Origin of the sequence: Methyloterricola oryzae, from assembly GCF_000934725.1 — a bacterium.
Taxonomy (GTDB): Bacteria; Pseudomonadota; Gammaproteobacteria; order Methylococcales; family Methylococcaceae; genus Methyloterricola; species Methyloterricola oryzae.
Genome location: NZ_JYNS01000008.1, coordinates 148,162 through 205,755 on the forward strand (window position 1 = coordinate 148,162; position 57,594 = coordinate 205,755).

The window sequence follows — 57,594 nt, forward strand, 5'->3', positions numbered from 1 at the left end:
CCGGGAAGCCAGGGCCGCGCTGACCAGGGCCCATGGCATGGGCTCGGCGTACTCGGCCAGATGTTCGTCCACAGCCTGGCGTTGCTCGGAGCTCAGATGCTGGTACCAGGACAGCGAGGTGTCATTGTCGTGGGTGCCAGTATAGACAACGTCGTTTTCCACGTGATTCGCCGGCAGGTAGGGGTTGTCGGGCCCGCCATCGAAGGCGAACTGCAGAATCAGCATGCCGGGGATGTGGAACTGCTCGCGCAAGGCCTCCACTTCCGGCGTGATGACCCCCAGGTTTTCCGCCACCAGGGGCAGGCCGACACCGTCCAGGGCGGCGAACAGCGCCCGCATCAACGCCTCGCCTGGAGCCTTGACCCACCGGCCATGTATGGCGGTTTCCTGATCGGCGGGAATCTCCCAGAAGGCCTCGAAGCCGCGGAAATGGTCGATGCGCACCCAATCGTACAGCGCGATCTGTCCCCGCACCCGCTCGATCCACCAGCTAAAGCCGTCTTCCTCCATGCGCGCCCAGTTGTAATGGGGATTGCCCCAACGCTGGCCCACGGCGGAGAAATAGTCCGGCGGCACGCCGGCCACCACACGGGGCTGCCCGGCCTCGTCCAGATCGAAATACTCCCGCTGGGCCCAGACATCCGCGCTATCGCAGGCGACGAAGATGGGCATGTCGCCGAACAGGATGACGCCGCGGGACTTGGCATAGGCCTTCAGTTCCTTCCATTGCTGAAAGAACACGAACTGCTCGAAGCAGACCTGATCCACCGCGGCCGCCAGGCGTACCCGCGCCGCAGCCAGCGCCTCGGCCTGACGGTCGCGCAGCGGCTGCGGCCACGCATGCCAGGAGGTTCGCCCGTATTCCTCGCGCAAGGCAACGAACAGCGCATAGTCATCCAGCCAATGGGATTGTTCCTGCCGGAAACGCTCCAGCATGCAATGCTCATAGGCGCCCGCCGACTCCAGAAAGCCCGCGTGGGCCTGCTTGAGGCAAGCCAGCCGGTACACGCTGCTGCTTTCGCCTTCCAGGTGGGGAAGCAGTTCCTTGAGCCAGCCCTTATCCAGCAGCCATTCCAGGCTGATCATCTGCGGGTCGCCCGCATGCACCGACATGCATTGATAAGGCGAGCGGTCCTCGTGGGGCGGTCCGATGGGCAGGGTCTGCCACAGGGTGCACCCTGAGCTCACCAGAAAATCCACGAAACGTTTGGCCTCGTCCCCCAGGTCGCCGCACTCCAGCGGGCCCGGCAGGGATGTGATATGCAGCAGAATGCCGGCGCGCCGGCGGTCCAGGATGCTCTGCGCTTGCGTCAAGTTAACTCCCGTTGTGTCTTTACATGATCGATTTGGTGGACTGGAACAGCCGCCGCCGAACGGCGCACGACATCGAGCCCGGAGCGCTTCCGGCCCTCGCAGGAGCCGGACATAAAGATGAAAACGGCGCCGCTGGGGCGCCATGAAAAAGTTCCAAACTCTGGATTAACGGGGCCTTCGACCGCGCGTCGGCGTGAGCGCGACGACGGTGAAATTCCCCGTCTTTTCGTCGGCTCGGGTATGGCGGCGCCGCGGCGCCACATCAACCCGCTCGCTGGCGGGGATAAGCGGTAAGTGCGGCTAGCCGGCATCAGCGGGCATAGTGCAGCCGCTGCCCGAACTGGTCCGGGGTCACCAGCACCACGCCGCCCGGGCTCACATAGAACCGCTTGCGGTCCTCCTCGGGATCCTCGCCGATGATGGTATTCGCCGGAATCTTGCAGCCCTTGTCGATGACGGCCTTCTTGATGCGGCAATGGCGGCCGATGTTCACCTCCGGAAGTATCACGGCGTCCTCCACGTGGGAATAGGAGTTGACGCGCACGTTGGAGAACAACAGCGAATGCCGCACCTCGGCCCCGGAAATGATGCAGCCGCCGGAAACCATGGAATCCACCGCCAGGCCGCGTCGGTCATCGTCGTCAAACACGAATTTGGCGGGCGGCGTCTGGGTCTGGTAGGTCCAGATGGGCCAGTCCTTGTCGTACAGGTTCAACTCCGGGTTGACCCCGATCAACTCCATATTGGCCGACCAATAGGCGTCCACCGTGCCCACGTCGCGCCAGTAGGCCTGCACTCCGCTCTGCACGTCACGGAAAGGATAGGCGAACACCCGGTATTTCTTGATGATCTCGGGAATGATGTCCTTGCCGAAATCGTGCGTGGACCCCGGCATGTCGGCGTCCTTGATCAACTGCTCGAACAGGAAGCCGGTGTTGAAGATGTAGATGCCCATGGAGGCCAGGGAGTGGTCCGCACGATCCGGCATGGCCGGCGGGTGGTCGGGCTTTTCCACGAAGCCGCGCACGCGCTTGTCCTGGTCCACGTCCATGACACCAAAGGCCCGCGCCTCGTCGATGGGCACTTCCATGCAGCCGATGGTGAGGTCCGCCTGCTGCTCCACGTGATAGGCCAGCATCAGGCCGTAGTCCATCTTGTAGATGTGATCGCCGGCCAGGATCAGGATGTATTCCGGATCGCGCTGGCGGAAGATGTCCAGGTTTTGATAAACGGCGTCGGCAGTGCCGGCATACCAGGTTTCCTGAAGCCGCTGCTGGGCCGGCAGGATATCGACGAACTCGCCCAACTCGGCCCTGAGAAATCCCCAGCCCTGCTGGATATGGCGGATCAGCGAGTCCGACTTGTACTGCGTCAGCACGCCCACCTGGCGGATACCGGAGTTCAGACAGTTGGATAGGGGGAAATCGATGATGCGGAACTTGCCGCCAAAGGGAACTGCCGGCTTGGCGCGCCACTCGGTCAGCTTCTGCAGCCGGGTGCCTCTACCGCCAGCCAGGATCAACGCCAGGGTATGCCGCGTAAGGCGGCTTACAAAGCGGGAGGTATGGATTGATTCGGGCATGAGGGGGCTCCTTGTTCGTTGGACCTACAACCAGGGGACAAATTTGGTAACATAAAGCCCAGTCATTCCGGCATTAGTCGGCGCCATTTTACTACCAGAGGTCAATTAAAGTGAACCCGACCGAAGCGCAGCGTGCCCCCGCCCCAGACACCGGCGTGGCGGGCCTCGACCCCGAGTTGCAGCGCATCGTGACGGCATGCCACCACGACCCGTTTCAAGTGCTCGGTCGCCACACGGGCACCGGCGGGGAGATCATCAGGGCGTTGCTGCCGCAGGCGGAAAGCGCCAGCCTGGGTGAGGACGGACCGGAGTTGAAGCGCATTCCGGGCACCGACCTGTTCGAAGGCAGGCTACCGAGCAAGCGGACGCTGCCTCAGCACTACCGGCTGTACTGGAAGGACGCGCAAGGTGAAACCCACTCGCGCATCGACCCCTACACCTTTCCCGCACAACTGGCCGATTTCGACATCCATCTGTTTGGTGAGGGCAAGCACTGGCACATCTACCGCCTTCTGGGCGCCCACACCCATTGCGTGGATGGCATCGACGGCATCCTCTTCGCCACCTGGGCACCCAATGCCGAGCGGGTCAGCGTGGTGGGCGATTTCAACGACTGGGATGGCCGCCGCCACCCGATGCGTGTGCGAGGCGGCAGTGGCGTCTGGGAGTTGTTCATCCCGGAATTGCAGCCTGGCACGGTCTACAAGTTCGAAATCCGCAACCGCCAGAATGGCAGCATCCTGCTGAAGACCGACCCCTACGGCCAGCGCTTCGAACTGCGGCCGAACACCGCGTCCCTGGCGGTACCCAAGACCAATTTTGGCTGGAAGGACCAGGCCTGGATGGAGGAGCGCGCCAAGAGCGACTGGCTGCATGCGCCCCTCTCCGTCTACGAGGTGCACTTGGGCTCCTGGCGACGCGACGGCGAGGGCGGCTTTCTCAACTACCGCGAACTCGCGGCGGAACTGGTGGATTACGTGAAGCCCTTGGGCTTTACCCACATCGAACTGTTGCCCATCACCGAACATCCGCTGGACGCCTCCTGGGGCTACCAGACTACCGGTTACTTCGCGCCGACGGCGCGTTTCGGCTCACCGGACGATTTCCGCTTTTTCGTCGATTATTGCCACCGCCACGGCGTCGGCGTGATCCTGGATTGGGTGCCAGCCCACTTCCCCAAGGATGCCCACGGCCTGGCCCATTTCGACGGCACGGCCCTTTACGAGCACGAGGACCCGAGGCTGGGCGAGCATCGTGACTGGGGCACTTTGATCTACAACTTCGGCCGCAACGAGGTAAAGAACTTCCTCATTGGCAGCGCCATGTTCTGGATGGAGGAGTTCCATATCGACGGCCTCCGGGTGGATGCCGTGGCCTCCATGCTCTACTTGGATTATTCCCGCCAACCGGGGGACTGGATTCCCAACAAATACGGCGGCAACGAGAACCTGGAGGCCATCGCCTTCCTGCGCGAACTCAATACGGTCACCCACCAGCAGCACCCGGGAACCCTGGTGATGGCGGAAGAATCCACCGCCTGGCCGCAGGTGACCCGTCCCACCTGGACCGGCGGCCTGGGTTTCACCATGAAGTGGAACATGGGCTGGATGCATGACAGCCTGGTGTACATGAGCAAAGACCCAATCCATCGGCATTACCACCACGACCAGATCACCTTCGGCCTGCTCTACGCCTTCAGCGAGAATTTCATCCTGCCGTTCTCCCACGACGAAGTGGTGCACGGCAAAGGCTCCATGCTGCAGAAGATGCCGGGCGACGAATGGCGACGTTTCGCCAATCTGCGCACCCTGTACACCTTCATGTTCACCTATCCCGGCAAGAAGCTGCTGTTCATGGGCTGCGAATTCGCGCAAGGGGGCGAGTGGAACCACAGCCGCGCCCTGGACTGGCAGGTGCTGGACTTTCCGCTACACCAGGGTATCCAGAAGCTGGTGGCCGATCTGAACCGCCTGTATCGGGACACACATGCCTTGCATGGCCTGGATTTCGATGCCGCCGGCTTCGAATGGATCGATTGCCATGACGCGCCGCAATCGGTGCTCAGCTACCTGCGCCGCAGCGGCAACGACTTCGCCATCGTCGTTCTCAATTTTACCCCGGTACCGCGCCCCAACTACCGCATCGGCGTGCCGGAAGCGGGTGTATATTTGGAAGTGTTCAACTCCGATTCGGAATACTACGGTGGCAGCAACACCGGCGTAGGACATGCCATGGCGGAAGCACGGGAATGGATGGGACGCCCCTATTCCCTCAACCTCACCCTGCCACCCCTGGGTGGCGTGGTGCTCATGCTGCGCGGCGAGGAGGAGGCAGACGAGGCGCTCGAACCTGAAGCGGACGCCGACACCACCGACGATCCGGAAACGCCGGCATGACCAAGGTCCTGTTCGCCACCAGCGAAGTCTACCCGCTGATCAAGACCGGCGGACTGGCCGACGTGTCCGGCTCCCTGCCCCTGGCCCTGAAGGGGCTGGACCACGACGTTCGCATCATCATGCCAGCCTATGGTGATCTGCTTGCCGCTCTGGCCAAGCTGCAAACCACCCGGATCATGCACGGCAGCGGCGCCATCGAGATACACGAAACCACGCTGCCCGGCGCCGATATCCCGGTATGGCTGGTGGCCCACGCGGGCTGCTTCGACCGACCCGGCAACCCCTATCTGGGCCCTGATGGCCAGCCCTGGCCCGACAACGCCGACCGCTTCGCCCTGCTTTGCCGCGTGGCGGTGGAAGTGGCCATGAACCGAGTCGGGCTGCGCTGGAAGCCGGACATCGTGCACTGCAACGACTGGCAGACCGGTCTGATCCCCGCTCTGCTGGGGGATGAGCCAGGGCATCCGGCCACCGTCTTCACCATCCATAACCTGGCTTATCAGGGGCTGTTTCCGCCCGAGACTTTCGGACAGATCGCCCTGCCGAAGCGGTTCTGGACCTGCCATGCCTTGGAGTTCTACGGCTCGCTCTCGTTCATCAAGGGCGGTCTGGTCTACGCCGACCGTATCAGCACGGTCAGCCCCAACTACGCCGTCGAAATACAGGGCGAGGAGTTCGGCTGCGGCCTGGAAGGCCTGTTGCGCCAGCGCGCCGACCGCCTGAGCGGCATTCTCAACGGCATCGACGAGGATGCCTGGAATCCGGCCCACGATCCGCACATTCCCCACCCCTTCGACAGCAACGATCTGAGCGGAAAAGCCAAAAATAAGGCCGCCCTGCAGCGCCATTTCGGCCTGGAAGAAAACCCCGGCCTGGCGGTGCTGGCCCTAGTGGGGCGTCTGGTTCAGCAGAAAGGGATCGACCTGGTCATCGACCTGCTCCCCAAACTGGCGGAAATGCCCTTGCAGTTGGTCATTCTGGGCAGCGGCGAACGGCGCTACGAGCGTGTCCTGGAAAAATGGGCCGCGCTTTACCCCGACCGCATCGCCCTCAAGTTCGGCTATGACGAAGCGCTAGCACACCTGATCGAAGCGGGCGCCGACGTCTTTTTGATGCCCTCGCGCTTCGAACCCTGTGGCCTGAACCAGATGTACAGCCAGCATTACGGCACCGTGCCCGTGGTGCGGAGCGTCGGGGGACTGGCAGACACCGTGGATGACGCCAGCCCCACCAACATGACCCTGGGCAAGGCGACCGGAATCGTGTTCCACGAGGCCGAGCCCGCGGCCTTGTTCGGCGCCATTCAGCGGGCGCTGAATCTCTATGCCACCCCGGATATGTGGCTCAGGATGCAGAAGACTGGCATGGAGCGCGACTTTTCCTGGCGCCAGAGTGCGCGTCAGTATGAAACCCTGTACACCCTGGCCCGGCAGGACTGCCTGGCGCAAGGCCCTTCCGTTCTCGCGCTCGCAGGGTCGGCATGAGATCTGGCGCTGCCCTGGGCTTGCTATTTTGCTTGGGGACTGCCAGCGCGGAAGCGGAACTGGCCACCATCCAACTCCGCCATCGCCTGCCCCAGGAAATTGCGGGGCTCATCGCCCCCGTGCTGGAACCCGGGGAGACCGTGGTTCCCGCTTCCAACAGCCTCATCGTCAAGGCTAGCCTGCCCCGTCTGCAGGAAATCAGCACGCTGGTGCAGGAACTCGACCAGAAACAGCACCGCCTGCGCATCACCGTGGTCCAGGGGCGCGGACTGACGCGCGAAGCGCTGAATGCCCGCGCCGACGTCGGAGTCAACGTCGACAGCCAGGGGAATGCCAGCGTCGGTGGGCGTGGGCATGTGTACCAGACGGAGAGCGTGGAAGCCGGTGGGCAGACCCAGCAGGTGCAGACCCTCGACGGGCAGGCAGCTGTGATCCGCTTCGGCCAGCAGATTGCCCTACCCCAGGGCGGCGTTGCCTATGGTTACGGGGGTGGTGCCGCTATTTACGGACCCGGCGTCGACTACCGCGATGTCACGGCAGGGTTCAGCGTCGTTCCTAGGCTCACGGGCGACGGCGTAATTTTGCAGGTCTCGCCCTGGTCGGATCGCGTCAGCCGCGGTGGTTTTGGCAGCATCAATACCCAGAGTGCCGACACGACCGTGAATATCGGCTTAGGCGAGTGGGTGGAAATTGGCGGCCAGGGCGAGAACATCAATCGGGAGCAAGGCGGGCTGATTGCCCATAATTATTCGACGCGCTCCGAGTCCAATCGCATCTTTATCAAGGTCGACGATCTGGACGCGGTTCGCTGAATTCCAGCCAGCCCCCGGCACATCCTTGTGCCCGCGCCTCATGCGTGGCTAAACGCCGCTACAGGCCACACCGTTTAGCCCTTGCCGGGGAACATACCCACCGAACCCGGCTTCAGACGCTTGCAGGTAACCACGACATCCTCCAGATGACACTGATATTTGCCCTGCGCGCTGCTGTCGTCCGTGCATTCGTTGCAGACCAGCTTGCCGGTGCTCTTGGTCTCTGAAACATGCCAGCCGTATCCCTGGGTTTCACAGAAAGTCTTGGTGAACTTCTTTACCGTGTATGCATCTTCCGCATTCGAACTGGCATCGGCCCTGGCGGCACATTTGGCGGGAGGCAGCGTGTTCGCCATGAGGTCCCGGAACACGTACTCGGCGGCACTGGAATTGGCCGAGAACAGGGCGAACAGGATAAGCAGTCCGCAGGAACGGAACATGGTATTGAATCGTGTCATTGGGTTTTCTCCTCAGAGGATGGCGCGCTGAGCGCTCAATAGTCTTTGATGATCCGGATATTCATCTGAGCCGACTCTGCGGCCTGCTGCTGCCGGATGGGATCGTATTTGTCGTTCTCGCTCAGCTTCGCCATGACGACCGCGCCCACCAGGGCAATGGTGGCCACTCCCACATAGATCCAAAAGTAGTCCCGCTTTTCTTCAACTTGAGCACTCATAATCACCCTACCTATCTCTAAAGATTCATTTTTAATACATTTTTTCAGCCGCATTGACTCCGAATCGACGAAACCAAGGCCATGCGCTTAGTTCCGACTCGCTAGCTAGCGAGTCGATACCTTAAAACCGTTAAGGCGTGGTTGTCAAGCTTATTGAGTGTGTTATTCCGCACGCGGCACAGCCATAGCTGTCCCGAGATTACAATTTGTGATGGCTCGCAGGTCGAGTCTGTTCGCAGTTTGCGAACCGGATGACTTTTAAATTGAGATTAAAAAGACCAGTTTAATGACGTGTGCAGGGCCGGCCGGGAAGTGCAAGGACACCTAATTCAGCGAGCGGAAACCGGTTGGCTGCTCTGAACGACGTGAAGGCCAACGAAGGGCGGTATCGGCAGGAAAACGCGGGGAGGGGAATCTTGACTCAAACGAAACGGCGGCGCAAATCCTGCCGGTTCAGCGCCAGCCACTGCAGGGCCACGATGGGGATGCCTGAATCGATCCGTCCCTGGCCCAACATCGACAAGGCCTCGTCAACGCCGACCACGAAGCTGCGGATGTCCTCATCCTCTTCGTCCAGGCCATGCACACCACCCGGCACGGGCTCTTCGACGATGCCGCAGAACAGGGTGATCTTTTCCGAAAGCCCGCCGGGCGTGGTAAAGAACTCATAGACAGGAAACAACTCGCGCAGCTGGCAGCCCGCTTCCTCCTGGGCCTCGCGCCGCGCCACCTGCTCCGGCGTCTCACCCTCCTCGATGGCCCCCGCCACGATTTCAACCAGCCACGGACTCTCGTTGGCCAGCAAGGCACCGACCCGGAACTGCTCGATGAGCACCACCTGGTCCTGGCGCGGCGCATAAAGCAGCACCGCGACACAGCGGCCACGGTGAAACAACTCCCGCTCAACCACCCGGCTCCAGCCCCCGCGGAACAACGCATGGCGCAGGCGCAGGCGGATCAGGCTGAAAAAGCCGCTGTAGAGCGTGGTCTGTTCGATGATTTCATAGGAGCCGGGCGTGCCGGCAGGGGTAGGCTTCAGAACAGTCTCCCGGTAATGCCCAGCATTTCCGCCACGGACTGGCCGAAGCTCGCGCCGATGCGATGCGAAAGGCGCTCGATCAGCCGCTCACGCGGCGTGAAATCCACCAGTTCCTCGGCCTTGATCACATCCTTGGCGACCGACCGCACATCGCCGATCTCGTCCACCAGTCCTAGCTCGATACCTTGGGCACCGGTCCAGACCAGGCCACTGAACAGCTCCGGGCTCTCCTTCAAACGGGATCCCCGGCCTTGCTTCACTGCCTCGATGAACTGCCGATGCACGGAGTCGATCAGTCCTTGGATGTGGGCTTTCTCAATCGGATTGACCTGGCTGAAGGGATCCAAAATTGCTTTATGGTCGCCCGCCGTGAGCAGGCGCCGTTCGATACCGAGATTCTTGATGGCATCCACGAAGCCGAAGCCGTTCATGATCACGCCGATGGAACCGACCACGCTGGACGGATTGACGAAGATCTTGTCCGCCGCCGACGCGATGTAATACCCGCCGGATGCGCAAAGGTCGGACACCACCGCATGAATGGGCAAGTCCGGCTTTTCCTGTTTCAGCCGACGAATTTCCTGGTAGACATAGGCCGCCTGCACGGGAGTCCCGCCGGGCGTGTTCATCTTGAGGATGACGCCCTTGGTGCCCTTGTTCTCCACCGCCGCGCGCAATCCTTCGATGATGCTGTCCGCATTGGATTCCGCCCCGTCCATGATGGGGCCGGCTACACTGATCACGGCCGTATGGGCCGAGGTGTCGGCACGCTTCCCGGCCCCGCCGAAAGGCTCGACCACCAGCCAAAGCACCACCACCGCATACACCAGCACCAAACTCTTGAAAAAGATACCCCAACGCCGGGTGCGGCGGTGCTCGGTCACCGAAGCCATGAGCAGCTTTTCCATGACCTCGCGCTCCCAGGCCGACCGCTCGGAAGACGATCCGCCGTTGTATTCTTCACTCATCATCTGCCTCTATTGGGACATGTTGATAGCCTGGACTAACGTGCGCCTCAGATCAGATGAGGCAGCAGTTCCGCCGCTCGCTCCAGACACAGGACCGGCTCCAGGGCCGCCAGACGATGCCCAGCATGGGCACCGCAGGTGACGCCCACGGCGTCGACACCGGCATTTTTCGCCATGCGCAGGTCGTGCACGGAATCCCCTACCATCAGGGTGCGCTCGGCCTCCACCCCGACCTGGCGCATGATCTCGATGAGCATCCTGGGGTCCGGCTTGGAAGCGGTTTCATCCGCGCTCCGCACCGCGTCGAACAAAGGCTCGGTTCCGGTCGCCCGCAGGGCGGCGCGCAGGCCGTCGCGGGTTTTCCCGGTGGCGACAGCCAGGCGGAAGCCGCTTCCGCGGAGCCTATCCAGCATGTCCAGAACATCCGGAAACAAATCCTGGACCCCGAACTCCCGGGATTGATACACGCGGCGGTACTCGCGCATGAGGTCTTCAGCGGAATCGCCTTCTACGCCTGGAAACAATGCCGCCATGGCTTCGCCCAGGCTCAGACCGATCACCTCGCGTGCGGCTCCCGCTTCCGGCACCGCGGCGCCGCAGGCCCGCGCCGCCTGCTGAATGCTTTCGACGATCCAGCCGACGGAGTCAAACAAGGTCCCATCCCAATCGAATACCACAAGCTCGTAGCGGCCCTTCACGAACTCAAGCGCTCCAGGAAAGCCGCCAGGTCAGGCGCGAGCGGCGCCTCGATATTCAGTTCCCGATTCGAACCGGGATGACGGAATGACAGCGAGGCCGCATGCAGAAACAGGCGCTTCAGGCCCAATTCCCGGAACCGCTGGTTCGCGCCGGCATGCCCGTAGCGCTCGTCACAGGCGATGGGATGGCCAATGGACTGCGAATGCACGCGGATCTGGTGGGTGCGCCCGGTCAGCAGCTTCGCCTCCACCAGGGTAGCCTCGGCATAGGCACGTAACCTTCGGAACTCGGTCTGTGCCGGCTTGCCATCGGGTGCCACGCGCACCATGCGTTCCCCGCTCTGCAGCACGTTCTTTTTCAACGGCGCGTCCACCACCATCTGCTTGCGCGCCCAGGCCCCGCTCAGCAAGGCCAGGTAATGCTTGTGCACCTGCCGCTCGTCTCGAAACATTTCGTGCAGGATCCGCAATGCGCTGCGCTTCTTGGCGATCAGCAGGCAGCCCGAGGTATCGCGATCGAGCCGGTGCACCAATTCCAGGAAGCGCGCCTCGGGCCGCAGAATGCGTAGGCCCTCGATCAGGCCGAAGCTCAGTCCGCTGCCCCCGTGCACCGCCATGCCCGCGGGTTTGTTTAGCACCAGCAAGTCATCGTCCTCGTAGAGGAGGCTATTTTCCAGGCGCGCGCGGACCAACTCCGGCGAAACCCGAATGGCGGCCGGCTCCGCCACCCGCAGCGGCGGAATCCGAATCACGTCACCCGCGTCCAGTCGCCGTTTGGGCTGGCTTCGTCCGCCGTTGACCCGCACTTCTCCACTGCGCAGGATGCGATAGATGTGGCTCTTGGGAACACCCTTAAGGCGGGTGAATAAGAAATTGTCTATGCGCTGGCCGGCGGAGTCCGCGTCGATCTGGATCAGGCTGGCCTTGGCGGGCGCCTCGCTAGAAGCTTTCATGCGCGCCATATTATCAGCTTTACTTGTTGAATTGATGCTGTATCTTATGATTGTTATATTTGTTATCGGGTTCGTCTCGGCTGCCCGGCGCGCGGGGCAAACACCAGTGACGCGCAGGCCGCCCAGCATCCGACCCATTGGTTGCATGGAGCGATGTCACGCATCCTTCAACCCGTTGGAAGACCGAACCCCTGCTGCATCGCGTGCACGTCGCGGCTGGATGCGATAAGTGCCACGGGCGGATTCAAATGATGACCGGTGGCCGAACCTGACGGCCTGACGTAAGGCAGGCCTGCGTAGAAACGGCACATAAGGCCATTCCGCGCCATAAAGAACAAACTTAATAATTTAAGCTAGACAGGGTTTTATTCTCGCTCGACCCACGATGAGCGAGCAGGGCGTTGAACAAAGAAATCAGATTCGCCCCCATCCGGGGCAAAACGTAAGCCGCGCAATAGCGGCGGATTTCCATAAGAATATCAAAGGATGTTGGCGTCACGGTATGCTGATACGAAAAATCACAACAGACCGCTTTGATTCACGAAAGGAAGTTGCCGCGCGATTTGGCTAAAACGTTTCTTTGCAAGACGCTAAAGGAACAGCCGAATGAAAAGAATGTTAATCAACGCCACGCAGCCCGAGGAATTGCGAGTTGCGTTGGTGGATGGACAGAAACTATACGACTTTGACATAGAAATCCCCTCCAAAGAACAGAAAAAGTCCAATATCTACAAGGGTTCCATCACCCGCATAGAGCCCAGCCTGGAAGCCGCCTTCGTCAACTACGGAGCCGAGCGTCACGGTTTTCTGCCGTTCAAGGAAATCGCTCCCGCCTACCTCGCCGCGCAAGGGGACGAGGAAATCAGCCGCCGCGACATCAAGACCCTGCTCAAAGAAGGCCAGGAAGTGGTGGTGCAGGTAGAAAAGGAAGAACGCGGCAGCAAAGGCGCGGCGCTCACGACCTACATCAGCCTCGCGGGCAGCTATCTGGTCTTGATGCCCAACAACCCTCGCGCGGGCGGCATCTCCAGGCGCATTGAGGGAGAAATCCGCACCGATATGCGCGAGGTCATGAGTGGCCTTGAAATACCGGAGGGCATGGGCCTGATCGTGCGGACGGCGGGCGGCGGCAAATCCGTGGAAGAACTGCAATGGGACCTCAACTACCTGTTGCAACTGTGGGAAGCGATCGACCGCTCCGCCCAGGAAAAGGCTGCGCCTTTCCTGATTTTCCAAGAGAGCAACGTCATCATCCGCGCCCTACGCGATCACCTCCGCGGCGACATCGATGAAATCCTCATCGACAACCCCGCAACCCACAAGCTGGTGCGCAGCTTCCTGGAACAGGTGATGCCTCAGTTCATCAACAAGGCCAAGCTGTATCAGGATTCCGTACCCCTGTTCAGCCGCTACCAGATCGAGAGCCAGATCGAGACCGCCTACAGCCGCGAAGTGCCGCTGCCCTCGGGCGGTGCCATCGTCATCGACCACACCGAAGCGCTCACCACCATCGATATCAATTCGGCGCGGGCGACCAAGGGCGGAGATATCGAGGAGACGGCCCTCAACACCAACCTGGAAGCCGCCGATGAAATTGCCCGCCAGCTGAAGCTGCGCGATCTGGGCGGTTTGTTCGTCATCGACTTCATCGACATGATGGCGGCACGCAATCAGCGCGCGGTGGAAAACCGGCTGCGCGACGCCGTCAAATCGGATCGGGCCCGCATTCAGCTGGGAAGGATTTCGCGCTTCGGATTGCTGGAAATGTCCAGGCAGCGCCTGCGCCCCTCTCTGGGCGAGGCCACGCTGCTGACCTGCCCCCGTTGCAAGGGCCAGGGTACGATCCGCAATGTCGAATCCCTGGCGCTCTCGGTACTTCGCCTCCTGGAAGAGGAAGCGATGAAGAAGAACACCGACAAGATCATCGCTCAGCTTCCCATTGATTCCGCCACCTATCTGCTCAACGAGAAGCGCTCGGTCATCGAGCAGATTGAACAGCGCCAGGATGTCTCCATCATCATCATACCCGCCAGACACTTGGAGACACCGGCCTTCGAAGTGCAGCGCATCCGCAGTGGCCCCTCGGAGGAAGACGTCGAACGCAAGCCCAGCTATCAGCTGATCAAGCGGGAGGAAAACGCACTGCCGCAGTTTGCGCGGGAGAGCCAAGCGGCGGCGGAGCAGCCAGCCATCAAGGAATTCATGCCGCTTTCACCGGCGCCAATGGGCCAGGGCAAGCCCGATCTGGCACCTCCGGCGCAAGGCGGCGGCTTCATCAAGCGCTTTCTCAGCATCATTACCGGAACGCGCCCGGAAGACGAAGCGGAAGTCCAGGCTACGGCAGTGCCAGCGCCAGCGCCGCAACCGAGGCCACGACCGCCACAGAGCCCGCGCGAAACCGAAAGACGGCCGCGCCCGCAACAGCCGCACCGTCATGGCGAGCGGTCCGAAAGGCGTCCGCCCCCGCCGCCAGCACCTAAAGCTCCTGCAGCCGCCGTGGCCAGCACCGGCGAACCCTCCACGACCCGGGAGGCGGAATCCGATGAAAGCAAACAACTCAGGGAGCGGCGCGACCCGGGCAAACGCGGTAACTCGCGCCGCCGCCGCGGACGCCGTGGCGATGGCAATGGTGGACGTAACGGCGGCGAGCGCGCCGCACTTCCGGCCACCGATACGGAAAATGCGGCGCCGGCTGTCGAACCAGCGCCGACTTTCGCCGCAGAACCCGTATCCTATGCGGTCCCTGAAGCCATTCAGCCCAGCCCGACGGACGAGACCGAACCGCCTTCCCATGCGCCGGTAGCCGCCGAAGGCGCGAGCGAAACTCAAGCGACGGCGCACCGGCGTTACCCGCAGCGACCCAAGTCGGCTCAAGTGAACCCCCACTACATCGACTGGGTTGAACCCAAGCAGGACCTCGCCCCAGAGCCGACTGAAACACCATCGCCTTCAAGCGCTGCGGATGCTGTGGAAGCGGTCAATGAGCCTGATGCCCGGCAAGAAGAGGCTGCCGATGATGCGCCGACGCAAGCTGCGGAACCGCGTCGCGCCGCGGGTAAGCGCCGCGGTGGACGTGGGCGCCGCGACCGGCGCTACAACACGCGGCGCGGCGAATCCCAGTCTGGAGAGGGCGGTGCCGCTTCATCCGAGGCAACGTCAGACGCGGAGCCGGATACTGCCCCTTCGCAGTCCCCCGACGATTCGGCCTGATTGCCCGCAAGGATTGAGCTGATTCTGCATGAGACACGGGGCCGCCGCGCCACGCGCCGGCCCCGTGATTTCAAGCCAGTACTAGGATGAAGGTGACACGATCCGGCAATCCGCGCCGCCTGGATAAATGAACCCCAAGGACAATCCTTGTCGGATTAAGCTTTTGTCTTCAAGCGCTTATCGTAATCATAAGAACTTCTGATCACAATAATTCACTAAATCTGCAATAATTTATACCAACTGATGAGCGCGGTCTGGACCGTGCTCCCATGTACCCTCCCTGCTCATTTCTCCTCCTTTTTGGCGACCCCACAGGTCGCTTTTTTTTGTCCATAAAAAAGCCCGCATAATGCGGGCGTTTGATTTTGTTATTTTTTTTATCGAATGCTACGGTGCCGCCTGTACAAGCGACGCATAACGAACGTGTTGTTATAGTTCTCTCGACGCCTTGAAGGCGCTCCTCCTCTTTGACGACTTTTAACATCGAGTCCCTTCCGTGAAACTGGGGCAAAGTCTAAAGTAAAAAATGGCTATGTCTACTGTTCCGATCTAATTTGTTTCACCAATCGAGCACAATCCAAATTAACTGCATATATTTCATTGCCTTATAAATCTAGGCAATTTCATTAAGCCCAGTTTCCAAGTCGACAGGTCAAGTATTGCCCGTACAGCCATCCTTCCTCGCCCATGCCTACGATTCCGATGGCGCCGCGTCGATTGGGAAAAGCTCCCGATTCCTGAACGGGCCAACCGGAAGCCTCGTCTGCAACGGCAGTTTTCGGTATCCTAAAGTGATGCGCCACACTGGCACGTCCAACCACGACCCCCAAGCCCTTCCGCAAGCGTTCCTGTGCCGCCTGCGCAGCGCGTGTTTAATCGTCTGTCTGTGTCTCCTGGCCTATGGGTCGGTCCAGGCCGCCGCTAAAAAGGGCGTTACGAAACCGCCGCCGACACCCGCCGCAACGCCTGCGCCGGACGCCCTCAAAATTGCGTTCCTGCATCCGGCATCCACGCCATCCCTCACTCAGCCGCCGTTTTTCATCGCGGAGGACCGCAGTGGCGGTATGCAGGGGGCGCGTCTCGGGACCCAGGACAATAACACCACCGGCCAATTCACCCGCCAGCACTTCGAACTGCTCGAAGCCGAAATCACCGATGACGTAGCCCCGGCGGAAAAAGCCCGGCAGATGCTGGCGCAGGGCTTCCGCCACCTGATCGTCAATCTGCCGGCGGACGCCATCAAGGCCATCGCCGCCCTGCCGGAGGCTCAGAATGCGCTGATCTACAACATCGGCAGCAGCGACGACGAACTACGCGGCGTCGCCTGCTCGCCGAATCTGTTGCACCTGCTCCCAAGCCGAGCCATGCGCGCCGACGCCCTGGCGCAATACCTGTCAAAAAAGCGCTGGCAAAAGCTTTTGCTGGCCGTGGGGCCGGAAGCCGCGGACCAGGCGTATGCCGCCGCTGTGCGCAGGGCGGCCGCGCGCTTCGGCCTGAAGATCGTGGCGGAGCGTCCCTGGCAGCATACCTTCGACGAGCGCCGCACACCGGAGTCCGAGATTCCCGTCTTCACCCAGGGCGTCGAATACGACATCCTGGTCGTGGCCGATGAATCGGGCGCTTTCGGCGACCTTCTCAGCTACCGTACCTGGTTGTCCCGTCCCGTGGCCGGCACTCAAGGGCTGATGCCCGTGGGCTGGCATTACACCCATGAGCAATGGGGCGCGATCCAATTGCAAAATCGTTTCAAGGACCTGACCGGCGTCTGGATGAGCGAGGTCGATTACGCGGCCTGGCTGGCGGTGCGCGCCATCGGCGAGGCCGCGACACGCACCAAGACCATGCAGTTCGAACCGATCCGCGGCTTCCTGCGCGGACCCGAGCTGTCCCTGGCGGGATTCAAGGGCGTTCCCCTGTCCTTCCGCCCTTGGGATGGCCAGCTGAGGCAGCCCGTGCTGCTCGCCGCCGCACACTCTCTGATTGCGGTGTCGCCCATCGAGGGATTTCTGCACCCCAAGACCGAACTGGACACCTTGGGATATGACCAGCCCGAGAGCCAATGCCACCTGGCACCCTAGGAACCGATACCGATGAAGATCACTTTTGTGCTTGCGATGGCCGCCGCCTTCGCCAATCAAGCGGCCTTGGCCAGTGAAACCCTGTTTGTGACCCTGGAAAAGGACAACGCCCTCGCTCTCGTGGATGCGCAGTCGGGCAAACTCACCAAGACCGTCAAAATCGGCAAGCGCCCACGCGGCATCGAGATCAGCAAGGACTTCAAGTCGATCTACGTGGCCGTTAGCGATGACAATACCATCCTGGTGATCGACTCCAGCACACTGAAAGTCACAGGCAAGCTGCCTTCCGGCGACGATCCGGAAACCTTTGCCATCGCGCCGGACGGCAGCCAGATCTACGCCTCCAATGAGGACGACAACAAGGTCACGGTGATCGACACCGCCACGCGCAAGGCCATCAAGGCGATTCCCGTGGGCGTCGAGCCAGAAGGCATCGCCGTCAGCCCCGACGGACGCTGGCTGGCGAGCACCAGCGAGACCACCAACATGGCCCATTGGATCGACCGGGCCAAGCTCGAGATCGTCGAAAATTCCCTTGTCGACCCAAGACCCCGCTCGGCGCGTTTCACCGATGACAGCAAGCAACTCTGGGTGAGTTCGGAAATCGCGGGGAGCGTGACCGTATTCGACGTCGAATCGAAGACTCCGATCAAGAAGCTCAGCTTCAAGATACCGGGGGTGACGCAGGAGAAGATCCAGCCGGTCGGCATGCGCGTCGACAAGGATCGCCGTTATGCCTATGTCGCTCTAGGCCCCGCCAACCGGGTCGCGGTGATCGATGCCCAGAAGCTCGAGGTGCTGCAATACTTGCTGGTGGGGCAGCGGGTCTGGAATCTGGAGTTCTCACCGGACCAAAAGCGGCTGTACACCACCAACGGCGTCAGCAACGACGTCTCCATCATCGACCTGGAGAAACACAAGGTCCTGAAATCCGTCGCCGTGGGCCAATATCCCTGGGGCATTGCCGTCAAGCCATGAATGAGTCTTCCGCGCCGGCGCTCAAGGTAGCCGGCCTTTCCTACGCCTACGGGAATCGCCGCGCCCTGGATGGCGTGAACTTCACGCTTGCCGAAGGCACCTGCACCATCCTCCTCGGCCCCAATGGCGCCGGCAAGAGCACTCTGTTCGCGCTGATCACGCGCCTTTACGACAGCCGGGACGGTTTCGTGGAAATCGCCGGATTCGAGTTGAAGCAGCAATCGCGCAAGGCCCTGGCGCGGCTCGGCGTCGTGTTTCAGCAACCGACACTGGACCTCGACCTCAGCGTCGAGCAGAACCTGCGCTATCACGCGTCCCTGCACGGCCTGAGCCGGAAGCAGGCGGACGCGCGCATCCGGGAGGAACTGGAACGTCAGTCCATGTTCGAGCGCCGCAAGGAAAAGATTCGCCAGCTCAACGGCGGCCATCGCCGACGCGTGGAAATCGCCAGAGCCTTGTTGCACAGGCCTTCCCTGCTGTTGCTGGACGAACCGACCGTCGGACTGGATGTGCCCAGCCGCAAGGCCATCGTCGACTACGTGCACGGGCTTTGCCTGGATGGCCAAATTGCCGTGTTATGGGCCACGCACCTGATCGACGAGATCTACCCGCAGGACCGCATCATCGTGCTGCACAAAGGCACGATCCGCGCGGATGGCAGCCTGTCCGAGGTGCTTGCCGCCAGCCACAGCGAGACCATCGACAATGCCTTTACCGCACTCACGGGAGGCGCTGCATGAGCCCGTTGCACTATCTGCGCGCCCTGAATGGCATCGTGCTGCGCGAACTCTACCGTTTTGTGCATCAGCGGGAGCGCTTCGTCTCCGCCCTGGTGCGCCCCCTGGTCTGGCTGTTCATCTTCGCCGCGGGCTTCCGCTCCACCCTCGGAGTGGCGATCATACCGCCCTACGAAACCTACATCCTGTACGAGGTCTATATCACACCCGGCCTGCTGGGCATGATCCAGCTTTTCAACGGCATGCAAAGCTCTCTCTCCATGGTCTACGACCGCGAGATGGGCAGCATGCGTACCCTGTTGGTCAGCCCGCTGCCCCGCTGGTTTCTGCTGCTGGGCAAACTCCTCGCGGGCACCCTGGTTTCGGTGCTGCAGGCCTACACTTTCCTGGCGGTGGCCTGGTTCTACGATGTCCAAGCGCCGCCCGAGGGCTACCTGACCTTGCTACCCGCCCTGGTGCTCTCGGGATTGATGCTTGGCGCCTTGGGGCTGCTCCTGTCTTCGTTCATCAAGCAACTGGAGAATTTTGCCGGAGTCATGAATTTCGTGATCTTCCCCATGTTCTTCCTGTCCACCGCCCTCTACCCCCTGTGGAAGATTCAGGAGTCGTCAGAGCTGCTGGAAACCCTCGCCCGTTATAACCCGTTCTCTCAGGCCGTCGAACTGATCCGCTTCGCCCTCTACGAGCAGTTCAACCTGCCAGCCTGCCTACATACCGCCGCCGCCCTGGCCACCTTCCTGCTGCTGGCCGTGATCGGGTACAATCCCTCTAAAGGCATGATGCAAAGGAAAGTTGGGGGAGAATGACAAGAACCAGAACCTGGCTGGTGACCGGCGGAGCCGGCTTCATCGGCGGCAACTTCGTGCTGCGGCAGATGGCGCGGGGTGGCATCCAGGTGATCAATCTGGATGCATTGACTTACGCAGGCAACTTGGACACGCTGGAAAGCGTCAAGGATAACCCGGACCACGTATTCGTACTCGGCTCCATCGGTGACCACGGCTTGCTCGATTACCTGCTGCAGCGCTACCGGCCCGAAGCCATCGTCAATTTCGCGGCGGAAAGCCATGTAGACCGCTCCATCGATTCGCCGGAAGCCTTCGTACAAACCAATGTGCTCGGCACTTTCCATCTGCTGGAGGCAGCCCGCCAGTACTGGCGGCAGTTGCCCAGGCCCGAATCGGGCGCGTTCCGGTTCCTGCATGTGTCCACCGATGAGGTCTACGGCAGCCTGGGTGAAACCGGCAAGTTCACGGAAACCACCCGTTACCAGCCCAATTCGCCCTATTCCGCATCCAAAGCCGGATCGGACCATCTGGTGCGCGCCTACTTCCATACCTATGGCATGCCGGTGCTCACCACCAATTGCTCCAACAACTATGGGCCCTATCAGTTTCCCGAAAAGCTGATCCCCTTGATGATTCACAATGCGCTGGCAGGCAAGGCCCTCCCGGTCTACGGTAAAGGCGCCAACATCCGCGATTGGCTCTATGTGGAGGATCATTGCCGGGCCATCGAGCGGGTGCTGGAATCGGGCGTTCCGGGCCAGGTCTACAACGTCGGCGGCAACAACGAGAAGACCAACCTGGACGTGGTCCATACCCTGTGCGACTTGCTGGATGAACTGGTACCCGGTTCGCCTCACCGCCCTCACCGCCAACTTATTCAGTTCGTGACCGACCGTCCGGGGCATGATCTGCGCTACGCCATCGACGCCAGCAAGATCCGCCAGGACCTGGACTGGGAACCGGAAGAGACCTTCGAATCCGGATTACGCAAGACGGTGCAGTGGTATCTGGATCACCGCGAGTGGACCGGCCGCGTGATGGACGGCAGCTATCTCGGAGAACGACTGGGGCTGGAACCCGAAGAGAACGCCGCGTGAGTGCCAGCCGTAAGGGATTGATCCTGGCCGGAGGCTCGGGCACCCGCCTGCATCCCCTCACCCTCGCCGTCAGCAAGCAGCTGCTGCCGGTGTTCGACAAGCCGATGATCTACTACCCGCTCTCCGTGCTGATGCTGGCGGGGATGCGCGAGGTGCTGATCATCACCACGCCCCATGACCAGCCTCTGTTCCAGGCACTGCTGGGGGACGGTTCACAATGGGGCATGTCCATCACCTATGCCGTGCAGGCCAGGCCCGAGGGTCTCGCCCAGGCCTTCGTCATCGGACGCGAATTCGTCGGCTCCAACCCCAGTTGTTTGATTCTGGGGGACAACATCTTCTATGGCCACGGCTTCCAGAAATACCTGCTGACCGCCGCGGAGCGCACCGAGGGCGCCACGGTGTTCGGCTACTGGGTGAAGGATCCGGAACGCTATGGCGTGGCGGAATTCGACCACGAAGGCAAGGTTACGGCGCTGGTGGAGAAGCCGGCAGCACCCAAGTCCCAGTACGCGGTCACTGGGCTGTATTTCTACGATGCCCAGGTTTGCGACATGGCCCGTGAACTCAAGCCGTCGGCTCGGGGCGAGTTGGAAATCACCGACATCAACAACCTGTACCTACAGCAAGGACAACTTAGGGTGGACAGGCTCGGTCGCGGCATCGCCTGGCTAGACACCGGCACCCACGATTCCCTTATGCAGGCCTCCAACTTCATCCAGACCATCGAAGAAAGGCAGGGCCTCAAAGTGGCCTGTCCCGAGGAAATCGCCTGGAGCCAGGGCTGGATTGACAACGGCCAGGTGGAAGCGCTGGCCGACGGTCTCAACAAGAGCGGGTACGGGCTCTATTTGAAGCAGCTCATTCGCCAGGGAGGCCCGTTATGAAGGTCCGGGAAACGAATCTGCCCGGCGTCCTGCTGCTGGAACCCAAGGTGTTCGGCGATCCGCGCGGTTTTTTCAAGGAAAGCTGGAACCGCAGGACATTCGCCGATGCGGGCTTGAATCTCGAATTTGTCCAGGACAACCTGTCCTTCTCCCGGCGCGGCATCCTGCGCGGGCTGCATTTCCAGAATCCCAACCCCCAGGGCAAGCTGGTCCAGGCCCTGCAAGGGGAGGTGTTCGACGTGGCGGTCGATATCCGCCAGGGTTCCCCGAGCTTTGGCCAGTGGTTCGGCGCGCTGCTGTCCGAGGACAACCATCTGCAAATGTACGTGCCCGAGGGCTTCGCCCACGGTTTCTGCGTGCTCAGCGAGACCGCCCTGTTCGCCTACAAGTGCACCGATTTTTACGATCCTGGCGCCGAATTCAGCCTGCGCTACGACGACCCTGAAATCGGCATAGCATGGCCGCTGACGATCCCGCCTACCCTCTCGGCCAAGGATGAGCAGGCGATTCTCCTACGGGACTTTCCCCGCGAGGCGCTGCCGGTGTACCCGGGCCCATGAAGATCCTGCTGATCGGTCGCGAGGGGCAAATTGCCTGGGAACTGCAACGCAGCCTGGCCTGCCTGGGAGATGTGGTGGCCCTGGACCGCCGCTCCCCGGCCCTGCCGGTGGACCTGGCCGATCCGGATTCGCTACGGAAGGCCGCCAACACCGTTCAACCCCAAGTGATCGTCAACGCGGGAGCCTATACGGCGGTGGACCTGGCGGAGCAGGAGGAGACGCTCGCCTTTCAGATCAATGGCACCGCGCCCGGCGTGCTGGCCGAGGCAGCCCGAACCATCGGCGCTGCGCTGGTCCATTACTCCACGGACTACGTGTTCCCCGGCGACGGTCTGAGCCCTTACACCGAAGACGACCTCACCGGCCCTTCCAGCGTATACGGCCGCAGCAAGCTTCAAGGTGAGCTTGCCATCGCGCAGACCGGCTGTGCGCACCTGATTCTCCGCACCGCCTGGGTATATGGCGGGCGTGGACAGAACTTCCTGCTGACCATGTTGCGCCTGATGCGGGAGCGTGACTCCCTGCAGATCGTGGACGATCAGCGCGGATCACCGTCCTGGAGCCGGATGCTAGCCGAGTCTACTGCCCTGCTCCTTGCCCGTTGCGGAAACTACGAACGGCTTGTGGAGGCCTCAGGCATCTACCATCTGACCTGCGGCGGCGAAACCAGCTGGTACGGGTTCGCCCAGGCCATCCGTGCCGAAGCCATCGCCCGCGGCCTGTTGCCACCGGACTGCGCCCGTCTGGAGCCCATACCTAGCTCCGCCTACCCCCGGCCGGCGCGACGTCCATCCTACTCGGCGCTGAGCAATCAGAAGCTGGCGCAGGCCTTCGACATCCGCTTGCCGAATTGGGAGAATGCCTTGCAACTTTGCTTGTCCGACATGGCGACGGCCTAGCCGCCGGACGCACGCCGTGGCTCCTGTTCGACTCCGCTACAGCCCGTGAGGTTGCGCGGCAATAGAATTCCTTGGCACTGTCTGGCGAGAAAACCGAGATTAGCCTGAGATTCCATGCACGCACCGTTCGTCCATCTCCGCGTACACACCGAATATTCCCTGGTCGACGGCCTGGTCCGCGTCAAGCCGCTGGTCAAGCAGACGCTTAAATTGGGCATGCCCGCGGTGGCTGTCACCGACCAGTCCAATCTGTTCGCCCTGGTCAAGTTCTACAAAGCAGCGATGGGCGAAGGGGTCAAGCCCATCGCGGGTACGGACGTCTGGATCTTGAACGAGTCCGACGCCCATGCGCCCCACCGCTTGACCCTGCTGGTCCAGAACGAAACCGGCTACCGCAATCTCACCGCTTTGATTTCCCGCAGCTACCAGGAAAACCAGCACCAGGGCGTGCCCATGCTCATGGGCCACTGGCTGGCGGAGCGCCATGAAGGCCTCATCGCCCTGTCCGGCGCGATGGCCGGCCAGATCGGCCAGGCGCTATTGACAGGCAACGCGCACGAGGCGCGCAGTGCCCTCGAGAGCATGCACTCCCTGTTCGGCGACCGCTTTTACCTGGAACTGCAGCGTACGGGCAGACCCCACGAAGAGGCGTACCTGGACGCCGCCTTGGAACTGTGTTCGGAATTCGGCGTGGCGCCGGTGGCCACCAACGACGTGCGCTTCCTCCAGCCCTCCGAATTCGATGCCCACGAAGCCCGTGTCTGCATCCATCAGGGGCGGGTGCTGGACGATCCCAGGCGTCCGCGCGAGTACAGCGACCAGCAGTACCTGAAAAGCCCCGAGGAGATGGCGGAATTGTTCGCCGACATCCCCGAAGCCCTGGAAAACACCGTCGAGATCGCCAAGCGCTGCAATCTCGAGCTGACCCTGGGCAAGAACTACCTGCCGGATTTTCCGGTACCCGAAGGCATGAGCGTCGAGGACTACTTCGCGGCCCAGTCGCGCGCCGGACTGGAAGAAAGGCTGGCGGTGCTGATGCCGGGAGCGCCCGCGGAACAGCGCAAGCCCTACGAAGAACGCCTGGACGTGGAAATTGACGTCATCAACCAGATGAAGTTTCCCGGCTACTTCCTCATCGTCGCCGACTTCATACAATGGGCCAAGAACAATGGCATACCCGTAGGACCTGGCCGCGGCTCAGGCGCAGGCTCTCTGGTGGCCTACGCGCTCAAGATCACGGATCTGGACCCCATGCAGTTCGAACTCCTGTTCGAACGCTTCCTCAACCCGGAACGCGTGTCCATGCCCGACTTCGACGTGGACTTCTGCATGGAGCGGCGCGACGAAGTGATCGACTACGTGGCACGCCACTACGGCCGCGACCGCGTCTCCCAGATCATCACCTACGGTTCCATGGCCGCCAAGGCGGTGGTGCGCGACGTCGGGCGCGTATTGGGTCATCCCTATGGTTTTGTCGATCGCATCGCCAAGCTCATACCCTTTGAATTGGGCATGACCCTGGACAAGGCGCTCAAGGAAAGCGAGGACCTCCGAAAGCTCTACGACATGGACGAGGAGGTCAAGGCCCTAATCGACCTCGCCAAGTCCCTGGAAGGCATCACCCGCAACGCCGGTAAGCATGCGGGCGGCGTGGTTATCGCGCCGTCCCGGCTGATCGATTTCAGCCCGCTGTATTGCGAGCAGGGCGGCGACAATCTGGTGACCCAGTTCGATAAGGACGACGTGGAAGCGGTGGGTCTGGTCAAGTTCGACTTCCTGGGCCTGCGCACCCTCACCATCATCGACTGGGCCATGGAGACGGTCAACCGGCAGCGTACCGAGCAAAGTCTTGAGGCGCTGGACATCAATCACATTCCCAGGGACGACCCCGCCACGTACGCCCTGCTCAAGCGCAAGGCCACCACCGCCGTGTTTCAGCTCGAATCACGCGGCATGAAGGAACTGATCGGGCGCCTCCTGCCGGACTGCTTCGAGGACATCATCGCCTTGGTGGCGCTGTTCCGCCCGGGGCCTCTGCAATCGGGCATGGTGGATGATTTCGTCAACCGCAAGCACGGCAAGGCCAAGGTGGATTACCCCCACCCCAGCCTGGAAGGCATCCTCAAGCCCACCTACGGCGTGATCGTCTATCAGGAACAGGTGATGCAGATTGCCCAGGTGCTGGCGGGATACACCCTGGGCGGCGCCGACCTGCTGCGCCGCGCCATGGGCAAGAAAAAGCCCGAGGAAATGGCGAAGCAGCGCGAGATATTCGTCAAGGGCGCTGTCGAAAGGGATGTGGAGGAAGCCACGGCGAGCTACATCTTCGACCTGATGGAGAAGTTCGCCGAGTACGGTTTCAACAAATCCCATTCCGCCGCCTATGCCCTGGTCTCCTACCAGACGGCCTGGCTCAAGGCCCACTACCCCGCTGCCTTCATGGCCGCCGTGCTGTCCGCCGATATGGACAACACCGACAAGGTGGTGGTGCTGATCGAGGAGTGCCGGGAGATGAACCTGGCCATCGTGCCCCCCAATGTCAACGTCTCCCAGTTCCGCTTTACCGTCAACGACGCCGGCCAGATCGTCTATGGGCTCGGCGCCGTGAAGGGCGTGGGGGAAAACGCCATCGAGGACATCATTCGCGAGCGCGAAAGTGCCGGGCCTTACCTCGACCTGTTCGACCTGTGCCGGCGCATCGATCTGCGCAAGGCCAATCGCCGGGTACTGGAAGCTTTGATCCGCGCCGGCGCCCTGGATGTCCTCGACGCGAACCGGGCCCAGCATATGGCGCAGCTGACGGATGCCCTGAAAAACGCCGAGCAGCACGGCCGCATGGAAGCCACGGGGCAAAACGACCTGTTCGGCCTGATCATGGAGTCGGCGCCTGCAGCCGCGCCAGCCGCCGCAACCCCGCCAGTCGAGCCCTGGCCGGAAGACCAGCGGCTGGTGCAGGAAAAGGCGACTCTGGGACTCTATTTGACAGGCCATCCCATCACCCAGTACGAAGGTGAACTGGCCCATTTCATCACCGGGCGTCTTGGCAAACTTAGCGTGGAAGGCGGCGAGCAGCGCGGATACGGAAAACGCGAGGTGCGCGCCGTGGTGGCCGGATTGGTGGTGGACCTGCGCACCAAGCAGAACAAGAACGGCAAGCGCATGGGCTTCCTCAGCCTGGATGACCGCACCGGAAGACTTGAAGTCGCGGTCTTCTCCGAAGTCTTCGACAAAGTGCGGGATAATCTATTGAAGGATGTTCTGATCGTGGCGGAAGGCGGCCTGGGCATGGACGACTTCTCGGGCCAACTGCGCCTCACCGCGGAGAATTTGTACAATATCGACCAGGCCCGCGAGCACTTCGCCAAGAACCTAGTCATCCGTTGGCCGGAGCAGCCCCAATCCGGTCCCGACCTGGCTGCGGAACTGTCAGACCTATTGCGGCCCTTCCAGGGCGGGCGCTGCCCGATTTTGGTGGAATACCAGGGAAGCAAGGCCCGTTCCCTCATACAGCTGGGCGAAGCCTGGCGTGTCCACCCCGGAAGCGAGCTGCTGACACGGCTGCGCAAGCATGTGGGGACTGACCGCGTGAACATCGTCTACCCGTGATCAACCTGCGGCATGCCAGACCAAAGGCGTCCGGCCTTGCGCTAGCGCTTGCCCTGAACTTTTCTCCGGCCCGTGGCGAAAATCTGACGGAAACCTATGACCTAGCCCTGCAAAACGACCCGACGTTGCGCCAGTCGGAGGCCACGCGCGATTCCGTGCTCGAATCCATACCGCAGAGCGTTGCGCGGCTCTTGCCCAACATCAGCGTCTCTGCGCAGATGAGCAAGAATTACTTCAACACAGGTACCACCTTCATTCCAGGACAGCAGGGCTTTCAGAATTTCTGGACCAGTTCCGCCACCTTGCAGGTGACCCAACCCATCTACCATCACGACTACTGGGTACAGTTGGGCCAAGCGGATAACCAGGTCGCGCGGGCAGAAGCCCAGTACGCGGCGGAACACCAGAATCTCATCGTACGCATGGCGCGGGCCTATTTCGATGTACTCTTCGCCGAAGACAGTCTGGAATTCGCCCACGCCGAACGCGTAGCCATCGAGCGGCAATTGGAACAGGCCAAGGCGCGCTTCGACGAGGGCCTCATCGCTATCACCGATGTGCACGAAGCACAAGCCGGTTTCGACCTGGCCAATGCCAACGAGATCCGGGCAGAGAATGAATTGGACAACGCCCGCGAGGCTTTGCGGGAGATCATTGGCCAACAGGAACGCCCGCTCTCGCACCTTGCTCCGGAAATTCCGCTGAGCACGCCCCAGCCCGCCAATCTGGATGACTGGAACCGCCGCGCCCAGGAGAGCAATTTCGACATCATCGCGGCCCAGAATACGGCAGATCTGGCCAAGAAAGCCATCGACCTGCAGTTTGCGGGTCACCTGCCCACTCTGGATCTCGTCGGCCAGGCCGGTTTTTCCGACACCAACCGCATTAACGGGATACGCTACGACAACGAAGTCGTGGGCATGCAGGTGAATGTGCCGCTGTTTGCCGGTGGATCCGTGAATTCCAAGGTGCGCCAGGCCGAGCACGAGCTTTCCGCCGCGAAGGATGCCTTGGACCGGCAGCGGCGCAGCGTCACGCGGCTAACCAAGGATGCCTACCGAAGCGTGCTGTCCTCCATCAGTCAGGTCAAAGCCTTGAAGGCGGCAGTCACATCGGCACAGAGTGCGCTGGAAGCTACCGAGGCGGGATTTGAGGTAGGTACACGGACCATGGTCGATGTATTGGCGGAGCAGCGCAATCTGTATCGTGCTCAACGTGATTATGCCAAGGCACGCTATGATTACATCGTCAGCAGCCTGGTTCTGAAACAGTCCGCCAGCAGCCTTCGGCGGGAAGACGTGGAACTGGTGAACACCTGGCTGAAGCGCTGAACAATACGGTTTCCTCGGCCATTCCCGAACCCCTTTTGCCTGTCAGCGGAGCCCCTGCCTCATGTATGCGACCGTCTCACTCAAAGCCATGAAGTTTATTCCCGCATTCGCCGCATGCCTGCTCTACAGCACGGCGAGCGGTGCCGGGATTCTTTCCAGCCCCGAAAACTACCATGAGTGCCTGCTGGAACGCCTGCCGGACGTGCAGAACGATGTAGTTGCCGCATCGGAAAACAGCCAGTGCCGCGTGGCTTTTCCGGACTCTACGCCACCGGAAAAAGTTGATCCGGGCTGGCTCGGCCCGGAGACCGTCGCCGAATGCCTGGCGGAGTTTGGGACAAACACACCGAGCTCCTATGCCGCCAACCTCATCCGCGAGGCCTGTTTCCAACTCTATCCGGAACAACCGGCAGAATGACGGGCTGAGCGGTACGCGGCAGCGATTCAGCTTCCCCGCGTTCAGGAAAACCGCAGGTTCACCCCCGCCGAGGCAAGATAGACCGCTTCCTCTTCCAGATCGGCACTAGTAAGTGGATGGCTGTCCAACCATCCGACCGGAAAGTTGAGATTCATCTGGGTTTCCGAAAGCGTCAGCGCCATTCTTGGGAGTGGCGTCGCATGCCGGCTGCGGTTCAGCAGCACCGCCAGGCGCAGCAGGATGGCCATGGGCTTGGCTGCGACGCTCCAGGGCGCGGGCAGTTCCTTGAGGAGCTTGGTCGGCAGCTTACGCCGATGCGCACGCACGATGGCGGCCAGCAGTTTCTGATCCTGCCGCGAGAATCCGGGCAGGTCGCCGTTTTCGATGATGTACGCGCTGTGCTTATGAAACTGGCTATGCGCTATATCAAGGCCAATCTCATGCAAATCCGCGGCCCATTCCAGCCATTGCATCGCCTCGGGCGCCTCAACCCTGCCAAAGCTTGCCACCTGCGCCCCCAAGTCGCGTAAGGTCTGCCGAATGCGCGCCGCGTGTTTCTGGTCGACGTGATAACGGCTCGCTACCGCGGCCACCGTGCGCGATCGGATATCCTCCTGATTGATGCGTCCGAGCAGGTCGTAGAGCAAGCCCTCCCGCAGTGCGCCCTCCGCCACCTTCATGTGCTGGATGCCCAGGCTTTTGAAGGTCGCGTACAAAATGGCCACGCCGCCGGGAAGGATGGGTTTGCGGTCCAGGCTGAGTTCCGGCAGGTTGAGCTTGTCATGATGTCCCGCGCTTAACAGCGCGTCCACCAGCCGGTTGAGTCCCTCCAGGGTAATGCCGCCCTTGCTCCAGCCGGAGCTGACCAGGAGCTTCTCCACCGTGCGCAAGGTGCCGGAGGCACCCACCGCCTCGTCCCACGAGTCGCTGCGGAATGCGGCCTCGAAGGGTTCCAGTTCCATCTGGGCGGCAATCACCGCGCGCTTGAAGCGTTTTTGCGTCAACTTGCCGTCGGGGAACTGCTGCAGGCTCATGGAGACACAACCCATGTGCAGGCTTTCCTTTTGCAGCGGTGTCTTGTCGATGCCGATAATGTACTCGGTGCTGCCGCCGCCGATGTCCATGACCAGGCGGCGCTTGCCGTCCGTGGCCAGGGAATGAGCCACACCCTGATAGATTAGGCGCGCCTCTTCGATGCCGGAAATGATCTCGATGGGATGTCCCAGCGCCTGCTCGGCCAGTATCAGGAATTCATTGGCATTCCGCGCGATGCGCAGCGTATTGGTTCCCACCGCCCGCACCGAACCCAAGGGCATGTCGCGCAGGCGCTGGCCGAAACGCTGCAGGCAGTCGATGGCCTTCTGTTGGGCGGCGACGGAAAGGCTGCGCTGCGGCGTCAGGCCCGCGGCGAGGCGCACCATCTCGCGCAGGCGATCGAGGATGACCAGCTCCCCTTGACGCAGGCTGGCGACGACCATGTGAAAGCTGTTGGAGCCCAGATCGATGGCAGCGACCAGTTCGGGTGTGTGTTTCGGCAAAGTCGCTCCAGGTGCTATGGAAAAAATGGGGCCGTTCGAATTTGTTAAAATGGCGGCCTGCCCATTTTACGAAACATCGGCTCCCATGTGGAATGAAACGAGCGCCCTGTCCTTGCGCCGCCTGAAGAAGGTCTACAAGAATGGCTTCGAGGCTCTCAAGGGCATCGACCTGGAGGTGGCAAACGGGGATTTCTTCGCCTTGCTGGGACCCAACGGCGCCGGCAAGTCCACGACCATCGGCATCATCAGCGCGCTGGTCCGCAAGACTTCCGGTCAGGTGGCGATTTTCGGCCACGACATCGACCAGGCGGCGGACGCAGCCAAGCGCTGCATTGGGCTGGTGCCCCAGGAAATCAATTTCAACCAGTTCGAAAAGGTTCAGAACATCGTCGTCAACCAGGCGGGCTATTTCGGCATCCGCCGCCGCGAAGCACTGCGCCGTGCCGGCCATTGCCTGGAACAGCTGGGCCTGTGGCACAAGCGCAATGAGGTTTCACGTCAGCTTTCGGGCGGCATGAAACGGCGTCTCATGATCGCTCGCGCCCTGGTACATAAGCCGCGCCTGCTGATCCTGGACGAGCCCACCGCCGGCGTCGACATCGAGGTGCGCCGTTCCATGTGGGAATTCCTCAAGCACATCAACGCGGAAGGCACGACCATCATCCTCACCACCCATTACCTGGAAGAAGCGGAAAATCTTTGCAGGCACATTGCGATCATCGATCAGGGCGTCATCGTGGAGCACAGCGACATGCAGGGGCTGCTCCGGCGCTTGAAGGTGAACCGCTATATCCTGGAACTGAGCAGGCCGATCGAGCATGCGCCGGAAATTGCACCGTACCATTTTTCCAGCATCGACAGCCGCACCCTCGGCGTGGATGTGCCCACCGGACACGGCTTGCACAGTCTGTTCGACGCGCTGCTTGCTGCCGGCATCCAGGTGAACGCCGTTCGCAATGCCGCCAACCGCCTGGAGCAACTCTTCATCGACCTGGTGGGGCGCCCGGCAAAAGACCTGCCCGCTTCCGATTGAATCCCGCCATGCGCCATCTCATCGCCCTGCAGACCATCCTGTTTCGGGAAATCCACCGATTCCTGCGCATCTGGCCGCAGACCGTCCTCCCTCCCGTGGTGACGACCTCGCTGTATTTCCTGATCTTTGGCCAACTGATCGGCAATCGCGTGGGAGACATGCGCGGTATTGCCTATATGGACTTTATCGTTCCCGGGGTGGTCCTGATGTCCGTCATCACCAACGCCTATGGCAACGTGGTGGCCTCGTTCTACTCGACCAAGTTCCAGCGCAATATCGAGGAACTACTGAGCGCGCCTGTGCCCAGTTGGGTGATCCTCATCGGATACGTGGGTGGTGGCATCGTCCGCGGCATCGTGGTGGGCAGCGTGGTGGCCGGTATTGCCGCCTGCTTCACCGACGTGAAGCTGGCTCACCCGGCGGTCATCGTCAGCGTGTCTGCCATGACCGCCACCTTGTTTGCCCTGGCGGGATTTCTCAACGCCCTGTTCGCCAACAGCTTCGATGATATTTCCATCATCCCGAATTTCGTGTTGACGCCATTGGTCTACCTGGGAGGTGTGTTCTATTCCGTGGATATGCTGCCCGAGTTCTGGCGAAAGGTATCCCTGGGCAACCCCATCCTTTACATGGTCGACGCCTTCCGCTACGGCTTTCTTGGTGTCAGCGACCTCAACGTCCAAAGCGCCTTCATCATACTCGCCTGCTGTCTGGCACTTTTGGGCGGACTCGCCCTGCTGTTGCTGGAGAGAGGGACCGGACTAAAGAGCTGAGGGTGGTGGCCGCCGGCGGAGGCTACTGATTTGCCCGCAGATCCTGCAGGCGCTTGAGGTTGGTGATCTGAATGTACTTGTGCTTGACGCGAATGATCCCGGAGTCTTCCAGGCCCTTGAGGGTGCGGCTCACGGTCTCCAGGGCCAGTCCCAGGAAATTGCCGATCTCCTGGCGCGTCAGGCTGAGGCGAAACTCGGTCGCGGAAAATCCCCGTTGCCGCAGACGGTTGGAGATGTTGATCAGAAAGCCCGCCACCCTCTCCTCCGCCGGGCGTTTGCTCAAAAGGATCTGATCGGTTTCTGCCGCCAGCGTATGCCCCGCATGCCGGAACAGCTCGCGCATGAGATTCGGCACGTCGCGACACAAACCATCCAACTGGTCGGCCGGAATCTCGCAGTAGCTCACGGTTTCCAGCGCAACAGCGGAGCAGGAATGGTAGTCGTCGGCCAGGGCGTCGAAGCCCAGCAGTTCTCCGGGCAACAGATAGGCGGTGACCGATTCATTGCCGCCTTGGTCCAGCGCCGTGACCTTGGCGGTTCCCGCCTTGATGGCGATGATGCCGCGGAAGGGGTCCCCCTTGCGGTACAGGTAGTCGCCCTTTTGCAGGGTGCGCTTGCGACTGACTAGATTGCCTATGCGTTCGATATCCTCCCGCTTGAGACCGCGCGGCAGGCACAACTCGCTCAGGCTGCAGTTGCGACAGGTGACCTTCAGTTGTGCTTTGACTTGCTCGGGTTCCGTCATGGTCTGATGCCGCTCAAAATCAGCAGGGGTCCCTGACATGCAGAGCGAAACCAGCTCGTTTTCCCTGGATTCGCCCACGATTCGTTCGGTCAAGTCGATACCTTCAAGACTATGCTGCAGCTTCAGTCGCCAGCCAGTGCCGCGACATCCTGTTTGAATTGGGACGGCAACCCGCCCTGCTCGCGGTCTCTGGCTACGTCTTTAACCAGTTCCGCGTCGATCTGCCGCCGGTCGTCGGCAAACCCATAGACCAGCGCAGTATCGCACAAAACATTGATCAAGCGGGGAATTCCGCGCGATTGCTCATGGACCGCATCGCAGGCCGCATCGCTGAACAATTCCGGTTCGACGCTGCCGGCCGCCTGCAGCCGGTGGCGAATATAGCGCCGGGTTTCGTCACGGTCCAGAGGTTCCAGCCGATAGCTGACCGAGACGCGCTGGGCAAACTGCTCCAGGTCCGGTCGCCTGAGCTTCTCCAGCAACTGTTCCTGCCCCACCAGCACGATCTGCAGCAACTGGTCCTTGCCCACATTGACGTTGATCAGCATGCGCAGCTCTTCCAGTGTCTCCGGCGACAGGTTCTGCGCCTCATCGATCACCAGCACAGTGCGTTTGCCCTTGCGATACTGCTCGTTGACGAACTCCATGAAGGTCTGGAATAAAGCGGTCTTACCCTTGCCTGAGTAGTCCAGGTCGAAAGCCATAAGCACCCACTGCAGCAACTCGCCAAACGAGGGGTGCGCATTGGAAATCAGCCCGACGCGCAGGTTCTTGCGGCTTAGATTACCCAATAATTGATGGATCAGAGTCGTCTTGCCGGTACCGATCCCGCCACTGATGACAACGAACCCGGTCTGATTCAACAGACCATACTCCAGGAGCGTCATCGCCAGCCTGTGCTTGCGGCTCAGGTACAGAAACGCCGGATCGGGCATGAGCGCGAATGGCCTCTCGCGCAATTTATAGAAGGATTCATACACGGCGGCTGACCTCAGGCTTCGGCGGAATCGCGGGGTTCCGCCTTGTTGAGCACGGTGCCCAGAATGGGCGAGGGATGCAAATTCTCGATGGCAGCGGCCAGGTCCTCCCGGTTTGTGCGACCTTCCTCTACGACCAGCAAGGCGGCATCCGCATAGGGTGCGAAGCCCAGAGCGTCTGACGTGGATAGATGCGGCAGGTCGAAAATAACGATACGCGACGGATAGCGGCTCTTGAGCTCGTCCACCAGTTCCGCCATCTTGGACGAGGAAAGCAGTTCCGCCGAATCCGCCAGGGGCCGCTTGCCGGGCAGCACCACGAAGCGGCCGATGCCTTTCGGATTGATCAGGATCTTCTCAATGGGCACCGAATCCAGCAGGTAGTCACTCAGCCCGAACTGGGGCTCCAATCCAAAATACTTGTGTACGCTGGGGTTGCGCAGGTTCGCATCCACCAGCAGCACCGTCTGGTCCACCTCCAGCGCCAGGCTGATGGCCAGGTTGATGGCGGTCAGTGTCTTGCCCGCCGCAGGCCCGGGACTGGTGATAGCCAGCGCATTCCAGCCTTGCTCCCGGAGCTTCTGTAACACCCGTGTGCGAAGGATCTTGTAGGCATCGGTAAAACTGCCTGGCTCGTAGCCCGAGATCACGCGATGCCGCCGCAGGTGGTCCTGAGAGATCGGAACACTGCGGGTCTGCGTGTACTCGATGCGACCGCCGGGCCGGGCGACGGCTGGCGCTGCCTCCGTTCCGCTGAGTACGGCCTGCTTCTGGTAGGTCTTGTCTAAAGCCTTACGTATACGTTCCATGGTGAATTCTCTGTGTGGTGCATATGCGACGGTTGGCGCCTGATCGGCCTGGATCCGCCTGGCCTTTATCCGGTAATCTGATCGAGCTTGCGAAGGCCACGGAACCAGAGGACGTCCAACGGCGTCCACAACCAGTTGACCAAACCCAATACCAGAATCACGGCCGCCGCAGCGCCAACGGCAAACAGCAGTTTGCGCCGCCGCTCGAAATCCTCCTCCTCATCGGTCTGCCACAAGGGGATCACCGCCAGCGGTGCCACACCCGTCAGCGCTGCGATGCTCCTGGCTCCGCGCAATGAGGCATCCATAGTTTCCATCAGCAGGATGTAACCGGCTCCACCGGCAAGAGCCAGCACGAAGCCAAGAAAGGCGATGGCAATGCGGTTGGGCTTGACCGGCTTCTCGGGCAGCATGGGCGGCTCGATGATGGAGAAGCGCTCGCCCTTGCTCTTCTTCTCCAACTGCTCCGCCACATGCGCTTCCATTTCCTTGGCTTTGAGCTCCCGGTATTTGGCTGCCGCGTTATCGTAATCTCGCAGCAAACTTAAGTACTGGCGCTCAACATCCGGGGTCTGACCGAGGCGGGCTTCGTATTCCGTCAATTTCGCTTGCAACTCCTTCCGCTTCTTGGCGAGGGCAGCGATATCCTGAGCCGTGGTGTCCCGTTGAACTTGCAGTGTAATGTAAGCTGGATTGTCAGGTTGGCTGGTGGCGATTCGGCGGGCATTCTCGCGGGTGACGCCGCGGTTGATCTCGGCCTCCAGCTTCTCCACCTGCTTGCGCAGCCGAATCACGTCAGGATGGTTGTCCGAAGAGGATTCCCTCAGGCTTGCCAGTTCGGTGCGCAGCTTGCTGAGTTCCTTGATCTGATCGGTTCCCACGTCGCCCCCGCCCACTTCCTTTTCCAGGGCTTCGATCTCCTGCCGCATATTGACGATGTCCGGGTGCTTCTCCGAATGGGTGCTGGACAGGCTGAGATAGGACGATTTAAGCGCCTTGAGTCGCTCGGCGGGTGACAGGACACGCTCGCCGCTCCCAGTAATCGTGGAGCTTTCCGGCTGCACTTGCGCCAACTGGCCATCAAGATAGAACTTTCGGTCTTCCAGTGAGTGAACCTGGGTATCAATATCTGCCAGATCACGCTCGGTCTTATCGATGAACTGAAGTGTGAGCGCTTTTTGGTCAGGCAGGCTGTGCATGTGTTCTTCCTTGAAGGCGGCCAGCTTGGCTTCCAATTCGGTCATGTAAGCGCCCATCTGCTTGGCCTCCTCCTCCAGAAAGTGAGAAGTTTCAGCCGTCTTCTGTGACCTGGATTTCAAATTCTCTTCCAGATACAGAGAGGTGATTTCGTTGGCCACCTGCTGTACCAGTTCGGGGTTCTTGCCATCAAAGGAAAGCGAAAATGCGATAGTCGCCTTGGAAGGTTGCCCGGTGCGCGGATCGATGACTTCCGCGCTGATGGGTTCGAAGGCCAAGTCGTCACGCATCGCCTCGATGACTTCTTCCATGGGACGCTTGGTGCGGGCTTTGGCGTACAGATCGAACTTCTCGATGATGCGCTCCAGGTTGGCGCGCGTCATCACGCGTTGATTGATGGTCTGGAGCCGCTGCGCCGCGTAGGTGGTGATGGTGGAGCGCACCAGATCCGATGGAATTTCCTGCTCCTCGATCAAAATGATCGCGTTGGAACGGTACGTGGCTGGCCAGAACAAGGCGACGAGCAAGCTCAAGGTGATAATGCCACCGGCGATGGCAATAAATTGGAGTTTGCGCCGTTTGAATGCCGCGACGTAGTCTTGGAGCTCTTTATCTTCCATCGGTTCTTGGCTCAGAGTTTGTGTTTGTCAAATAGATAGCGCAAATTCAGGAATAGCGCGTGAGAGTCGGCTGTTCCGGAATCTGGATAGGTCACTTGAGTGTATTGATAAGAAGCATTGAGATACCAGTTCTCATCCCACTGCCAGTTCAACCCCGTGCGCGCCGAGAAGATTTCGCGGTTTAGAAATGCCGCGGTACCTTGTGAGGGTGAGGATTGCTCGCTGTAGCTGAGCGACAGATTGGTGCTGACCCACTCGCTGAAACGATGATTGCCGCTCAGGGAATAGCGGTCATAGGCAACCAGGTCGCCGTTCAAATTTGGGCTCACGCTGCGGGAGTAGTCAAAGCCGATATCGCTGTATTCAAAGCGCTTGCGTGCGGTTGCCGAAAGGATCTCGGTCACGGCATTATTGCTGGTCCCCGGAACAAACACCGACGGCCCTGGCACAGTACCGTTAATGAGCGTAGTGGCCACAAAGCTGGGAGTCTCTGTCTGGTTGTACTGCGCCCCCCCGGAAAATCCCAACGTAATCGTACTGGTGGCCGCCCAGTTGAAACCGGCCATGGCACTGGTAGTCCTGATCGTGCTGTCGAGCGCCGGGCGGTTGTAGAGCGCCGGCAGACCAAAAATCGTGTCGCCAATGGGCACCTGCAGCAGATCGATGTAGGTCCCAGCCTGTCCCAGGAGCGTGTAGTCCGTATAGTTGGCGGAACCCGTCAAGGTCAGATCGGAATTCCACTGGTGCTGAAACAGCAGCCCCCCGGTGTGGGCTATAGAATCCACCACGTTGGCCGCGACCACCTGACTCCTGTCATAGGTGCGGTCGTTGTAGTCGTAACTTAGGCTGAGCAAAGACGTGTCCGACAGACTGTATGTCCAGCTTGGCGACAGGATGCGCGTAGTCCTGGGAATGCGTCGAAACACATAGCCCACATCCACGGTGGAGTCCGTCTCCGAAGAGAGTGTGTTGTCCATGTTGTACTGAGCATCCATATTCCAGATGGAATACTCGCTGCGGTACTTGGTTCGCCAATCAAACAGCTGGTTGTAGTAGTCGAGGTTGTTGTCGGTGACATACCAGCGGTTGGCAAAACGCGCATTCGCTCTGGTTTCCCAGAACTCGTCGGTGGCGGAAAAGTCGATTTGCCCGTCGACACCCTGCCCCCATGCGGGATCGTGGGGCGCTAGGGTCCTGAACAGATTGGTGTCGTACTCCTCCACCGCTTTCGCATCGCCCGTGAGGGTCAAGTCGAGCCCGTATGCAGTCTGGACCGAACCCGCCAGCAAGAGCAGCGTGCAGTACCCGACGCAGCCCAGACGCCAGGCTTTTTCTGCTGCCTTCAACATCGCGGAGACATGAAGTGCAAGGCGCAGCCCGGAGTCACGGCACGACAACCACATCGCCGCGGTTCAACACGATGTTCTGCTCCAGGTTATCGCCCTCGGACACCGCATCGTAGTCAAACGGGAAGGTCACCGTGGTCCCATGTTCGTTGCGGATGATCTTGATATCGTCGGTATCGGCAAACGGCGCCGGGCCGCCGGCCATGGCCAGCGCTTGCATCACATTCACCCGCGCCGGCGTAACGTACTCGCCCGGCTTGATCACCTTGCCCACTACGTAGATCTTCTGATTGACCGTCATCACGGCGACCGTGACAGCCGGGTCGGAGAGATACTCGGACAGGCGCTTGGTGATCTCCGCCGCGATCTGATCCACCGTCATACCGCCCGCGTGCACTTCGCCGACCAGGGGAAAGGTGATGCCACCGTCTGGCCTGACCAATACCTGTTTGTCCAGCCCCTCGTCCTTCCAGACGGAGATGGACAGCACGTCGCCTGCGTCAACCACATAGCCGGGGGGCACAGACACGCTGGGGCGCTCCGACGCCTTGGGGACATCGGCGCCCGCCATGACGGTCAACGGCAACAGGCCCAGGAACACTGCACGAATGATCTTCATGTAAACCGCTTTTCGTTGATTTAATGGAATGACTATTGCTTAATAACTTGGCCCACCGGACACCCAGGATTCGCCTGAATCGCCGAGTGCCTTGCTTTTTACAGCTTAACCACGTCTGCTTGGCCAACACAAATCGCGACGCTACTGTGGGATTTGCCGGAATTGTGAACTTGGGCCCGAACCAAAACTTTAATACTATGAAGCCCATGTAAATTTAGCCACTTATCCAGCCAATTCAACGCAATCGGGTAAACGTGGGAAGCGGCGGACCTGCCATCGAGCGGGACAGACGGGTATACATAGGCAATATCCATACCACATAACTCCAATTACAAAATTTCATTAGGGAGCGACTGATGCTGATCCGACGTCCTAACAAACTCGTCATGGCGCTGGCCGTTGCCGGCCTCGTCACCGCCTGCGGAGGCGCCGAGGAACGCAAGGCCGAGTACCTGGAGCGCGGCCGGAAGTACTTTGAAGAGCACAACTACGACAAGGCCAAGGTTGAGTTCAAGAACGTGCTGCAGATAGACCCCAAGATCGCCAAGCCCTATTTCTATCTGGGCCAGATCGAAGAGTCCAAACAGCAGTGGCGTGAGGCCTTCGGCCTTTATCAGAAGGCGGGAGAACTCGACCCTGCAGACTTGGAGGTCAAGAGAAAACTGGCCAAGTTCTATCTCCTGGCACAGGACAAAGACAAGGCCAGGTCCTTGCTGAAGGAAATCCTTCAGGCCGCGCCCAAGGACATCGAAGGACGCATGCTGAATGCCGCAATCGCCAACCAGGAAGGCAACGAAGACGCTGCCCTGACCGACCTGTTGTCGGTCATCCAGGATGACCCTGCACGGGTCGATGCCTATTTGGTCATTGCCGTCCTGTACGAGAAGAAAGGCGACCGCGACGGCATATTGCGTGTTTTGCAGCAAGGACTGGAGCACAACAAGGGAAATCCCACACTACTGATGGCAATGTCCAAGGCCTACCAGCAACGTGGAGAAAACGCCAAGGCCGAAGAGGTTCTGCGCCAATTGGTCGCAGCCGATCCCGCCAGCGCCACCTACCACAACGTACTGACGCAGTTTCTAATCCAGCAGAAGCGCTTTGACGACGCGGAAAAAGAACTGCGCGCTTCGATTGCGGCCAATGCCGCTGAAGCGCCGCGCCACATGGCCTTGGTGGAGTTTCTCGCGCGCAGCGGCAAATCAGACCGCGCCGTGGACGAATTGGTGAAGGCCGTGGCCAGCAACCCCGAGAATGTCGACCTGCGCTTTGGTCTCGCGCGCCTCTACGAGCAATTGAGGCAGGCCGACAAGGCGGAAGCCAGCTTCCGCGAAATCATCGAAAAGTGGGACGGCAAGCCTGAAGCACTCAAGGCACAAGGACAACTGGCCGAGCTTAAGTTGGCACGGGGACAGGTGGACGACGCCCTCGGCCTGATTGACGCGGTGCTGAAGGAGAACCCGCAAGATAACCAGGCACTGATGCTGCAAGGCAAGATGGCTCTCGCCCGGAAGGACGCCCAAAAGGCCATCGCATCCTTCCGCGCCGTGCTCAAGGACCAGCCTGAGTCCGTGGAGGTGCTGACCTTCCTGGCCCAGGCCCAAATCCAGGACGGCAAACCAGCCCTGGCGCAGGAAAGCCTGGAGAAAGCAGTACAGGCCAAGCCGGAGGATTTTGCCGCGCGCAAGCGTTTGGTCGAATTCCTGGTGCAACAAAAAAACAATACCCTGGCGCTGGAGAAAACCGACGAGTTCCTCAGGATCGCGCCAAAGAACCTGGACGCTTTGAACATGAAGGCAGACCTTCTGGCGCTGGAAAAGCGGGAGCCGGAGTTGGAGGCCTTGCTGCAGCAGATCAAGAAGGACTTTCCGGACAATCCCATCGGGGCCTTCCGCCTGGGCAACTTCTACCAGACGCAGAAGAAGTGCGATTCGGCCATCGCGGAATTCGAAGCCAGTCTGATCCACGCGGAGAACGACTATGAGCCGCTCAAGGCCATAGCCGGCTGTTACCTGCAGTTGGGGCAGCCTGACAAGGCGCTGGCCCGGCTGAAGAAAGTGCTGACCGACAAACCCAAGCACCCCACGATCAACCAGCTCATCGCCATGTTTTACGCGGAGCGTAATCAAGAAGCGGAAGCCATCAAATATCTGCGTCAGGCCATCGAGGTCAACCCCCGCTGGCCGCTGCCGTACAACAACCTGGCCAGTCTTTATGAGAAGCAGGGCAAGTTCGATCAGGCCTTGGGCACCTACGAGTCCGCCTTGAAGGTCTATCCGGGGGATCCTGCCATCATCATGAGCATGGCCCACCTGGAGGAGCGCAAGCGCGATTTCCCCGCAGCCATCAAGCACTATGAGAGCATTCTGTCGAAGAACCCGGACAACCTGCTGGTCATCAATAATCTGGTCGCCTTGCTGAGCGTCGATGCCAGCCATGCGGCCAATATGCAAAAGGCCAGGGAACTGGCGGTCAAGTTACAGACCTCCAAGGAGCCTGCGGTGATCGATACCCTGGGATGGCTGGCCTACCAGTCCGGCGACTATGCGAAAGCCTTGGAGCAATTGAAGCAGGTGGTGGAGCAGCAGCCGCAGGTGCCCATCTATCAGTACCACCTCGGCATGGCCTACCGGAAGAGCGGCGACGACGCGGCGGCCAAGACCCATCTGGAACTGGCGATCGGATCCAAGCAGCCCTTCGAAGGCGAGGCGGAGGCGAAAGCCGCCTTGAAATCCCTCTAGGTCTTGGCGGGCGGGGGGCCGACCAGCGCCCCCCGCAATCGAATGGCGCTGTTGGAGCGGCTCAGTCCGCCAAGCTGGCGATGACCTGCTTGATCTCCGCCCCGCTCACCACTTCCTTTTGCTGCAGCAAGGCCGCCAGCGCATCCAGTGTGGCGCGTTGCCGGCTGAGGATATCGCGGGCACGCGCCTGATTCTCCTCGATCAGCGCCCGAACCTCGGTATCGATCAGTCGCGCAGTCTCATCGCTGAAATTGCGTTCCTCCGCGCCTTCCACGCCCAGATAGGCCAGCGTCTGTCGCTTGCCATAGGTCAAGGGGCCAAGCCTTTTGCTCATCCCCAACTGGCAGACCATGGCACGCGCGATCTCCGTGGCGCGCTCCAGGTCATTATGCGCGCCGCTGGAGACATGGCCGAACACCAGTTCCTCGGCCGTGCGCCCGCCCATGAGGATGGCGATCTGGTCGCGCAGTTCCGGCTCGGTGGACAGGAATTTCTCCTCCACCGGCAGTTGCAGGGTGTAGCCCAGCGCGGCGCCGCCTCGTGGGATGATGGATACCTTGTGCACCGGCTCGCCGGTGGGTACGGTTTCCGCCACCAGGGCATGCCCCGCCTCGTGGTAGGCCACGCGCTGCTTTTCCTGCTCGTTGAGGGCACGGCTCTTTTTCTCGGGACCGGTGAGCACACGGTCGATGGCCGCCTCGAAGTCGGCCATACCCACATGGTCGCGGTTCTCGCGCACGGCGATGATCGCGGCCTCATTGCAGACATTGGCCAGGTCCGCGCCGACGAAGCCGGGCGTGCGCTGCGCCACCACCCGCAAATCCAACTCCGCGCCCACGGTCATGGTGCGGGTGTGGAGTTTCAGAATGGCGAGACGGTCTTCCAGCCCCGGCTTGTCCACCACGATCTGCCGGTCGAAGCGCCCGGCCCGCAGCAGCGCCTTGTCCAGTATCTCGGGACGGTTGGTGGCGGCCATCACCACCACGCCCACGGACGGGTCGAAACCGTCCATCTCCGTCAGAAGCTGGTTAAGGGTCTGCTCGCGCTCGTCATGCCCGCCCATGACCACGTTGCCGCCACGTGAGCGGCCTATGGCGTCCAACTCATCGATGAAGATGATGCAGGGGGCCTTCTGCCTCGCCTGTTCGAACAGATCCCGCACCCGCGAAGCCCCAAGCCCCACGAACATTTCGATGAATTCCGAGCCGCTGATATTGAAGAAAGGAACCCCGGCCTCGCCAGCCACCGCGCGCGCCAGTAGGGTCTTGCCGGTACCCGGCGGCCCCACCAGCAGGACACCCTTGGGCATGCGCCCACCCAGGCGCTGGATGCGTGTCGGATCGCGCAGAAACTCGATGGACTCACCCAATTCCTGCTTGGCATCCTCGGCCCCCGCCACGTCCTTGAAACTGACCTTGCCCTGGGTGTCCGCATAAATGCGCACCCGGCTCTTGCCCAGGCTCAAGACGCCGCCACCGGCGAAACGCCGCGCCATCCAACCCCATAGCAGGACGATGAGCGCCAAGGGCAGCAGCCAGTTGAAGATGAAGTTACCGAGCCAATTGCCGCCGTAGCGCACGGTGTAGGTCACGCCGTGCTTTTGCAGGGTGTCCACCAGACCCTGGTTCCACAGCGGCAGGGTGATGAAGGGCTTGGGCTCGGTGCCAGGCGCCTCCGGCTTGATCAGGCCGGTGATGGCCTGCTCAGAAACCACGGCGCGCTCGAGCTTGTCCTGTTCCGCCAACTGCAGGAACTGACTATAGGGAATCTCGTCGCGCTTCACTTCGCTGTAGCCTTGCCACAGGTAAACCAGCGCGAAGGCGAGGAGAAAATAAACCAGCAAATTGCGCCGCTTGCGTTCGCCCTCGCCGCTGGGCTGGTTGATCTCGACCCGCGGCTTGCCGGCAAGGCCAAGAGCCTCGCGAAGACGCTCCAACCCTCCGGCCGCCTGGGCCATAAACCGATCCCACCATTGCTTGTGCATAGGATATTCCTCCGCGCTCATTACGTGCCCACGCGGGTCCGGCTGACAAGCTAGGGTTCTTCAAAGGAACGCGCCTGAACACCGGCACGCGTTGAATTGTGCAAAAGACCGCCCGATCAATGCAGAGCGACCCGCGATTTCAACACTACCAGACCTATAATACGCGCTTTGGTTCGCCCAGCCTGCGTACATTACCGGATGAAAATTGCGATCCTGTCCCGCAACGAACGCCTCTACTCCACCCGCCGCCTGGTGCAGGCGGCCGAACAGCGCGGCCATGAACCCCATGTGGTGGACGCCCTGCACTGTTACATGGACATCACCTCGACGCGCCCTGCAATCTTCCACCGGGAAAGGAAGCTGGAAGGCTTCGACGCCGTCATTCCCCGCATCGGTGCATCAATCACGTTCTACGGCCTCGCCGTGCTGCGCCAGTTCGAAATGATGGGGGTCTATCCCCTCAACGAGTCGGTGGCCATCGGCCGCTCCCGCGACAAGCTGCGTTCCCTGCAATTGCTGGCGCGAGCCGGCGTCGGCCTGCCGGTGACCGGTTTTGCCCACACCCCGGACGACATCAAAGCGCTCATCAAGCTGGTGGGCGGGCCGCCTTTGGTGATCAAGCTGCTGGAAGGAACCCAGGGCAAGGGCGTGGTGCTGGCCGAGTCCTATCAGGCGGCGGAGGGGGTGATCGACGCGTTCCGCAAGCTGGATGCGAACTTCCTGGTGCAGGAATTCGTGGGGGAAGCGGACCGTTCGGATATCCGCTGTTTCGTCATCGGCGGTCAGGTGGTCGCGTCCATGAAGCGGACCGCCAAGGACGGCGAGTTTCGCTCTAACCTGCACCGCGGCGGCCACGCGGGACACGCGGAACTGACCCAGGCCGAGCGGCAGACGGCTGTGCAGGCCGCCGAAACCATGGGCCTGAACATGGCCGGCGTGGACCTGATCCGCGGTAGGCACGGCCCATTGGTACTGGAGGTCAATTCATCCCCGGGCCTTCAGGGCATCGAACGCATCACCGGCCAGGATATCGCCTCCCTCATCATCGAGTTCGTGGAGCAGCACGCCGACGCCAACGAGGCCAAGACCTTGGGCCGCGGCTGAGCGCCCGCGCTGGTCCAAACCCGCTCAGGAGCCCTCTTCCACCACCCGGATCGCCCGCGCCGGGCAGTGCTTCTCCGCCTCCCGCGCCTTGTCCAGCAAGACCGCATCGGGGGTTTCCTGCAAGACGGTCAGATGGCCCTTGTCATCCACCTGGAAGATCTCGGGGGCCTCGGTCATGCAGTTGGAGTGCCCCTTGCACAGGTCGAAATCCACCTCGATGCGCAAGCGGCCCGCCGCCGTCTCAGAAGCGTGCGCCTCTTCAGCAGACACCGGCGCAGGCCGCACGGCCTGTCGCTCGTGGAACTTGATGGCGCAGGGCGAAGCCGGCTCCACCACCATCTTCTGATAGTCGTCCCGGTAACTGTCCGGCGCATCCGCCAGTTGAAAATCGAAGCGGCGCAGCAGCACGCTGATGATGGCCTTGATCTGGAACATGGCGAAGGCATTCCCCGAGCATTTATGGCGTCCGCCGCCAAAGGCCTGCCAGGCATAGAGATCCTTGTCTTCCGCCCGCTCCGGCGTATAACGGTCTGGGTCGAAGCGTTCGGGATCGGGAAACAGCTCCGGTATGCGGTGCGTGACCGAAGGCGCGGCGCAGACGAACTTGCCGGCCTTGATGAGATAATCCCCCGCCACGAAATCCTGCATCACCTTGCGCATGAGGATGATCAAGGGCGGATGCAGGCGCAGCACCTCCTTGACCACGTTCTCCAGCACGGTCAGCTTGCGCAGGGACTCGAAACTTACCTCGCCGTCCGCGCCCAGCACCTGATCCAGTTCCGCCCTCACCCGCTCCAAGTGCTCAGGGTTGCGCAACAATTCGATCAGCACCCAGGCCGTGGTGCCGGAGCTGGTGTGATGACCGGCGAAGATGGCCGCGATCAGCAGCCCCGTGATTTCGCGCGCCGTCAGCTTGGTGCCGTCCTCGTAATGGGAGTCGATGAGGGTCTGGAACACATTGGTGCCGGGTTCCAGTTCCTGTGCGCGCTTTTCCATGATCTGGCTGACCAGGGTCTGCAGGCGCGCCCTGGCCTTGTCGCGGCGGCGGAACACCGGCAGGGGCAGATAGGGGAACACATAGGCGATGGGCTGGATGCCATGCTCCAGATCGCGGTAGATGTCAGCGAACTCGGCATTCAACTCGTAGCGGAACTCCGGGCCCAGCAGACAATGGCTGGCGGTATAGATGGTGAGCTCCTTGGTGAACTCCAGCAGGTCCAGTTGGCCCCCGCCGCCCCAGCGGGCTATCAGCCCTTCCACCTCGCCCACGATGACCTCGGAATAGGTCCGCATGGCCTTGTCGCGCAAGGCCGGCATCAGCATCTGCAACTGCTCGTTCTTGCGCTTGATGGGCGCATCGAACACCACGCCCTCGCCCAGGATGGGCGTCATGATCTTGTAGGCCGGCCCCTGGTCCAGCACTTCATCAGGCGCCCGGTAAAAGGCCTCGCTGGCGCGACTGCCGGTCAGAAGCACCATATTCTGGTGAAACAACTTGAATTCCGCCGCCTCGCCATAGCGCTGCCGCAGATCCATCATGAATTGGTGCGGGTTTTTCCCGAAGCGGTGGATATGCCCGATCAGGGGCAAGGCGCCCGGCGCCTTGGGCGGTTCTTTACGCGTAGTCTGGTTCATCTTCCCGATGCATGCTGATTGATGGTGGGGCGGCTCGGTTCCCGGCCCGTTCATGGCGCGGCCTATCCTCTCTGCAATCGCGAGCGGGGTCAACCGGGCAGTGAGTCGAGCGCCCAAAAGCGTCAGAACGCATTCACCTGAAGGAAAAAAGCGCTTACACTCCGCGCTTTGTTTCACCGCCCCGGCCCTGCCGCCGCCCACGAAGGAGACCCCATGCCCGCCTACCCCCGCGAAGAACTGGAAGCCATGGTGGAGCGCTGGCTCCAAGCCAATCGCGATTCGGAACGGGATGGCGTGTGGGCCAAGCACCTGGCCAGTATGTACACCGAGGATGCCGAATACGGCTGGAACATGGGGCCGGACCAGGAGTTTTTGGCCCGCGGACGTCAGGAAATCGAGGACATCGCCCTGGGATTCCATATGGAAGGCTTCGAGGCCTGGCGCTATCCCTACGACCGGGTCCTGATCGATGAAAAACTCGGCGAAGTGATCGGCATTTGGCGGCAGGTCGCCCCGGTGACCCGCGAAAACGGATCCCCTTACGAAGTGGCGGGCCTGGGTGGTTCCTGGTTCCGCTACGGCGGCAATCAGCAATGGTCCTGGCAGCGGGACTTCTTCGACCTGGGTAACGTCAAGGCCCTGTTCCTGGAACTGGCGGCCGACGGCAAGCTCGATCCCGCCGTCAAACGCAAGCTCGCCAAGTTGGCCAAAGGTCAGAAGCTCCCGGGTGTTGATACGGTTCGGCACACCGGCTTGTTCAAGAAACTCCGCGGCATCCTGGCCATGATCCGCATCGTTCTGAGCGGGAAATAGGCCATACGCCATTTTCACGCCCCGCAGTCTGGACGCCCCAACCTTTTTCCCGCACAATGACGGCTACTTACGTTGGATTGCGTACAAACGCGTACGCCTAGGAAGGCGGTAACCGTACAATCAACCTGGGTTTAACTGTGAGCGTAGGCCCAAGGCCTCCTCGCAGGGCTCTGGCAGCGTCGTGGAATCAACGGCGATCGTACGAACCCTCAGCGGACTGGCATTTACTTATTGAAACCTGATTTCTCGAACCCGCCCGCCGAGCATCCCGCGGCGCAAGCTACCACAGCCCTGCGCGCCTCGGTACTGCATGCCGCTCGGCGCGGTGTGGCCAAGCTGATCAGCCTGCAGAGGCCACGAGGCGACTGGGAAGGTGAAATGGTGTGGTGCACCATGATCCTAGCTCAGGTTGTCATCGTGCGCACCTTGGTCGGCCGCCCCTACGATACGGCCGAGACGGCCGCGATCATTCGACATTTTCAAGTGAGCCAGGCGGCTGATGGCTCCTTCGGCATGCATCCCGAGTCGCCGGGCTACGTTTTCTTCACTACCCTGGCCTATATCGCCCTGCGACTACTGGGCGTCGATTCGGAACACCCGATTCCGGCCCGCGCCCTGGCTTGGCTGCATGCCCAGCCCGACGGCGTGCAGGCCATACCCACCTGGGGTAAGTTCTGGCTCTGCCTGATGGGTCTTTACCCGAGGCGGGGCCTCAATGCGGTGCCGCCGGAACTGTTCTTGCTGCCGGGCTGGCTGCCCTTCCATCCCAGCCGTTTCTATTGCCACACCCGGCTGATCTACCTGGGCATGGCCTATTTGTCGGGCAGTCGCTTCCAGGCCCCATTGCCTGCGCCCATCCTGGAGACGCTGCGCCGCGAACTGTATCCGGAAGGGTACGAAAACATTGATTTCAAGCGCTCTCGCCACCGGGTCGCGGCCAACGATCTGTATGTGCCGGTGAGTGCGCTTCTGCGCGCGGTCTACGACCTGCTGGGCCTCTACGAGCGCCGGCCGCTCCAAGCATTGCGTCGCAAGGCACTGGATCTGTGCCTGGTGCGCATCGTTCAGGAACAGCGTAGCACACGATACCAGGGCATCTCGCCGGTGAGCGGTATCCTCAATTGCTTGGCCCTGTTCGCCAGTGACCCGCAACACCCCGAGCTAGGCCCCAGCCTGGAAGGAGTCGAAGCCTGGCGCTGGGAAGACAAAGACGAGGGACTGCGCTACGTAGGTGCCCGATCCAACTCCTGGGACACCGCGTTTGCCATGCAGGCCTTATGCGACGCACCACGCGACGCAGAGGAGATCGCGCCAGCCTTGAAGCATGGCGGTGAATTCCTTGCGGCGGCCCAGCAGACCGAGGAAATTCCTGAATTTGCCGATTTCTGGCGCGATCCGGCGCGTGGCGGCTGGTGTTTCTCCGACGGCGCCCACCGCTGGCCGGTCAGTGACTGCGCCGCGGAGGCGCTGAGCGCGCTGCTGTTGTCGAGGGAGCACGCCGGTGGCCAACTGCCGGTGGACTTGACTCGTCTCGATGAGGCGGTGACGTTCATCCTCTCGCGCCAGAATGCGGACGGCGGATTCGGCACCTATGAGCGGCGGCGCGGCGGCCGCCTGCTGGAAGTCGTCAACCCATCCGAGATGTTCGGCCAGTGCATGACCGAACTCTCCTACATCGAATGCACCGCCTCGTCTCTGGCCGCGCTGGCGCATTACCGGGCCGCCTACCCGGATCGTGACGACAGTCGCCTCGGCCCGGCCATGCAACGCGCCATCGCCCTGCTGCGCAAACAGCAGCTCCCCGACGGCTCCTACCCGGGATTTTGGGGCATCAATTACACCTACGCCATTTTCCATGTAATCAAGGCATTGCGTTCCGCCGGGGTGAGCACCGACGACCCCTGCCTCGCAGCGGCCGCGGCTTGGCTGTTGCGGAAGCAGCGCGCCGATGGCGGCTGGGGCGAGCACTACACCAGTTGCCTGCTCGGCCACTACGTGGAGCACAACGAGAGCCTGGCGGTCATGACCAGTTGGGCACTGCTGGCTCTGCTGGAAGTGCTGCCGCCAGCTCATCCCGCCATCGAGCGCGGCATCGCCTGGCTGGTACAGCAACAGCTACCCGACGGCGGGTGGCCCGGGAAGTCCGTCAATGGCGTCTTTTTCGGGGCAGCCATGCTGGACTACCGCTTGTATCCCATTTATTTCCCGGTCTGGGCGCTCAACCGTTACCTTCGCTTCCAGCATAAAGCGGGTCAGGCCGACCGGGCGGGGCATGATGCCCCGTAAACCCATTCCCTATCTGCCAAACTTCAAGTCCGCGCCTGGGGGCCGGAAAAGGATCTCGCAGCGATATGAGTACCTATGAAATGGACGTTACCACCGTCGATATCCTGATCGCTGGCGGCGGCGTCGGCGGCTCTGCCGCCGCCGCGGCTCTATCGGAACTCGGCCTTGAAATTCTCATTGTCGAGCCCGATCCGGAGCACGGCCGCAAGCTGGCTGGCGAGCTGATCCATCCCCCCGGCGTGGACGGCTTGTGTGCCCTTGGGCTCATGGACGCCGATGCGCTCGACGGCTGCAAGGTCGAAGGTTTTGCCGTGTTTCCCTTCAGCGACCAGGACGGCGAAGCGCCCATGCGTCTGCCCTACGGTACAGTCCGTGGCCGGGAGCGCGCTGGACTTGCCATCGAGCATCACGTCCTGAAACGGCAATTGCTGGACAAGGCACAACGCATGCCCGGGGTTAGCCTGTGGTCGGGGGCACGCGTGGACGAACTCTGCCTCCAGGCGGACGGCACCTACGCGGCGCTGGTGAGCGGGAACGACAAGCAAACCCGGATCCAGGCCCGGCTCATCATCGGCGCCGACGGCCCCATGTCCCAATTGCGAAAAATGGCGGGCATCGCGTTCGAGACCCAGCGCTACTCGGGCATGATGGGGCTCGAGGTCGACGCCACCCATCTGCCCCATCCGGGCTACGGCAACATCTTCCTGAATTCTGCCGGCGTTTCCTATGCCTACGCCATCGCCCCCGACCGCGTCCGGGTGATGTTCGAAATCCTCAGGGGATCCAACTACCGCGAGTCCATCCGCGAGCACTTGAGCCGCTTCCCGGCGGATTTCCGGGCGGATATCGAGGCGGAACTCGCCAAGGAGAAACCCCTGGCGACGGCCAACTATTGCATAATCCCTGAATCAAGCATCAAGGGTAACCTGGCTCTCATGGGTGACGCCCGCGGCTGTTGCCACCCCCTCACCGCGTCCGGCATTACCGCAGCGGTAAAGGATGCCACCATCCTGCGCGATGCGCTCCGGGATTCCGGTTTCGATTATGCCGCGGCGCTACGGCGCTACGCGGTGGTTTGCGGGCGTCTGCAACTGACCCGCCGTACTCTGGCGGAGGAACTGCGCGAGGCCTTCCTGGCACAGACCCCGGAGTCCTCTTTGCTCAGCCAGTGCATCTTCTCCTACTGGCGCAACAGCCCGCGCGGACGCAGCAATTCCATGGCACTGCTGTCCACGCTGGACAGCAGCATTTATTCCCTGGCACGGGAGTATGCGTTGGTTGCCCTGCACGCCTTCAAGCTGCTGCCGCGCTGGAGCCGTAACCGGGCCATGGCAGCCTGGCACCGGGGGGTATTCAAGCTGCTCTGCAAGAGCGTCGCCTTCCAGCACGCGGCGGTCAGCCTTCGCGTCAAGGAACTCCTGGCTTACGCCCGTTAGGATTTCCCAGGGGCATTGAACAGGCTCCGTTCAAGCGCCTCGGGGGTGGTCAAGGCGCGCACGCTGGCAAAGGCCATTTGCGCCTCGGGATAGGTCAGGCGCAGATAGACCAGCCACTGCTTGATGCGGCCGCAGCGGCCCTTGGGGCTGGTCCGTGTGGCGAGTGCGTCCCAGAACACCCGCAGCAGATCCACCACCTCCCCCCAGGGCAGCCGGCAGTCTTCGCCGGCGCGTATGGACCGAGCCAACGCTGGGTTCGAGACCATGCCGCGGCCCAGCATCACGTCGATCACGCCACTGATCTCGCGGCAACGGCGGTAATCTTCCAGGCTCCAGACTTCCCCGTTGGCCATGACGGGAATCGATAGCTCACTTTGCACCCGAGCGATCCAGTCCCAATGGGCCGGCGGCCTATAGCCTTCGCTCTTGGTGCGCGCATGCACTACCAGTTCCTCAGCACCGCCGTCGGCTATGGCTCTTGCGCAGTCGAGCGCCTTGCCCTTGTCCTCGTAACCTAGGCGCATCTTGGCCGATAGCCGCACGTCATTGGGCAGCGCGCGGCGCACGGCGGAGACGATGGCCCGCAGGCGTTCCGGCTCCCGTAGCAGAATGGCTCCACCGCAGTGGCGGTTCACCGTCTTGGCCGGGCAGCCAAAGTTGAGGTCGATGCCGACGGGCCGCAGCCGGGCTAGCCGGGCGGCATTGCGCGCCATCAAGTCTGGGTCCGAGCCCAACAACTGCACCCTCACCGGAACGCCGGCCGCCGTCATGCCGCCCTGATCCAATTCCGGCGCGATGCGCTGGAAACAGCGATCGGGCAGCACGCTGCCCGACACGCGCACAAACTCGGTGACGCACAGATCCATGCCGCCGACACGGGTGAGCACATCGCGCAGGGTGAAATCCAGCAGCCCTTCCATGGGGGCCAGGTAGATGCGCGGTACGGCGGCCGTCTGGGCCTGGGAGACTTCGGACACGTTTTAGTCATCATGAGGGGCGCGGCAGACCCGAGCGTGGACTGTAGACGAGACGCTGCGCGCGCGTTTGCGGGATAATGCTTGGCAAGATAACACGGAGCGACCATGCGCCTCTTGCTGGCCGAAGACGATACCATGATCGGAAAAAGCGTGCAGCTTGGCCTCAAGCGGGAAGGCTACGCCGTGGACTGGGTGCGGGATGGCGTCGCCGCCGAACTGGCCCTGGCCAACGGCGTCTACGAACTGCTGCTGCTGGATCTGGGCCTGCCGCGCATGGACGGCATGAACCTGCTGGCCAAGCTGCGGGCGCGCAAGCAAGACCTGCCGGTCATCATACTCACCGCGCGCGATGCCGTGAGCGACCGGGTCAAGGGGCTGGATAGCGGCGCGGACGATTATCTCGTCAAGCCCTTCGACCTGGACGAATTGAGCGCCCGCATCCGGGCCCTGACCCGGCGCAAGGAAGGGCGGGCCGAACCGGTCATCGATCTGGGTGGCCTGCAGGTGAACACGGCAACCCGGGAGGTTCGGGTGAACGGCGCCCAGGTGTCGCTTTCGGCCCGGGAGTACGCGCTGCTTAGCGCCCTGTTGGAGCGGCCTGGCGCGCCCCTCTCACGCACCCAACTGGAGGAGAGCATCTACGGCTGGGGGGAGGAGGTGGAAAGCAATACCGTGGAGGTCTACATCCATTCCCTGCGCCGCAAGATCGGCAGCGATCGCATCCGCAACATGCGCGGTGTTGGCTACCTGCTGGTAGCCGAACCGTGAGCTCGATCAGGGCGCGGCTGCTGGCCGCGCTGCTTGCCGGCATGACCGTGGTGACTCTGCTCGGGACCTACGCCATCTACGTCAATGCACGGGACGCGGTGGACGAGTTGTTCGACTACCAACTGCGCCAACTCGCCCTCTCGCTGCGCGACCAGGCCGTGCACCACAGCTTCGCCCCGCCCGCGGAAACCGTGGCGGAAGACTTCGATTTCGTCATCCAGGTGTGGAACCCGGATGGCGTGCGCGTCTACTTCTCCCAACCGCACCGCACCCTCCCCGGCCTCGCCCAACTGGGTTATGCCTCCATCACCACACCGGATGCGGAGTGGCGGGTATTCGCAACCCGGCTGGGCGAATCCATCATCCAGGTGGCACAACCCATGCGCGTGCGCAACGCCATGGCCCTCAATGCGGCCACGCGCGTACTGGTGCCAGCCTTCGTCCTGCTGCCCGTGCTGAGCCTCTTGATCTGGCTCATCGTCGGAAAGGGTCTGAGTCCGCTCAAGAAGTTGGCCAGGGCCGTATCCCGTCGCGGCGCCCAAGCCTTGGACCCTCTGCCGGTTGCGCGTGTGCCTGAAGAAGTCCTCCCCGTGGTCTGCGCCCTCAACGACCTCCTCGCCCGGCTGGATGCGGCCCTGACCGCTCAACGGGCCTTCGTGGCCGATGCCGCGCACGAGTTGCGCACACCGATCGCGGCGCTGCAGTTGCAGGTGCAGTTGATCGAACGTGCTGGCTGTGAGGAAGAGCGCGCCGCCGCAACAACCGACCTGAAAGCGGGTGTGCGGCGCGCCAGCCGCGCGGTCCAGCAGTTGCTGATCCTGGCCCGACAGGGCAGCGATGCGGAGAGCCCGACACTGCAAGACTTCGATTTGGGCGAACTGGCGCGGAGCGTCATCACGGGGCACTCCGTGCTCGCGGCGGAAAAAGCCATCGACCTGGGTTACACGGGCCATGAGGGAGAAGTCCTTCATCTCCGCGCCGATGCGGCAGCGCTGCAGGTTCTGCTGGAGAACCTGGTGGGCAATGCAATCCGCTACACCCAGCGCGGCGGCCGCGTGGATGTCGCGGCAACGCGGCGCCCCGCCGGCAACATCGTGCTGGAGGTTTCCGACAATGGCCCTGGCATCCCGCCGGCCGAGCGCGAGCGCGTCTTCGACCGCTTCTACCGCGGCACCACAGCGGAGGAGCCTGGCAGCGGACTCGGCCTCGCCATCGTGCGGGCCATCGCGGAGCGCCACCGCGCGAAGCTGGAACTGGACGATTCAGAAATGGGGGGACTGCGTGTGCGGCTTACCTTCCCCATGCCCGAACATCCCCCGGCCTCGCCTTAAGGAAGGTTTAAGTCTCCCGGCGTAATGTTTTCCGCAACGCGAGCCATCGCGTAAAGACCAACGAGGAAAACATCATGCAGAGCCAGAACTTCAACCGTGTTGCCATCGCCGCTGCCGTCCTCGGCGCCCTGGGCCTGGGGTACGGCCTGTCCAACCACGAGCCGCCGGCCACGGCTCCGGTCCCAGCCGCGCCGCCCGCCGCCGTCGCGCCGGCGGCCCAGGTCAAGCTGCCCGATTTCTCCAGTATCGTCGCCGAAAATGGCAAGGCGGTGGTCAACATCAGCGTGAGCGGCAACCGCCAGGTGAACGCGACAGAATATCCCGGCGATTCCGACGATCCCTTCCAGGACTTCTTCCGCCGTTTCGGCCCGCCCGCGGCACCCCAAGGCGAGATGCCCGCCCGCGGCCTGGGTTCGGGCTTCATTGTGCGGCCTGACGGGGTGATCATCACCAATGCGCACGTGGTCGAAGGAGCGGACGAAGTCACGGTCAAACTCACCGACAAGCGTGAATTCCGCGCCAAGGTGGTTGGTCTGGATAAGCCCACCGATACCGCGGTGCTCAAAATCGAAGCTAAGGATTTGCCCACCGTGCGCACCGGCGACCCAGTAGCGAGCGGCGTGGGCGACTGGGTGCTGGCCATCGGCTCACCCTTCGGTTTCGAGAACACGGTCACCGCAGGCATCATATCCGGCAAGTCCCGCAGCTTGCCCGACGAGGGCTACGTGCCGTTCATCCAGACCGACGTCGCGGTAAACCCAGGCAACTCCGGCGGCCCGCTGTTCAACCTGAAGGGCGAGGTCATCGGCATCAATTCACAGATCTACAGCCGCACCGGCGGTTACCAGGGGCTCTCTTTCGCGGTGCCCATCGACGTGGCGCTCAAGGTGGAGCACCAGTTGCTGGATAACGGCAAGGTCAGCCGCGGAAGGCTGGGTATCAGCATTCAGGAACTCAATCAGTCCCTGGCGGATTCCTTCGGACTGGAAAAACCGGAAGGCGCCTTGGTCGGCTCGGTACCCGCGGACGGACCCGCAATCAAGGCCGGCATTCAGCCGGGCGATGTGATCCTGCAATTGAATGGCCGAAAAATACAAAGTTCCAGCGAACTGCCACCACTGGTCGCCGACCTCAAGCCGGGCTCGGAAGCAGTGCTGGGCGTCTGGCGCGGTGGCAAGCATTTGGAAATCTCGGTGCCAGTGGGCGAAGCTCCCCAGTCCGAGCCTCTGGCCATGAACGCGGCCGAGGCGCCGCAAGGCCGCCTGGGTCTGGCGGTAAGGCCTGTCCAGCCTGGCGAAGCGCCGGGTACCGACATTGCGGGCGGACTGCTGGTTGAACGTGTGGCGGGACCGGCGGCGAAGGCGGGCATCCGTCCGGGCGATGTGGTGTTGGCCGTCAATGGTCAACCGGTCAGCAATGCCGGCGAGTTACGTGAGCAAGCGGCGCGCGCAGACAAGCGCTTGGCCCTGCTGGTGCAGCGCGGCAACACTCGGATGTTCGTGCCGCTCGAATTGGGCTGAACGAAAACCGGTGCTGGGCCGGATCGCGCAATGTCCGGCGCCAGCAATCTGGAGAAGGATCGCAGGCATATCGGCCAGGGCCCCAACTCGGGGCACTGGCCGGGGAGGTGGACGACTGGGTTAAAGGGCAATTACCCTATATTTGATCGATCCCACCAGCCGACCGATGTTCCAGTGCAGATGCCATAGCCAGCGTTCCATGCCGGAACCCGACCTCCAGGCACGCACCAGCCCTATCAGCAGGTAGACCCATTTCTTTACTCCCATCCGCAACGACAGTCTGGGCATACCATGCGGCAGATACTTTTTGTAGATCAGAACGTTATATTGACCCCACAAACGCGCCTGACGATGTAATGACTTGTTGTCCGGGCGCAGTCGGATATGCATCAGCGCGTCACCGGCAAATTCCAGGTTAACTCCCCGCAACTGCAGCCGCCAGCAAAAATCCGTGTCTTCAAGAGCGGGCATGGACTCGTCAAACCCGCCAATCTCCTCGAATAGCGCACGTTTCACGCCCATGCCACAGCCGCCGGTATGGGGCAGGTAACGCGGGTAACGGTACTGCTGCACACCGTATTGCTGCCCGCACTGATGCGCGGCGATAGAGGACGAGCCGTTGAGCTTCAAGGTGTCGAAGCGGCTCGCGACAAAATCATGTTCCTGCAGCGCCGTTCCGATCGCCGCCACCCAGCCATCACCGACTACATCGTCCGCATCGCAAAATGCCAGTGACGTTCCAGTCGCGAGGCTCGCTGCCTTGTTACGCGCATGGGAAGCACCTGGGCGTTCAGAGGCATCCACTACTTTCAAGTTCGGCAGCCGCCCGGCATAGCTCTCGGCCACCGCTCGGCTATTGTCCTTCGAGCCGTTGTCGGCCACGATGACTTCCCAGGAACCGGACCACTCCTGTTCCGTCAGGGCATCCAATTGCTCGCGCAGCAAGTCCGCACAATCACGGCAAGGCACAATGATGCTTAGATCGACGCTCATCAAATATCCATGTATGCAACTTAAAAACGGAATGCCGCATTAGCCAGAGTCATGTGCGGCGGCTCGCTCCGAGTGCCTGCGCGCTTGAAGCGGTGATTATGAGATCAAGCCCACGCCCACAGCCTAGCAAGAATAAGCATATCCCGGACCAAACTCGATTCCAGAGAGGGCAATGCCTAGCATTGCATTTAGCGACACCGAGTGGTTCAAAAAAACCATACATTCAACCACGCCGTGCGAATTCCACCATCCAGCGCCCCGCAAAATCTGAGAGGGCGACACATGAATCCTAGGACTGGGGTTAGGTTGAGGTGGGCCAACGAGCAAAATCGGCCCCTTCGGCGCAACGGAATCGCCAAGCTCGGAAGATTGTTCTGCACGCAAATTGCTGGAAAAAGCCACTGCGATTCCGGCAATGAGCTGGATTCATTCAGGCTTATCCTGGTACCAGTTCCGCTTGATTACTTTACCGCGCCGTAAAAGTTCCGGTATCGTGATAAATACGTACTGAGCGGCCAATTCGGTGAGAAGCAGGTCCACCGCCGCGATGGTTGGGCGCCTGTCGTAGCCGGCATCGGAAGGCGAGCGGTCATGCAGCGAATCGTGCAGCAGAATGATGCTGCCCGGCTGCAGACGCTTGCGAATCTCCCCCACCATCCATTCCGGCTCCTTGGGGAGCCAATCCCAGGCCGATGGAACATTCCAAGTGACCACCGGAAGCCCGGACAGCCACGCGTCCAGTCGCCCCGCGAGATTCTGGCGCCCATAGGGGGGGCGAAACAGCCGACTAGAATGCTCTCCCAAGGCCTTCTCACAGGCCCTGATCTGCCTGCGGCGCTCAGCGCTCGAGAGATCCGGGAAGGATGGATGGTCCCAGGAATGGTTGCCGATCGCGTGGCCATTTTCCGAGAGGCGCCGGATGAGGTCCGGGTGCTTTTGCGCCTGCTCACCCACCACAAAAAAGGTTGCCTTGGCCCCGTGTCTGGCCAAAACATCCAATAAGGCCGGCGTGAACTCGGGATTCGGACCATCGTCAAAGGTGAGCGCCACCACCGGATCTGCAGTCGCCACATGGGTGATGGTGCCCAGAAAATACTCTCCGGGTAGTCTCCATAATTGCCGCAATTTCGTCTTAATGCCAAAGCCCATAGTTCTGCAATCTCGTATCAAGTAGCGTTGCTATTCCCAAAAGCTCAGTGACTGATCGAGCGGAAAGGTCGAGCGGCTTTCGGCTCGCAATGCGTGATCGTATGGAGGAATAGAGGATTTAGGAACCTGCCGTAAGCATAGACGGCGTAGCCGGCATTGTGCGCCATTCCCGCGGGCGACCTCAAGGGCAACGACCGCGCCCGGCTTCACCGACGGCACCGGCTAAAGCAGCTAGTTTCAACCTTCTGTCGGACAATAAAAAACCCGCAGTTACGCGGGTTCTTGGACTTCCCTGGACGTTAAAAATCCCTCAAATGGTGGGGCGGCGACTACCGATATGCGCCACACAAGGCTTAACTTTCAGTAAGCGCGTGGCGATCCCATGTTGACGCAATCCGGAATCGGATCGCGCTTGGAGGAACTAAGCGGGAGCGGTTTCAAGCTGCCAGCGATGCGGCAGAAGTTCATGAATCCGATGGGCGGGTTGCGTCGGAAGTCGCATGAGCACGTCTTTCAAATAGACGTAGGGGTCGTGACCATTGAGTTTCGCCGACTGGATCAGGCTCATGATGGCAGCCGCGCGCTGACCGGCACGCAGACTTCCGGCGAATAGCCAATTGCGGCGCCCCAAGGCCACCGGGCGGATGCGGTTCTCCAACCAGTTATTGTCCAGGGGGACCTGCGCATCG

46 protein-coding genes (1 of these 46 only partly in view) are annotated in these 57,594 nt (G+C 61.4%); 25 read left to right on the forward strand and 21 right to left on the reverse strand.

The features are described from left to right. Together malQ and glgC are read right to left on the reverse strand one after the other, a co-directional pair. Positions 1–1,314, reverse strand: the 5' portion of a protein-coding gene (gene malQ, locus EK23_RS12530; RefSeq protein WP_045225702.1) for a 4-alpha-glucanotransferase. Its footprint begins 177 nt before the window's first position; only the first 1,314 of its 1,491 coding nucleotides appear in the window; its start codon is at positions 1,312–1,314; the stop codon falls past the left edge of the window. Between the two features lie 310 nt (positions 1,315–1,624). Further along, positions 1,625–2,896, reverse strand: a complete 1,272-nt coding sequence (glgC, locus tag EK23_RS12535) for a glucose-1-phosphate adenylyltransferase (protein ID WP_045225703.1) — start codon at positions 2,894–2,896, stop codon at positions 1,625–1,627. Between the two features lie 110 nt (positions 2,897–3,006). Here glgC and glgB point away from each other — a divergent pair, with 110 nt between their 5' ends. Genes glgB through EK23_RS12550 form a run of 3 tightly spaced genes read left to right on the forward strand, consistent with a single transcriptional unit; the run spans position 3,007 to position 7,588 of the window. Next, positions 3,007–5,292: a 1,4-alpha-glucan branching protein GlgB gene (gene glgB / locus EK23_RS12540; RefSeq protein ID WP_082054160.1), complete on the forward strand. Its 2,286-nt coding sequence runs from the start codon at positions 3,007–3,009 to the stop codon at positions 5,290–5,292. Continuing rightward, on the forward strand, positions 5,289–6,776 hold the full coding sequence (gene glgA, locus EK23_RS12545) for a glycogen synthase GlgA (protein WP_082054161.1): 1,488 nt from the start codon (positions 5,289–5,291) through the stop codon (positions 6,774–6,776). The genes glgB and glgA overlap by 4 nt, the downstream gene beginning before the upstream one ends. Next, complete coding sequence (locus EK23_RS12550) at positions 6,773–7,588, forward strand: secretin GspD/PilQ domain-containing protein (protein WP_082054162.1); 816 nt, start codon at positions 6,773–6,775, stop codon at positions 7,586–7,588. The genes glgA and EK23_RS12550 overlap by 4 nt, the downstream gene beginning before the upstream one ends. A 74-nt stretch (positions 7,589–7,662) precedes the next feature. Here EK23_RS12550 and EK23_RS12555 read toward each other — a convergent pair whose 3' ends face one another. The 6 genes from EK23_RS12555 to rluC all read right to left on the reverse strand — a co-directional run bounded on the left by EK23_RS12555 (position 7,663) and on the right by rluC (position 11,922). Then, positions 7,663–8,046: a hypothetical protein gene (locus EK23_RS12555; RefSeq protein ID WP_235282036.1), complete on the reverse strand. Its 384-nt coding sequence runs from the start codon at positions 8,044–8,046 to the stop codon at positions 7,663–7,665. Between the two features lie 35 nt (positions 8,047–8,081). Continuing rightward, positions 8,082–8,264, reverse strand: a complete 183-nt coding sequence (locus EK23_RS12560) for a hypothetical protein (RefSeq protein WP_045225706.1) — start codon at positions 8,262–8,264, stop codon at positions 8,082–8,084. Between the two features lie 421 nt (positions 8,265–8,685). Further along, positions 8,686–9,303 carry an NUDIX domain-containing protein gene (locus EK23_RS12565; RefSeq protein ID WP_045225707.1) on the reverse strand — a complete coding sequence of 206 codons (618 nt, stop codon included), beginning with the start codon at positions 9,301–9,303 and terminating at the stop codon, positions 8,686–8,688. Continuing rightward, entirely contained in the window at positions 9,300–10,271 is a 972-nt protein-coding gene (sppA, locus tag EK23_RS12570; RefSeq protein WP_045225765.1) for a signal peptide peptidase SppA, read from the reverse strand. Before sppA ends, EK23_RS12565 begins: the two co-directional genes overlap by 4 nt. A 47-nt stretch (positions 10,272–10,318) precedes the next feature. Continuing rightward, the gene (locus EK23_RS12575) at positions 10,319–10,969 is read right to left on the reverse strand and encodes an HAD-IA family hydrolase (RefSeq protein WP_045225708.1); all 651 of its coding nucleotides are present in this window, start codon (positions 10,967–10,969) and stop codon (positions 10,319–10,321) included. Beyond that, positions 10,966–11,922, reverse strand: a complete 957-nt coding sequence (rluC, locus tag EK23_RS12580; protein WP_200892152.1) for a 23S rRNA pseudouridine(955/2504/2580) synthase RluC — start codon at positions 11,920–11,922, stop codon at positions 10,966–10,968. Before rluC ends, EK23_RS12575 begins: the two co-directional genes overlap by 4 nt. 606 nt (positions 11,923–12,528) lie before the next feature. Between rluC and rne the strand changes: the two genes are divergently transcribed. From rne to EK23_RS12640, 12 genes are all read left to right on the forward strand, one after another. Then, a complete protein-coding gene (gene rne, locus EK23_RS22540) occupies positions 12,529–15,132 on the forward strand; it encodes a ribonuclease E (RefSeq protein WP_082054164.1) in 2,604 nt (867 codons plus the stop codon). 794 nt (positions 15,133–15,926) lie between these two features. Next, on the forward strand, positions 15,927–17,210 hold the full coding sequence (locus EK23_RS12590) for an ABC transporter substrate-binding protein (protein ID WP_082054165.1): 1,284 nt from the start codon (positions 15,927–15,929) through the stop codon (positions 17,208–17,210). A gap of 12 nt (positions 17,211–17,222) precedes the next feature. Next, on the forward strand, positions 17,223–18,188 hold the full coding sequence (locus tag EK23_RS12595) for a PQQ-dependent catabolism-associated beta-propeller protein (RefSeq protein ID WP_045225710.1): 966 nt from the start codon (positions 17,223–17,225) through the stop codon (positions 18,186–18,188). Further along, on the forward strand, positions 18,185–18,928 hold the full coding sequence (locus EK23_RS12600; protein WP_045225711.1) for an ABC transporter ATP-binding protein: 744 nt from the start codon (positions 18,185–18,187) through the stop codon (positions 18,926–18,928). The genes EK23_RS12595 and EK23_RS12600 overlap by 4 nt, the downstream gene beginning before the upstream one ends. After that, entirely contained in the window at positions 18,925–19,731 is an 807-nt protein-coding gene (locus EK23_RS12605) for an ABC transporter permease (protein ID WP_045225712.1), read from the forward strand. Before EK23_RS12600 ends, EK23_RS12605 begins: the two co-directional genes overlap by 4 nt. Beyond that, entirely contained in the window at positions 19,728–20,810 is a 1,083-nt protein-coding gene (gene rfbB / locus EK23_RS12610) for a dTDP-glucose 4,6-dehydratase (protein WP_045225713.1), read from the forward strand. Before EK23_RS12605 ends, rfbB begins: the two co-directional genes overlap by 4 nt. Then, positions 20,807–21,697, forward strand: a complete 891-nt coding sequence (gene rfbA, locus EK23_RS12615) for a glucose-1-phosphate thymidylyltransferase RfbA (RefSeq protein WP_045225714.1) — start codon at positions 20,807–20,809, stop codon at positions 21,695–21,697. Before rfbB ends, rfbA begins: the two co-directional genes overlap by 4 nt. Further along, positions 21,694–22,257, forward strand: coding sequence for a dTDP-4-dehydrorhamnose 3,5-epimerase (gene rfbC / locus EK23_RS12620; protein ID WP_045225715.1), 564 nt, complete (start codon positions 21,694–21,696; stop codon positions 22,255–22,257). Before rfbA ends, rfbC begins: the two co-directional genes overlap by 4 nt. Next, positions 22,254–23,156, forward strand: a complete 903-nt coding sequence (gene rfbD / locus EK23_RS12625; protein WP_045225716.1) for a dTDP-4-dehydrorhamnose reductase — start codon at positions 22,254–22,256, stop codon at positions 23,154–23,156. Before rfbC ends, rfbD begins: the two co-directional genes overlap by 4 nt. Positions 23,157–23,270: 114 nt before the next feature. Continuing rightward, the gene (dnaE, locus tag EK23_RS12630) at positions 23,271–26,762 is read left to right on the forward strand and encodes a DNA polymerase III subunit alpha (protein WP_045225717.1); all 3,492 of its coding nucleotides are present in this window, start codon (positions 23,271–23,273) and stop codon (positions 26,760–26,762) included. Continuing rightward, positions 26,759–28,093 (forward strand): TolC family outer membrane protein, encoded by a 1,335-nt coding sequence (locus EK23_RS12635; RefSeq protein WP_235282037.1) that lies wholly within the window; start codon positions 26,759–26,761, stop codon positions 28,091–28,093. Before dnaE ends, EK23_RS12635 begins: the two co-directional genes overlap by 4 nt. A 61-nt stretch (positions 28,094–28,154) precedes the next feature. After that, positions 28,155–28,511: a hypothetical protein gene (locus tag EK23_RS12640; protein ID WP_045225718.1), complete on the forward strand. Its 357-nt coding sequence runs from the start codon at positions 28,155–28,157 to the stop codon at positions 28,509–28,511. A gap of 41 nt (positions 28,512–28,552) precedes the next feature. Here the strand turns inward: EK23_RS12640 and ppx are convergent, their stop codons facing one another. After that, positions 28,553–30,049: an exopolyphosphatase gene (ppx, locus tag EK23_RS12645; protein ID WP_045225719.1), complete on the reverse strand. Its 1,497-nt coding sequence runs from the start codon at positions 30,047–30,049 to the stop codon at positions 28,553–28,555. Positions 30,050–30,134: 85 nt separating this feature from the next. Here ppx and EK23_RS12650 point away from each other — a divergent pair, with 85 nt between their 5' ends. Both EK23_RS12650 and EK23_RS12655 read left to right on the forward strand, forming a co-directional pair. Then, entirely contained in the window at positions 30,135–31,082 is a 948-nt protein-coding gene (locus tag EK23_RS12650) for an ABC transporter ATP-binding protein (RefSeq protein WP_045225769.1), read from the forward strand. Positions 31,083–31,090: 8 nt separating this feature from the next. Beyond that, positions 31,091–31,855, forward strand: a complete 765-nt coding sequence (locus EK23_RS12655) for an ABC transporter permease (protein WP_045225720.1) — start codon at positions 31,091–31,093, stop codon at positions 31,853–31,855. Between the two features lie 22 nt (positions 31,856–31,877). On the opposite strand, the gene fnr is transcribed toward EK23_RS12655, so the two are convergent. The 6 genes from fnr to EK23_RS12685 all read right to left on the reverse strand — a co-directional run bounded on the left by fnr (position 31,878) and on the right by EK23_RS12685 (position 38,168). After that, positions 31,878–32,693 carry a fumarate/nitrate reduction transcriptional regulator Fnr gene (fnr, locus tag EK23_RS12660; protein WP_235282039.1) on the reverse strand — a complete coding sequence of 272 codons (816 nt, stop codon included), beginning with the start codon at positions 32,691–32,693 and terminating at the stop codon, positions 31,878–31,880. Positions 32,694–32,722: 29 nt separating this feature from the next. After that, positions 32,723–33,580: an ExeA family protein gene (locus tag EK23_RS12665; protein ID WP_045225721.1), complete on the reverse strand. Its 858-nt coding sequence runs from the start codon at positions 33,578–33,580 to the stop codon at positions 32,723–32,725. Positions 33,581–33,591: 11 nt separating this feature from the next. After that, positions 33,592–34,386 (reverse strand): CpsD/CapB family tyrosine-protein kinase, encoded by a 795-nt coding sequence (locus tag EK23_RS12670; RefSeq protein ID WP_045225722.1) that lies wholly within the window; start codon positions 34,384–34,386, stop codon positions 33,592–33,594. Positions 34,387–34,451: 65 nt separating this feature from the next. Next, a complete protein-coding gene (locus tag EK23_RS12675; RefSeq protein WP_045225723.1) occupies positions 34,452–36,203 on the reverse strand; it encodes a GumC family protein in 1,752 nt (583 codons plus the stop codon). Positions 36,204–36,214: 11 nt separating this feature from the next. Continuing rightward, positions 36,215–37,552, reverse strand: coding sequence for a hypothetical protein (locus EK23_RS12680; protein WP_045225724.1), 1,338 nt, complete (start codon positions 37,550–37,552; stop codon positions 36,215–36,217). A gap of 34 nt (positions 37,553–37,586) precedes the next feature. After that, positions 37,587–38,168, reverse strand: coding sequence for a polysaccharide biosynthesis/export family protein (locus EK23_RS12685; RefSeq protein WP_052808155.1), 582 nt, complete (start codon positions 38,166–38,168; stop codon positions 37,587–37,589). 356 nt (positions 38,169–38,524) lie between these two features. Between EK23_RS12685 and EK23_RS12690 the strand changes: the two genes are divergently transcribed. After that, positions 38,525–40,909, forward strand: a complete 2,385-nt coding sequence (locus EK23_RS12690) for a tetratricopeptide repeat protein (protein WP_045225725.1) — start codon at positions 38,525–38,527, stop codon at positions 40,907–40,909. A 61-nt stretch (positions 40,910–40,970) separates the two neighbouring features. Here the strand turns inward: EK23_RS12690 and ftsH are convergent, their stop codons facing one another. Further along, positions 40,971–42,866 (reverse strand): ATP-dependent zinc metalloprotease FtsH, encoded by a 1,896-nt coding sequence (gene ftsH / locus EK23_RS12695; RefSeq protein WP_045225726.1) that lies wholly within the window; start codon positions 42,864–42,866, stop codon positions 40,971–40,973. A 225-nt stretch (positions 42,867–43,091) separates the two neighbouring features. Here ftsH and rimK point away from each other — a divergent pair, with 225 nt between their 5' ends. Further along, positions 43,092–43,997, forward strand: coding sequence for a 30S ribosomal protein S6--L-glutamate ligase (gene rimK / locus EK23_RS12700; RefSeq protein ID WP_045225727.1), 906 nt, complete (start codon positions 43,092–43,094; stop codon positions 43,995–43,997). A 24-nt stretch (positions 43,998–44,021) separates the two neighbouring features. On the opposite strand, the gene EK23_RS12705 is transcribed toward rimK, so the two are convergent. Continuing rightward, on the reverse strand, positions 44,022–45,632 hold the full coding sequence (locus EK23_RS12705) for a cytochrome P450 (RefSeq protein ID WP_045225728.1): 1,611 nt from the start codon (positions 45,630–45,632) through the stop codon (positions 44,022–44,024). Positions 45,633–45,845: 213 nt separating this feature from the next. Here EK23_RS12705 and EK23_RS12710 point away from each other — a divergent pair, with 213 nt between their 5' ends. From EK23_RS12710 to EK23_RS12720, 3 genes are all read left to right on the forward strand, one after another. After that, entirely contained in the window at positions 45,846–46,445 is a 600-nt protein-coding gene (locus EK23_RS12710) for a Cif family virulence factor (RefSeq protein ID WP_045225729.1), read from the forward strand. Between the two features lie 231 nt (positions 46,446–46,676). After that, positions 46,677–48,731, forward strand: coding sequence for a 2,3-oxidosqualene cyclase (locus EK23_RS12715; RefSeq protein WP_052808156.1), 2,055 nt, complete (start codon positions 46,677–46,679; stop codon positions 48,729–48,731). Between the two features lie 65 nt (positions 48,732–48,796). Next, positions 48,797–50,167, forward strand: coding sequence for an FAD-dependent oxidoreductase (locus EK23_RS12720; protein WP_045225730.1), 1,371 nt, complete (start codon positions 48,797–48,799; stop codon positions 50,165–50,167). Here the strand turns inward: EK23_RS12720 and EK23_RS12725 are convergent. Next, the gene (locus EK23_RS12725; protein ID WP_200892153.1) at positions 50,164–51,144 is read right to left on the reverse strand and encodes a tRNA dihydrouridine synthase; all 981 of its coding nucleotides are present in this window, start codon (positions 51,142–51,144) and stop codon (positions 50,164–50,166) included. The genes EK23_RS12720 and EK23_RS12725 overlap by 4 nt on opposite strands. A 105-nt stretch (positions 51,145–51,249) precedes the next feature. Here EK23_RS12725 and EK23_RS12730 point away from each other — a divergent pair, with 105 nt between their 5' ends. The 3 genes from EK23_RS12730 (at position 51,250) to EK23_RS12740 (ending at position 54,763) form a co-directional block, all read left to right on the forward strand. Further along, complete coding sequence (locus EK23_RS12730) at positions 51,250–51,912, forward strand: response regulator (protein ID WP_045225731.1); 663 nt, start codon at positions 51,250–51,252, stop codon at positions 51,910–51,912. After that, positions 51,909–53,243, forward strand: a complete 1,335-nt coding sequence (locus tag EK23_RS12735; protein WP_045225732.1) for an ATP-binding protein — start codon at positions 51,909–51,911, stop codon at positions 53,241–53,243. The genes EK23_RS12730 and EK23_RS12735 overlap by 4 nt, the downstream gene beginning before the upstream one ends. 74 nt (positions 53,244–53,317) lie before the next feature. Beyond that, a complete protein-coding gene (locus EK23_RS12740) occupies positions 53,318–54,763 on the forward strand; it encodes a DegQ family serine endoprotease (protein WP_045225733.1) in 1,446 nt (481 codons plus the stop codon). A gap of 120 nt (positions 54,764–54,883) precedes the next feature. On the opposite strand, the gene EK23_RS12745 is transcribed toward EK23_RS12740, so the two are convergent. From EK23_RS12745 to EK23_RS12755, 3 genes are all read right to left on the reverse strand, one after another. After that, positions 54,884–55,756 (reverse strand): glycosyltransferase family 2 protein, encoded by an 873-nt coding sequence (locus tag EK23_RS12745; protein WP_045225734.1) that lies wholly within the window; start codon positions 55,754–55,756, stop codon positions 54,884–54,886. Positions 55,757–56,182: 426 nt separating this feature from the next. After that, complete coding sequence (locus EK23_RS12750; RefSeq protein ID WP_052808157.1) at positions 56,183–56,905, reverse strand: polysaccharide deacetylase family protein; 723 nt, start codon at positions 56,903–56,905, stop codon at positions 56,183–56,185. Between the two features lie 421 nt (positions 56,906–57,326). Continuing rightward, positions 57,327–57,594: transposase domain-containing protein (locus EK23_RS12755; protein WP_045225735.1), on the reverse strand; the 268-nt coding region annotated here is incomplete at its 5' end.

Coding starts and splice junctions, on each gene's coding strand:
- glgC (WP_045225703.1), bottom strand. CDS start 2,896: ATGCCCGAATCAATCCATACCTCCCGCTTTGTAAGCCGCCTTACGCGG.
- glgA (WP_082054161.1), top strand. CDS start 5,289: ATGACCAAGGTCCTGTTCGCCACCAGCGAAGTCTACCCGCTGATCAAG.
- EK23_RS12550 (WP_082054162.1), top strand. CDS start 6,773: ATGAGATCTGGCGCTGCCCTGGGCTTGCTATTTTGCTTGGGGACTGCC.
- EK23_RS12555 (WP_235282036.1), bottom strand. CDS start 8,046: ATGACACGATTCAATACCATGTTCCGTTCCTGCGGACTGCTTATCCTG.
- EK23_RS12560 (WP_045225706.1), bottom strand. CDS start 8,264: ATGAGTGCTCAAGTTGAAGAAAAGCGGGACTACTTTTGGATCTATGTG.
- sppA (WP_045225765.1), bottom strand. CDS start 10,271: ATGAGTGAAGAATACAACGGCGGATCGTCTTCCGAGCGGTCGGCCTGG.
- rluC (WP_200892152.1), bottom strand. CDS start 11,922: ATGAAAGCTTCTAGCGAGGCGCCCGCCAAGGCCAGCCTGATCCAGATC.
- rne (WP_082054164.1), top strand. CDS start 12,529: ATGAAAAGAATGTTAATCAACGCCACGCAGCCCGAGGAATTGCGAGTT.
- EK23_RS12590 (WP_082054165.1), top strand. CDS start 15,927: ATGCGCCACACTGGCACGTCCAACCACGACCCCCAAGCCCTTCCGCAA.
- EK23_RS12595 (WP_045225710.1), top strand. CDS start 17,223: ATGAAGATCACTTTTGTGCTTGCGATGGCCGCCGCCTTCGCCAATCAA.
- EK23_RS12600 (WP_045225711.1), top strand. CDS start 18,185: ATGAATGAGTCTTCCGCGCCGGCGCTCAAGGTAGCCGGCCTTTCCTAC.
- EK23_RS12605 (WP_045225712.1), top strand. CDS start 18,925: ATGAGCCCGTTGCACTATCTGCGCGCCCTGAATGGCATCGTGCTGCGC.
- rfbB (WP_045225713.1), top strand. CDS start 19,728: ATGACAAGAACCAGAACCTGGCTGGTGACCGGCGGAGCCGGCTTCATC.
- rfbC (WP_045225715.1), top strand. CDS start 21,694: ATGAAGGTCCGGGAAACGAATCTGCCCGGCGTCCTGCTGCTGGAACCC.
- rfbD (WP_045225716.1), top strand. CDS start 22,254: ATGAAGATCCTGCTGATCGGTCGCGAGGGGCAAATTGCCTGGGAACTG.
- dnaE (WP_045225717.1), top strand. CDS start 23,271: ATGCACGCACCGTTCGTCCATCTCCGCGTACACACCGAATATTCCCTG.
- EK23_RS12640 (WP_045225718.1), top strand. CDS start 28,155: ATGTATGCGACCGTCTCACTCAAAGCCATGAAGTTTATTCCCGCATTC.
- EK23_RS12650 (WP_045225769.1), top strand. CDS start 30,135: ATGTGGAATGAAACGAGCGCCCTGTCCTTGCGCCGCCTGAAGAAGGTC.
- EK23_RS12655 (WP_045225720.1), top strand. CDS start 31,091: ATGCGCCATCTCATCGCCCTGCAGACCATCCTGTTTCGGGAAATCCAC.
- EK23_RS12670 (WP_045225722.1), bottom strand. CDS start 34,386: ATGGAACGTATACGTAAGGCTTTAGACAAGACCTACCAGAAGCAGGCC.
- EK23_RS12675 (WP_045225723.1), bottom strand. CDS start 36,203: ATGGAAGATAAAGAGCTCCAAGACTACGTCGCGGCATTCAAACGGCGC.
- EK23_RS12680 (WP_045225724.1), bottom strand. CDS start 37,552: ATGTTGAAGGCAGCAGAAAAAGCCTGGCGTCTGGGCTGCGTCGGGTAC.
- EK23_RS12685 (WP_052808155.1), bottom strand. CDS start 38,168: ATGAAGATCATTCGTGCAGTGTTCCTGGGCCTGTTGCCGTTGACCGTC.
- EK23_RS12690 (WP_045225725.1), top strand. CDS start 38,525: ATGCTGATCCGACGTCCTAACAAACTCGTCATGGCGCTGGCCGTTGCC.
- ftsH (WP_045225726.1), bottom strand. CDS start 42,866: ATGGCCCAGGCGGCCGGAGGGTTGGAGCGTCTTCGCGAGGCTCTTGGC.
- rimK (WP_045225727.1), top strand. CDS start 43,092: ATGAAAATTGCGATCCTGTCCCGCAACGAACGCCTCTACTCCACCCGC.
- EK23_RS12705 (WP_045225728.1), bottom strand. CDS start 45,632: ATGAACCAGACTACGCGTAAAGAACCGCCCAAGGCGCCGGGCGCCTTG.
- EK23_RS12710 (WP_045225729.1), top strand. CDS start 45,846: ATGCCCGCCTACCCCCGCGAAGAACTGGAAGCCATGGTGGAGCGCTGG.
- EK23_RS12720 (WP_045225730.1), top strand. CDS start 48,797: ATGAGTACCTATGAAATGGACGTTACCACCGTCGATATCCTGATCGCT.
- EK23_RS12730 (WP_045225731.1), top strand. CDS start 51,250: ATGCGCCTCTTGCTGGCCGAAGACGATACCATGATCGGAAAAAGCGTG.
- EK23_RS12740 (WP_045225733.1), top strand. CDS start 53,318: ATGCAGAGCCAGAACTTCAACCGTGTTGCCATCGCCGCTGCCGTCCTC.
- EK23_RS12745 (WP_045225734.1), bottom strand. CDS start 55,756: ATGAGCGTCGATCTAAGCATCATTGTGCCTTGCCGTGATTGTGCGGAC.
- EK23_RS12750 (WP_052808157.1), bottom strand. CDS start 56,905: ATGGGCTTTGGCATTAAGACGAAATTGCGGCAATTATGGAGACTACCC.